The sequence below is a fragment of the Pseudomonas sp. GM18 genome (assembly GCF_000282195.1).
In the GTDB taxonomy this organism is placed as follows: Bacteria; Pseudomonadota; Gammaproteobacteria; order Pseudomonadales; family Pseudomonadaceae; genus Aquipseudomonas.
In genome coordinates, this window is sequence record NZ_AKJT01000095.1 from 1 (window position 1) to 57671 (window position 57671).

42 protein-coding genes and 1 pseudogene (1 of these 43 running past the window's edge) are annotated in these 57671 nt (G+C 61.7%); 37 read left to right on the forward strand and 6 right to left on the reverse strand.

Annotation, left to right across the window (positions count from 1 at the left end):
- Positions 1 to 3025 (reverse strand): retention module-containing protein (locus PMI21_RS04860; RefSeq protein WP_007940966.1); only part of this gene is annotated, 3025 nt, incomplete at its 3' end.
- 357 nt (positions 3026 to 3382) lie between these two features.
- Between PMI21_RS04860 and PMI21_RS04855 the strand changes: the two genes are divergently transcribed.
- The 15 genes and pseudogenes from PMI21_RS04855 to PMI21_RS04785 all read left to right on the forward strand — a co-directional run bounded on the left by PMI21_RS04855 (position 3383) and on the right by PMI21_RS04785 (position 22607).
- Entirely contained in the window at positions 3383 to 4735 is a 1353-nt protein-coding gene (locus tag PMI21_RS04855) for a TolC family outer membrane protein (RefSeq protein ID WP_007940967.1), read from the forward strand.
- A gap of 39 nt (positions 4736 to 4774) precedes the next feature.
- A complete protein-coding gene (locus PMI21_RS04850; RefSeq protein WP_007940968.1) occupies positions 4775 to 6931 on the forward strand; it encodes a type I secretion system permease/ATPase in 2157 nt (718 codons plus the stop codon).
- Positions 6921 to 8288 (forward strand): HlyD family type I secretion periplasmic adaptor subunit, encoded by a 1368-nt coding sequence (locus PMI21_RS04845; protein ID WP_007940970.1) that lies wholly within the window; start codon positions 6921 to 6923, stop codon positions 8286 to 8288. The genes PMI21_RS04850 and PMI21_RS04845 overlap by 11 nt, the downstream gene beginning before the upstream one ends.
- Positions 8289 to 8631: 343 nt before the next feature.
- Positions 8632 to 9515: pseudogene (locus tag PMI21_RS04840) on the forward strand (TauD/TfdA dioxygenase family protein).
- A gap of 15 nt (positions 9516 to 9530) precedes the next feature.
- On the forward strand, positions 9531 to 10556 hold the full coding sequence (locus PMI21_RS04835; protein WP_007940973.1) for an ABC transporter substrate-binding protein: 1026 nt from the start codon (positions 9531 to 9533) through the stop codon (positions 10554 to 10556).
- Between the two features lie 5 nt (positions 10557 to 10561).
- Entirely contained in the window at positions 10562 to 11422 is an 861-nt protein-coding gene (locus PMI21_RS04830; RefSeq protein WP_007940975.1) for an ABC transporter ATP-binding protein, read from the forward strand.
- Between the two features lie 20 nt (positions 11423 to 11442).
- Positions 11443 to 12309: an ABC transporter permease gene (locus PMI21_RS04825; RefSeq protein ID WP_007940977.1), complete on the forward strand. Its 867-nt coding sequence runs from the start codon at positions 11443 to 11445 to the stop codon at positions 12307 to 12309.
- Positions 12310 to 12362: 53 nt separating this feature from the next.
- Positions 12363 to 13283 (forward strand): LysR family transcriptional regulator, encoded by a 921-nt coding sequence (locus PMI21_RS04820; protein ID WP_007940978.1) that lies wholly within the window; start codon positions 12363 to 12365, stop codon positions 13281 to 13283.
- A 107-nt stretch (positions 13284 to 13390) separates the two neighbouring features.
- The gene (locus PMI21_RS04815; RefSeq protein WP_007940979.1) at positions 13391 to 14929 is read left to right on the forward strand and encodes an MFS transporter; all 1539 of its coding nucleotides are present in this window, start codon (positions 13391 to 13393) and stop codon (positions 14927 to 14929) included.
- A gap of 26 nt (positions 14930 to 14955) precedes the next feature.
- Positions 14956 to 16026 (forward strand): HlyD family secretion protein, encoded by a 1071-nt coding sequence (locus PMI21_RS04810; protein WP_007940980.1) that lies wholly within the window; start codon positions 14956 to 14958, stop codon positions 16024 to 16026.
- Positions 16023 to 17621 carry an efflux transporter outer membrane subunit gene (locus PMI21_RS04805; protein WP_007940981.1) on the forward strand — a complete coding sequence of 533 codons (1599 nt, stop codon included), beginning with the start codon at positions 16023 to 16025 and terminating at the stop codon, positions 17619 to 17621. The genes PMI21_RS04810 and PMI21_RS04805 overlap by 4 nt, the downstream gene beginning before the upstream one ends.
- 280 nt (positions 17622 to 17901) lie before the next feature.
- Positions 17902 to 18684: an efflux RND transporter periplasmic adaptor subunit gene (locus PMI21_RS04800; RefSeq protein WP_007940982.1), complete on the forward strand. Its 783-nt coding sequence runs from the start codon at positions 17902 to 17904 to the stop codon at positions 18682 to 18684.
- The gene (locus PMI21_RS04795) at positions 18681 to 20000 is read left to right on the forward strand and encodes an efflux RND transporter periplasmic adaptor subunit (RefSeq protein WP_007940983.1); all 1320 of its coding nucleotides are present in this window, start codon (positions 18681 to 18683) and stop codon (positions 19998 to 20000) included. The genes PMI21_RS04800 and PMI21_RS04795 overlap by 4 nt, the downstream gene beginning before the upstream one ends.
- A complete protein-coding gene (locus PMI21_RS04790; RefSeq protein WP_007940984.1) occupies positions 20001 to 22097 on the forward strand; it encodes a biotin/lipoyl-binding protein in 2097 nt (698 codons plus the stop codon).
- Positions 22098 to 22109: 12 nt separating this feature from the next.
- On the forward strand, positions 22110 to 22607 hold the full coding sequence (locus PMI21_RS04785; RefSeq protein ID WP_007940986.1) for a GNAT family N-acetyltransferase: 498 nt from the start codon (positions 22110 to 22112) through the stop codon (positions 22605 to 22607).
- Between the two features lie 23 nt (positions 22608 to 22630).
- On the opposite strand, the gene PMI21_RS04780 is transcribed toward PMI21_RS04785, so the two are convergent.
- A complete protein-coding gene (locus PMI21_RS04780) occupies positions 22631 to 22942 on the reverse strand; it encodes a DUF6916 family protein (RefSeq protein ID WP_007940987.1) in 312 nt (103 codons plus the stop codon).
- A 56-nt stretch (positions 22943 to 22998) separates the two neighbouring features.
- On the reverse strand, positions 22999 to 23586 hold the full coding sequence (locus PMI21_RS04775) for a phage tail protein (RefSeq protein WP_007940988.1): 588 nt from the start codon (positions 23584 to 23586) through the stop codon (positions 22999 to 23001).
- Positions 23587 to 23862: 276 nt separating this feature from the next.
- On the opposite strand from PMI21_RS04775, the gene PMI21_RS04770 reads away from it, so the two are divergent.
- The 7 genes from PMI21_RS04770 to PMI21_RS04740 all read left to right on the forward strand — a co-directional run bounded on the left by PMI21_RS04770 (position 23863) and on the right by PMI21_RS04740 (position 37315).
- On the forward strand, positions 23863 to 25434 hold the full coding sequence (locus PMI21_RS04770; protein WP_007940989.1) for a glycosyltransferase family 39 protein: 1572 nt from the start codon (positions 23863 to 23865) through the stop codon (positions 25432 to 25434).
- A gap of 151 nt (positions 25435 to 25585) precedes the next feature.
- The gene (locus PMI21_RS04765) at positions 25586 to 26431 is read left to right on the forward strand and encodes a sulfotransferase family protein (protein ID WP_007940990.1); all 846 of its coding nucleotides are present in this window, start codon (positions 25586 to 25588) and stop codon (positions 26429 to 26431) included.
- 50 nt (positions 26432 to 26481) lie between these two features.
- Positions 26482 to 33429, forward strand: coding sequence for an Ig-like domain-containing protein (locus PMI21_RS04760; RefSeq protein ID WP_033064193.1), 6948 nt, complete (start codon positions 26482 to 26484; stop codon positions 33427 to 33429).
- A 41-nt stretch (positions 33430 to 33470) separates the two neighbouring features.
- Positions 33471 to 34985 (forward strand): TolC family protein, encoded by a 1515-nt coding sequence (locus tag PMI21_RS04755; RefSeq protein ID WP_007940992.1) that lies wholly within the window; start codon positions 33471 to 33473, stop codon positions 34983 to 34985.
- Positions 34969 to 35574 (forward strand): adenylyl-sulfate kinase, encoded by a 606-nt coding sequence (cysC, locus tag PMI21_RS04750; RefSeq protein ID WP_007940993.1) that lies wholly within the window; start codon positions 34969 to 34971, stop codon positions 35572 to 35574. The genes PMI21_RS04755 and cysC overlap by 17 nt, the downstream gene beginning before the upstream one ends.
- Positions 35571 to 36356, forward strand: coding sequence for an aspartyl/asparaginyl beta-hydroxylase domain-containing protein (locus tag PMI21_RS04745; protein WP_007940994.1), 786 nt, complete (start codon positions 35571 to 35573; stop codon positions 36354 to 36356). Before cysC ends, PMI21_RS04745 begins: the two co-directional genes overlap by 4 nt.
- Positions 36344 to 37315, forward strand: a complete 972-nt coding sequence (locus PMI21_RS04740) for a sulfotransferase family protein (RefSeq protein WP_007940995.1) — start codon at positions 36344 to 36346, stop codon at positions 37313 to 37315. Before PMI21_RS04745 ends, PMI21_RS04740 begins: the two co-directional genes overlap by 13 nt.
- On the opposite strand, the gene PMI21_RS04735 is transcribed toward PMI21_RS04740, so the two are convergent.
- The gene (locus PMI21_RS04735; protein ID WP_007940996.1) at positions 37281 to 38039 is read right to left on the reverse strand and encodes a slipin family protein; all 759 of its coding nucleotides are present in this window, start codon (positions 38037 to 38039) and stop codon (positions 37281 to 37283) included. The genes PMI21_RS04740 and PMI21_RS04735 overlap by 35 nt on opposite strands.
- A gap of 22 nt (positions 38040 to 38061) precedes the next feature.
- The gene (locus PMI21_RS04730) at positions 38062 to 38589 is read right to left on the reverse strand and encodes an NfeD family protein (RefSeq protein WP_007940997.1); all 528 of its coding nucleotides are present in this window, start codon (positions 38587 to 38589) and stop codon (positions 38062 to 38064) included.
- A gap of 214 nt (positions 38590 to 38803) precedes the next feature.
- Between PMI21_RS04730 and PMI21_RS04725 the strand changes: the two genes are divergently transcribed.
- The 13 genes from PMI21_RS04725 (at position 38804) to pgaD (ending at position 54026) form a co-directional block, all read left to right on the forward strand.
- Positions 38804 to 39271, forward strand: a complete 468-nt coding sequence (locus PMI21_RS04725) for an aminoacyl-tRNA deacylase (protein ID WP_007940998.1) — start codon at positions 38804 to 38806, stop codon at positions 39269 to 39271.
- Between the two features lie 120 nt (positions 39272 to 39391).
- Positions 39392 to 39637 (forward strand): DUF2789 domain-containing protein, encoded by a 246-nt coding sequence (locus PMI21_RS04720; protein WP_007940999.1) that lies wholly within the window; start codon positions 39392 to 39394, stop codon positions 39635 to 39637.
- Positions 39638 to 39850: 213 nt separating this feature from the next.
- Positions 39851 to 40279: a MarR family winged helix-turn-helix transcriptional regulator gene (locus PMI21_RS04715; protein ID WP_007941000.1), complete on the forward strand. Its 429-nt coding sequence runs from the start codon at positions 39851 to 39853 to the stop codon at positions 40277 to 40279.
- Complete coding sequence (locus PMI21_RS04710) at positions 40276 to 42348, forward strand: FUSC family protein (protein ID WP_007941001.1); 2073 nt, start codon at positions 40276 to 40278, stop codon at positions 42346 to 42348. Before PMI21_RS04715 ends, PMI21_RS04710 begins: the two co-directional genes overlap by 4 nt.
- Positions 42345 to 42554 carry a DUF1656 domain-containing protein gene (locus tag PMI21_RS04705; protein ID WP_007941002.1) on the forward strand — a complete coding sequence of 70 codons (210 nt, stop codon included), beginning with the start codon at positions 42345 to 42347 and terminating at the stop codon, positions 42552 to 42554. Before PMI21_RS04710 ends, PMI21_RS04705 begins: the two co-directional genes overlap by 4 nt.
- Positions 42551 to 43438 carry an efflux RND transporter periplasmic adaptor subunit gene (locus tag PMI21_RS04700; RefSeq protein WP_007941003.1) on the forward strand — a complete coding sequence of 296 codons (888 nt, stop codon included), beginning with the start codon at positions 42551 to 42553 and terminating at the stop codon, positions 43436 to 43438. The genes PMI21_RS04705 and PMI21_RS04700 overlap by 4 nt, the downstream gene beginning before the upstream one ends.
- Positions 43435 to 44883: an efflux transporter outer membrane subunit gene (locus PMI21_RS04695; RefSeq protein WP_007941004.1), complete on the forward strand. Its 1449-nt coding sequence runs from the start codon at positions 43435 to 43437 to the stop codon at positions 44881 to 44883. Before PMI21_RS04700 ends, PMI21_RS04695 begins: the two co-directional genes overlap by 4 nt.
- A gap of 81 nt (positions 44884 to 44964) precedes the next feature.
- Positions 44965 to 45600 carry a hypothetical protein gene (locus PMI21_RS04690; RefSeq protein ID WP_007941005.1) on the forward strand — a complete coding sequence of 212 codons (636 nt, stop codon included), beginning with the start codon at positions 44965 to 44967 and terminating at the stop codon, positions 45598 to 45600.
- Positions 45601 to 45855: 255 nt separating this feature from the next.
- Positions 45856 to 47367, forward strand: coding sequence for a YdgA family protein (locus tag PMI21_RS04685; protein ID WP_033064194.1), 1512 nt, complete (start codon positions 45856 to 45858; stop codon positions 47365 to 47367).
- Between the two features lie 287 nt (positions 47368 to 47654).
- Positions 47655 to 50135 carry a poly-beta-1,6 N-acetyl-D-glucosamine export porin PgaA gene (pgaA, locus tag PMI21_RS04680; RefSeq protein WP_007941008.1) on the forward strand — a complete coding sequence of 827 codons (2481 nt, stop codon included), beginning with the start codon at positions 47655 to 47657 and terminating at the stop codon, positions 50133 to 50135.
- A gap of 12 nt (positions 50136 to 50147) precedes the next feature.
- Positions 50148 to 52145, forward strand: a complete 1998-nt coding sequence (pgaB, locus tag PMI21_RS04675) for a poly-beta-1,6-N-acetyl-D-glucosamine N-deacetylase PgaB (RefSeq protein ID WP_007941009.1) — start codon at positions 50148 to 50150, stop codon at positions 52143 to 52145.
- 1 nt (position 52146) lies between these two features.
- Entirely contained in the window at positions 52147 to 53502 is a 1356-nt protein-coding gene (pgaC, locus tag PMI21_RS04670; RefSeq protein ID WP_007941010.1) for a poly-beta-1,6-N-acetyl-D-glucosamine synthase, read from the forward strand.
- Positions 53499 to 54026, forward strand: coding sequence for a poly-beta-1,6-N-acetyl-D-glucosamine biosynthesis protein PgaD (gene pgaD, locus PMI21_RS04665; protein WP_007941013.1), 528 nt, complete (start codon positions 53499 to 53501; stop codon positions 54024 to 54026). The genes pgaC and pgaD overlap by 4 nt, the downstream gene beginning before the upstream one ends.
- A gap of 23 nt (positions 54027 to 54049) precedes the next feature.
- Here pgaD and PMI21_RS04660 read toward each other — a convergent pair whose 3' ends face one another.
- The gene (locus tag PMI21_RS04660; protein WP_007941014.1) at positions 54050 to 55579 is read right to left on the reverse strand and encodes an FAD-dependent oxidoreductase; all 1530 of its coding nucleotides are present in this window, start codon (positions 55577 to 55579) and stop codon (positions 54050 to 54052) included.
- Between the two features lie 140 nt (positions 55580 to 55719).
- On the opposite strand from PMI21_RS04660, the gene PMI21_RS04655 reads away from it, so the two are divergent.
- Positions 55720 to 56280, forward strand: a complete 561-nt coding sequence (locus tag PMI21_RS04655) for a YbhB/YbcL family Raf kinase inhibitor-like protein (RefSeq protein WP_007941015.1) — start codon at positions 55720 to 55722, stop codon at positions 56278 to 56280.
- Between the two features lie 87 nt (positions 56281 to 56367).
- Positions 56368 to 57671: the 5' portion of a VWA domain-containing protein gene (locus tag PMI21_RS04650; protein WP_007941016.1), read on the forward strand. It continues 433 nt past the right edge of the window; only the first 1304 of its 1737 coding nucleotides appear in the window; its start codon is at positions 56368 to 56370; the stop codon falls past the right edge of the window.

A 57671-nucleotide genomic window follows, 5' to 3' on the forward strand; every position in this document is an offset into this window, starting at 1 on the left:
TCACAACCACCGGCGAACCGGTGACCGGCGCCGACACGGAAGCCGTGTAAACCACGGTCCCGCCTTCAGCCACACTCGAAGTTGCGGTCAGATTGACGGTCGAAGCATCGATGGTGTCGGTGACGCTGGTGACTGCCGGGGTGGCACTAGGAACCAGGTTCTCGAAATTGCCACCAGTGGCGGTGGAAATGGTCGCCTGGACTGTGCCGGCGTCTTTGTATACGTCATCGGATGGGGCCGGGACAGTGACGGTGCCGGTGGTTTTACCGGCGTCGATGGTGATCACGGCGCCATTCGACAGGGTCACAGTGACCGGCGTGCCGGCCGCATTGGTCAGGGTCGCGGTGTAAACGATGGAGCCACCTTCAGCCACCGAGTCGGTCGCGCTCAGGCTGAGGGTGGTGGTGTCTGGAGTATCGGTTACCGAGGTGTCGGCCGACTTGCCGTCGACTTCCAGCTTCTCGTAGTTGCCGCCCTTGGCATCGTCGATCTTCACGCTCAGGGAGCTGCCGCCCGCCAAGGCATCGTTTGGCGCAACAAAGTTGACAGAACCGCTGCTCGAGCCGACCGGAATGGTAATGGTCTGGCCGTTGGACAGGGTCACAACCACCGGCGAACCGGTCACCGGAGCAGTGACGGAAGCCGTGTAAACCACGGTGCCTCCCTCAACGACGCCCGCAGTAGCAGTCAGCGAAACAGTGCTGGTATCAATGGTATCAGTCACGCTGGTGACCGCGGCCGTCGAGTCGGTCACCAGGATTTCAAAGTTGCCGCCCGCGGCATCCTTGATCGTAACTTCGACTTGCCCGGCATCTTTATAGACGTCATCGGCAGGGGCGGCGACGGTCACACTGCCGCTGGTCGCGCCAGCGGCGATGGTGATCACCGCACCGTTGCTCAATGTCACGGTGACTGGCGTGCCCGCCGGATTGGTCAGGGTCGCGGTGTACAGAATCTGACCACCTTCGGCCACTTCGGTGGACGCCGACAGGCTCAGGCCGGTGTCGTCTTTCGAATCGGTGATGGTGGTGAGCGCCGGTTCGGTGCTCGGGGTCAGTTGCTCGAAATTGCCGCCGGTGGTGCCGGTGATTGTAGTGCTGACGGTGCTGCCGTTGTTGTAGACGTCGTTGGCCGGGGTATCGACCGTCACGCTGCCGGTGGTCTTGCCCGCTTCGATGGTAATGACCGAGCCATTGCTCAAAGTCACGGTCATCGGCGTGCCGGCCGGGTTGGTCAGGGTGGCGGTGTAGGTGATCTGGCCGCCTTCGACAACGCTGCCGGTGGCGCTGAGGCTCAGGCCGGTGTTGTCGACCGAATCGGTAATGGTGGTAACGGCTGGCGTGGTGCTTGGTACGAGGTTCTCGAAGTTGCCGCCGGTAGCGCCAGTGATCGTGGTGCTGACGGTGCTGCCATTGTTGTAGACGTCATTGGCCGGGGTGTCGACGTTCACGGAACCGGTGGTTTTACCGGCTTCGATGGTGATGGTCGAACCGTTGGACAGGTTGACGGTGACCGGCGTTTGCGCCGGATTGGTCAGAGTGGCGGTGTAGGTGATCTGGCCACCTTCAGTGACGCTGCCGGTGGCGGTCAGGGTCAGGCCGGTATTGTCAACCGAGTCGGTAATGGTGGTGACGGCCGGGGTCGGGTTCGGCACCAGGTTTTCGAAGTTGCCGCCGGTAGTCCCGGTGATCGTGGTGCTGACAGTGCTGCCGTTGTTGTAGACGTCATTGGCCGGGGTGTCGACGTTCACGGAACCGGTGGTTTTACCGGCTTCGATGGTGATGGTCGAACCGTTGGACAGGGTGACGGTAACCGGCGTCTGCGCCGGGTTGGTCAATGTTGCGGTGTAGGTGATCTGACCGCCTTCGGTGACAGTCGAGCCCGCTGTCAGCGTGATGGTGGTGGTGTCGACCGAGTCGGTAATCGTGGTGACGGCCGGCGTCGGGTTCGGCACCAGGTTTTCGAAGTTGCCGCCAGTAGCCCCGGTGATCGTGGTGGTGACGGTGCTGCCGTTGTTGTAGACGTCGTTGGCCGGTGTCGGAACGTTCACGCTGCCGGTGGTGTTGCCTGCGGCGATGGTAATAGTCGAACCGTTGGACAGGGTCACGGTAACCGGCGTTTGCGCCGGGTTGGTCAATGTCGCGGTGTAGGTGATCTGGCCACCTTCGGTGACAGTCGAGCCCGCTGTCAGCGTGACGGTGGTGGTGTCGACAGTGTCGGTGACCTGGGTCACGGCCGGAGCAGTCGGCAAGGTGACCACGATACCGCTGCCGCCCGTGGTGCCGGTGACGGTCACGTCGATCTGGGTCGGATCGTTATAAACAGTGTCGTTCGGCGCCAGCGGAACGCTGACGGTACCGGTGGTCTGGCCGGCTGTGATCACGATCACCGAGCCGTTGGACAGGGTGATGGTCAGGTCGGTCAGCGGTGCCTGGGTCAGGGTCGCGGTGTAAACCAGCACGCCACCGGCCTCGGTGATGGTCGGCGTGGCGCTCAGGCTCAGGGTCGATCCGAGCAGAGCGTTGGCGCTGGTGTTGGCCGTCTGGCCACCGGTGGTGTTTTGTGTTGCCGAAGCGGCAGTGGCGAGGCCTGCTGTCTCGAAACCAATGGTCGGGTTGACCCGGGCCGCGGTTGCCGCCAGGTCCACGAAGCTGTGGCCGCCACCGGCAGAGCCGCCCGCGCTCGCGGCAGTAGGGCCGGCTGCGGTGGCTTCAAGAGCGGTGGTCGGGTCGACACCGGCAGCGATGGCTTGCTGCAATTCGTCAACTGATGGCGCGGCTTGTGCAGTGGCTTGCGCAAGGTCAGCGCTGGAATCCGGATCGCTGCCGCTCCACTGAGTGTCGCGGCCCAGGTCCAGGGTCCGGCCGTCAGCCAGTTCAAGGGTGATGGCGCCGGCGGCACCCGTGTCCACCTGGTCGCCTACCAACAACCGGTCGCCTTCAACGAGTACGCGGCGGATGCCCTCTGGGGACACCGCGAAAACCTGACCAACAATGCTTTTGACGATGGCAACAACACTGCTCATTGAAGACTCTCCGGGTGTCACGTTCAGTTGACTTCCATGAACCGCTCGGGCGTGTTCGCCGGTCGGGGCTGGACGTTCTTACAAAATTCGATACATAACTTTGACGCGCGAAGCGTCAATATTTTGGCTATATTTTTTAGAAATTAACTTTATGCCAAACTATTGACCTTATGGGAGCCATCCTAAACAATCGCCCAAGTAATGTCACATTGATATTTAAGCGGCGACCTGTCCTGTAGCGTGTGATCCAGTTCCGATTTTGAACTTTCCGACATACGGTAATTCCGGTTGCCATCATGCGATGCAGCGCCACGTTCTGCAGTGATTCAAGACAAGAAGTCCCGGGAAATTCCAACTATGCGTTTGCACCTGTTCAAGGTTCTACCCTTCGCCCTTGCCGCCAGCTTTGTTCAGGCTCAGACCCTTCCGCAGGCCATGCAACAGGCACTGGATGTCCATCCGGAAATCCAGGCAGGGGTCAACAATCGGTTGGCCGCGGATTATCAGTTAAAGGCTGCAAAAGGTGGATACCTGCCACGGGTCGATCTGCTGGGCGGTTATGGTCGCGAAGGCACCGACAACGTCTCCACCCGTGCCGCTAGCGGCAGCAACCACTGGGAAACGCTGAACCGGAGCGAGTCAAGTTTACGTCTGTCGCAGATGGTTTTTGACGGTTTTGCGACGTCCAGCGAAGTGGGGCGTCAACAAGCCACCGTTAATTCCCGTGCTTATTCCTTGCTGGGCACCTCGGAACGCACAGCGCTGACCGTCGCTCAGGTCTATCTCGATGTGCTGACCCGCCGCGAATTCGTGCGTCTGGCCGAAGACAACCTGAAAAACCACGAACGGATTTTTGACCAGATCAAATTGCGCACCCAGCGCGGCGTGGGCAGCGGCGCCGACCTCGATCAGGCCGAAGCGCGTATGGCCCAGGCCCGCAACAACCTGATCACCGAGCAGACCAACCTGGCAGACGCCGAGACCAACTTCCTCAGTGCCGTCGGCCAAATGCCCGATCAACTGGAGCGGCCTGCCGATTTTATGGCGCTGTTGCCGGCCAACCTGAATGAAGCACGGGCGCAGATGCTGGAAAACAGCCCGATCCTGCGTTCCGCCGAATCCGATATCGCCGCCGCCGAGAAACAGTACGAAGCCGCCAAGTCGAGCTTCTACCCGCGCTTCGATGCCGAACTGGGCCGCACCGCCGACAACGACCTCGATGGTCAGAACGGTCACAACAACGAATGGCAGGCCATGCTGCGCATGCGCTTCAATTTGTTTGCCGGTGGCAGCAACAAGGCCGATCTGGAATCCAAGTCCTACCTGTCGAACCAGGCGCTGGATATTCGCAACAACGCTCTGCGCGTGTTGAATGAAGAACTGGGCCTGGCCTGGAATGCCTTGAACAACGCCAACGCCCAGGTGCCGATCGCCCAGCAATATGTCGATCGTAGTGCCAGCGTGCGTGGCGCGTATCAGAAGCAGTTCAGCCTCGGCGAGCGGACATTGCTCGACCTGCTCGACAGTGAAAACGAGCTGTTCACCGCTTCCCGTCGGCTCGCCGAGATCAAAAACATTCAGTTATTTACTCAGTACCGAATCAAGGCGACCATGGGCGAATTGCTCAAAAGTCAGGGCGTGGTCGCACCGTTGGCCTCCGTTGTGCAAAATGACGTGAAGCCCAAGGTCCAGCTGCCTGGGATGAATTGAGTCCTGCCCCATTTCAACTGTTAGCCAAGAGTGTCGAGCGTGGAATCAGAAGTCAGTCGAGTTCAACTCATTCATGATCCACGCGCGCTGCATGACGATCCATTACTGGACGGTCTGCTAGCCCTTTGCACGTTGCACCAGAAGCCGGCCAGCGCGGCAATGCTGACCACCGGCCTGCCGTTGCCCAAGCAGCGTCTGAGCGTCGAACTGCTGCCCCGCGCGGCCGCTCGCGCCGGGCTGCAAGGGCGGGTGCTGCAACGCAAGCTGGAGCAGATTCCGGCGATCGCCATGCCGGCGCTGTTGTTGCTCAAGGATGGGCGCAGTGCGGTGCTGCTCGGTTGGCACGGTGAAGACCAGGCCCGCTTGCTGCTCAGCGAGAGCGATGGTGGCGAAGTTTGCGTCAGCCGTGAACTGCTCGCTGACGACTACAGCGGCAAAGTGTTCTTCGCTCAACCCCAGCACAAATTCGACGTCAACCACGGCACGCTGATCCCGCGCGCGCGTTCGTGGTTTCGCGACACCCTCAAGCGTTCTCGCTGGCTGTACGTCGACGCCATCGCCGCCAGTTTACTGATCAACATCATCGCCATGGCCGCGCCGCTGTTCGTGATGAATGTCTACGACCGCGTGGTGCCGAACCAGGCCGAATCAACCCTTTGGGTGCTGGCCATCGGCATCACCGGCGCTTATGTGTTCGACCTGATCCTCAAGAGCCTGCGCAGCCTGTGCCTGGACCTGGCCGGCAAGAAAACCGACCTGATCATTTCAGCGACGCTGTTCGAGCGCATCGTCGGCATGGCCATGAAGTACCGTCCGGCCAGGGTCGGCAGCTTCGCCCAGAACATCCATGAGTTTCAGAGCCTGCGCGACTTCCTCGCGTCGCTGACCCTCACCAGCCTGATCGACTTGCCGTTTACGCTGTTGATCTTCCTGGTTATCGCGATCCTCGGCGGGCATCTGGTGTGGATTCCGGTATTGGCGTTCCCGATTGCCTTGCTGATCGGTTATGCCTTGCAGAAACCGCTGGTGGCGACCATGGAACGAACCATGGCTCTGGGCGCCGAGCGCCAGTCGAGCCTGATCGAAACCCTCGCCGGTCTTGATGCGGTCAAGGTCAACAATGCCGAAAGCGAACGCCAGTATCAGTGGGAGCAGACCATCGGCACCCTCAGCCGCCTTGAGCTGCGGGTGAAAATGCTGTCCGGCCTGGCGATGAACATCACCTTGCTGATTCAGCAACTGGCCGGGGTGATCATGATCGTCTTCGGCGTGTACCAGATCATCGCCGGCAACCTGAGCATGGGCGGTTTGATCGCCTGTTACATGCTCAGCGGTCGTGCCCTCAGCCCGCTGGCCTCGCTGTCCGGCCTGTTGACCCGCTACCAGCAGGCCCGCGTGACCATGACCTCGGTCGATCAGATGATGGAGCTGCCCCAGGAGCGCAATTTCGACGAGCGCCCGCTGAGCCGCAAGATCCTGCAAGGCGCCATTGAATGCCGTCAGCTGACCTTCACCTATCCGAATCAGCAGAATCCCGCGCTGAAGGGCATCAACCTGATCATCAAGCCGGGCGAGAAGATCGGCATCATCGGCCGCAGCGGCTCGGGCAAAAGCTCCCTGGCCAAACTGCTGGTGGGCCTCTATCAGCCGGACGACGGTGCGCTGCTGGTGGATGGTGTGGATATCCGGCAGATCGACGTCAGCGAACTGCGCCACAACATCGGCTACGTGCCCCAGGACATCCAGTTGCTCGCCGGTACGTTGCGCGACAACCTGGTGTCGGGCGCGCGCTACGTCGAAGACGAACTGGTGCTGCAAGCCGCGGAACTGGCCGGTGTCCACGAATTCGCCCGCCTGCACCCACAAGGTTATGAACTGCAAGTCGGTGAGCGTGGGCAGAACCTGTCCGGCGGTCAGCGCCAGAATGTCGCCCTGGCCCGAGCGCTACTGCTCAACCCGCCGATCCTGTTGCTGGACGAACCCACCAGCGCCATGGACAACACCGGCGAAGAGCGCCTGAAACAACGCCTCGCTGCCGTGGTGGAAAACAAGACCGTGGTGCTGGTGACGCACCGGGCTTCGCTGTTGTCGCTGGTGGATCGCCTGCTGGTGATCGACCGCGGGCAGATTCTCGCCGATGGCCCGAAAGCCGCCGTGATGGAAGCGTTGAAAAAGGGGCAAATCAGTGTTGCTTAAGTCCGGGGTCAAAGAATCCATCCGCCGCTACTTCAAAGGCTCCGCGTCGCTGCAAGGCCAGCCCCTTCCCGAGGTCAACAAAGCGCTGATCGAAGACGCCCCGCGCGTGGTGCGGTTGACGATCTGGGCGATCATCGGTTTCTTCGTGTTCCTGATGCTTTGGGCCAATTTCGCGGTGATCGATGAAGTCACCAAGGGCGATGGCAAGGCGATTCCGTCGTCGAAGATCCAGAAAATCCAGAACCTTGAGGGCGGTATCGTTTCCGAGCTGTTCGTCAAGGAAGGGCAAATCGTCGAGGCTGGCGCGCCGCTGATACGTCTGGACGACACACGGTTCGCCTCCAACGTTGGCGAAACCGAGGCCGATCGGCTGTCGATGTTGTTGCGCGTGGAGCGCTTGAGCGCCGAGGTCGAAGACCGTCCACTGAATTTCCCCGCCGATGTGCTCAAAGCCGTTCCCGGCCAGGCCGCCAGCGAAGAATCGTTGTACGTCAGCCGTCGTCAGCAACTGCACGATGAGATCGGTGGTTTGCAGGAGCAGTTGATCCAGAAGCAGCAGGAGCTGCGCGAGTTCACCTCCAAACAGGCCCAGTACCGCAGCGGTCTGTCCTTGCAGCGTCAGGAAATCGCCATGTCCGAGCCGTTGGTGGCTCAGGGCGCGGTGTCCCCGGTTGAGGTTTTGCGCCTCAAGCGTGCCGAGGTCGAAACCCGCGGCCAACTGGACGCCACCACCCTGGCGATCCCTCGCGCCGAATCGGCGATCAAGGAAGTGCAGCGCAAGATCGACGAGACTCGCGGCAAATTCCGCAGCGAAGCCCTGACTCAACTCAACGAAGCGCGTACCGATCTGAACAAGGCCCAGGCGACCGGCAAAGCGCTGGAAGACCGGGTCAGCCGGACGCTGGTGACATCGCCGGTACGCGGCATCGTCAACAAGTTGCTGGTGAACACCATCGGTGGCGTGATTCAGCCGGGCAGCGACCTGGTGGAGATCGTACCGCTGGACGACACCTTGCTGGTGGAAGCCAAGATTCGCCCGCAAGACATCGCCTTCCTGCATCCGGGACAAGACGCCACGGTGAAGTTCACGGCTTACGACTACACCATTTATGGTGGGCTGAAAGCCAAGCTGGAGCAGATCGGTGCCGACACCATCACCGATGAAGACAAGAAGACCACTTACTACATCATCAAACTGCGCACCGAGCGCAGCCACCTCGGGACAGATGAAAAACCGTTGCTGATCATTCCGGGGATGGTGGCGTCGGTGGATATCATTACCGGCAAGAAGACTATACTCAGTTATCTGCTCAAGCCGATTATCCGGGCTCGCGCCGAGGCGTTGCACGAGCGGTAGTTTTCGGGTGAGGCTGATTTTGATCGTTCCCACGCTCTGCGTGGGAATGCCGCCATGGACGCTCCGCGTCCACTGTGACGCAGAGCGTCACGGGATGTATTCCCACGCAAGAGCGTGGGAACAATCGGTGGTAGATAAAAGCCATATAGTTATTCGCTAACGGTATTTAAATTTCAATTCTTATACCTATAAAGTCACTTCCCTGCGTACCTGCCGACCAATCGGCGCGCCGCACGACACGAACCAACACGGGACCTCCGTGAGTTTCTGATCGACGCGCGCCCTTTGAGCGTGCTGTGCGTGGGAGTGATTTTTATGTCAGCCGTCTCTTTTTCTCCAAAGCCTGAGTCAACCAGCGCCGCCACCCTCGCGTCGCAAGCCTTCGACATCCGCCCGTTCAGCGGCGCCGTCGGTGCCGAAATCATCGGCCTGGACCTGTCCTGCCCGATCAATGATCAGGACTTCACCCGCATTCACCGTGTGCACCTGGATCATCACGTCGTGGTGTTCCGCGACCAGCGCATCACCCCCGAACAGCAGATCGCCTTCAGCCGCCGTTTCGGCGTGTTGCAGATCCATGTACTCAAGCAATTCCTGCTGGCCGGGCATCCGGAAATTCTCATCGTTTCCAACATCATCGAAAACGGCCAATCCATCGGCCTCGGTGATGCCGGCAAGTTTTGGCACTCCGATCTTTCTTATAAAGAACTGCCGAGCCTGGGCTCGATGCTGCATGCCCAGGAGCTGCCCTCTGAAGGCGGCGACACGCTGTTCGCCGACATGCACAAAGCCTGGGACAACTTGCCCGAGGCGCTGGGTAAAGCCGTCGAAGGTCGTTCGGCCGCGCATTCCTACACGGCGCGCTACAGCGAAACCAAATTCGAGGGCAACTGGCGCCCGACCCTGACGCCGGAGCAACTGGCTCAGGTCGCTGAAGTCGTTCATCCGATCGTCCGCACCCACCCGGAAAACGGCCGCAAGGCGTTGTTCGTCAGCGAGGGCTTCACCACCCGCATCGTCGGTTTGCCGGAAGACGAGAGCAAACAGCTGCTCGACGAGCTCTACGCCCACAGCGTGCTGCCGCAAAACATTTACCGCCATCAATGGCAGGCCCACGACCTGGTGTTCTGGGACAACCGCTCGCTGATTCACCTCGCCGCCGGATGCCCCAGCCATCTGCGCCGCAAGTTGTATCGCACCACCATCCAGGGCGACGCGCCTTTCTGATTTCGGAGAACCCTCATGTCCAAACGTCTTCCATTTGCACCGTTGGCCGCTGCTATCGGCCTGGGTTTCAGCCTGCTCGCCGGCAGCCTGGTGGCGCCGACCGTGGCCCACGCCGAGGGTGAAATTCGTATCGCCGAACAATTCGGCATCGTTTATCTGCTGCTCAATGTGGTGCGCGATCAGAACCTGATCGAGAAGTACGGCAAGCAGGAAGGCATCGACATCAAGGTCGACTGGACCCAGCTCTCCGGCGGCTCGGCGGTCAACGATGCGTTGCTCTCCGGTTCCATCGACATTGCCGGTGCCGGCGTCGGTCCGCTGCTGACCATCTGGGACCGCACTCACGGCAAACAGAACGTCAAGGCCGTGGCTTCCCTGGGCAACTTCCCTTACTACCTGGTGAGCAATAATCCAAAGGTCAAAACCATCGCCGACTTCACCGAAAAGGACCGCATTGCGGTGCCGGCGGTCGGGGTTTCGGTGCAGTCGCGCTTCCTGCAATACGCGGCGGCCAAGCAGTGGGGCGACAAGGAATTCAATCGCCTCGACAAGTACACCATCGCTGTTCCGCACCCGGATGCCACTGCGGCACTGATCGCTGGCGGTACCGAGTTGACCGGGCACTTCTCCAACCCGCCATTCCAGGATCAGGCGCTGGAAAACCCCAACGTGCACGTGGTGCTGAACACCTATGACCTGCTCGGCCCGAACTCGCCGACCGTGCTGTTCGCCACCGAGAAATTCCGCAACGAGAACCCGAAAACCTATAAAGCCTTTATCGCGGCGCTGACCGAAGCGGCCGAGTTTGCGCAGAACGACAAAGGTGCGGCGGCCGACACTTACATCCGTGTCACCAAGGCAAAAATCGATCGCGCGGCGTTGCTGAAAATCATCGACAACCCGCAGTTCGAATTTACCGTCACGCCGAAAAACACTTACCCACTGGCCGAGTTTCTCTACCGCGTCGGCGCGATCAAAAACAAACCGGATTCGTGGAAGGACTACTTCTTCCAGGACACTAAACCGCTGCAAGGGAGCTGATCGACATGAACGCCCCTTTGCAAGGCCACACGGCCAGCAATCCGATCGCGGCCGCTCAAGCGCTGCTGTCGGTCGACAAGGTCAGCCTGGAATACCGCACGCCTGCGCGTGTGGTTCGAGCGACCCATCAGGTCAGTTTCGAGATCGATCCGGCGGATCGCTTTGTGTTGCTCGGTCCGTCCGGCTGCGGCAAATCGACGTTGCTCAAGGCGGTCGCCGGGTTCATCCCGCCCTGTGAGGGCGAGATTCGCCTGCAAGGCCGGCGCGTCGATACGCCGGGGCCGGACCGGATCGTGGTGTTCCAGGAGTTCGATCAGCTGCCGCCGTGGAAAACCGTCAAACAGAACGTGATGTTTCCGCTGCTCGCTTCCAAAACCCTCAAGCGTAAAGAGGCTGAAGAGCGGGCGCTGCACTATCTGGACAAGGTCGGTCTGGCGGCGTTTGCCGATGCCTATCCGCATACCTTGTCTGGCGGCATGAAAGCTCGGGTGGCGATTGCCCGGGCGTTGGCGATGCAACCGAAAATCCTGTTGATGGATGAACCTTTCGCCGCCCTCGATGCGCTGACCCGACGCAAGATGCAGGAGGAGTTGCTGCTGCTCTGGGAAGAGGTGCGTTTCACGTTGCTGTTCGTCACTCACTCCATCGAAGAGGCGTTAGTGGTGGGCAACCGGATTCTGCTGCTGTCGCCTCATCCGGGTCGGGTACGGGCCGAAGTCCACAGCCATCAATACGATTTGCACAGCCTCGGCGGTGTGGCGTTCCAGGAATCGGCGCGGCGGATTCATCGGCTGTTGTTCGATGAGGGCCAGTCCCCGGAAACCGAACGTGCGCTGGATTTTGCCGACATTCGCATCGCTTATTGAGCCATTGAGAGGAGTGCCCGATGAGCCCGTTATCATCTGCGCGTAAAGAGTACGAAACCGTTTTGCAGCCCCTGACGAGCGTCCCGCTGGAGCTTGAATTAGCCCTCGGTCAGCGTCTCTGGCAACAGGGCTGGTTGCGTAAAAGCCTGATCCTGATTGTGCTCGCGGTGCTCTGGGAAGCCGTTGCCCGTTACCAGAATAACGACCTGCTGCTGCCGGGTTTTTTGCAAACCGCCAGCGCGTTGTACGACGGCCTGCTCAGCGGTGAACTGCTGGGTAAGGTGTGGATTTCGCTGGTGGTGTTGTTGAAGGGGTACCTGATCGGGATTGTGCTGGCGTTTGCCCTGACCACGCTGGCGGTGTCGACGCAATTGGGTCGCGATCTGCTGAGTACGCTGACCTCGATGTTCAACCCGCTGCCGGCGATTGCGCTGTTGCCGTTGGCGCTGCTGTGGTTCGGGCTGGGGCAGAACAGTCTGATTTTTGTACTGGTGCATTCGGTGCTTTGGGCGTTGGCCTTGAACACTTATGCGGGCTTCCTTGGCGTTTCGGAAACCTTGCGCATGGCCGGGCGCAATTACGGCCTCAAGGGCCTGCGTTTGGTGTTGTTCATCCTGATCCCGGCCGCGCTGCCATCGATCCTCGCCGGTTTGAAGATTGGCTGGGCATTCGCCTGGCGCACGTTGATTGCCGCTGAACTGGTGTTTGGCGCCACCAGCGGTAAGGGTGGATTGGGCTGGTACATCTTCCAGAACCGTAATGAGCTGTACACCGACAAGGTGTTTGCCGGGTTGGCGGTGGTGATCCTGATTGGGTTGCTGGTGGAGAATCTGGTGTTTGACACATTGGAGCGGGTGACGGTGAAGCGTTGGGGGATGCAGCGCTGATCTTTTGCTAGCATTGCGTCTGAATCAATCCAGATCAGACACGAGTGCTCAGCATGCAACTCCCGGACATGAACCTGTTGGTCGCCCTCGACGCCTTGCTCGATGAGGGCAGTGTGGTGGGTGCTGCGCGGCGGATGAACCTCAGCCCGGCGGCGATGAGCCGGACGCTGACGCGGATTCGCGAGGCCATCGGCGATCCGATTCTGGTACGCGCCGGCCGTGGCCTGGTACCCACACCCAAGGCACTGGAGTTGCGCGAGCAGGTGCGGGATCTGGTGGAGCAGGCCGCTTTGTTGTTCCGCTCCGCCGATGACGTGGACTTGGGCAGTTTGCGCCGGCGGTTCAGCATTCGCGCCAACGATTTCTTTGTGGGCGTCTATGGCGGCAAGCTGTTTGACACAATGGAACGCCAGGCCCCGCATTGTGAGTTGCGCTTTGTTCCCGAGGGCGACGGGGATGACGAAGCCTTGCGCGAAGGACGCATCGATTTAAACGTCAGCAACAATCGTCCGCTGATGCCGGAAGTGAAGGTGCAGAACCTGTTTTCCACCCACTTTGTCGGGCTGGTGCGCGAGGACCATCCGCTGTTCGATGACGAGATCACCGCCGAGCGTTACGCCGGGTTTTCCCATATCAGCATGTCCCGTCGCGGGATCGCCCGCGGGCCGATCGACACGGCGCTCAACGCCTTGGGGCTGGAGCGGCGGGTGGCGGTGATTGCGCCGAGTTTCCATGCGGCGATGTTCGCCTTGCCGGATTCCGACCTGATTCTGCCGGTGCCCAAAGAAGCGTTGCTGAGCGTGCGGCGCCTGGGCTTGAAACTGCGCTCGTTCAACCTGCCGATTCCGCTACCGACCATCATGCTGACCCAAGCCTGGCACCCGCGCTTCGACAAAGACCCGGCGCACCGCTGGATGCGTGAGACGCTCAAGGCTTGTTGCGATGAGACCTGGTTGGCTGCGCAGCCGGTTTGAATTAACCATTGCGTATAGCGCACTTATAAGCTGCCAATAAGTCAATTTTCGTAAGGCATCGTACTTCCTAAAATGCTTCGGTATCCCCCTTCCGGAGCGTGCAGTACATGACTTCCCTCGCGGCCACGGCGCCTCTCGCCGCGGCTAAACCAGCGGCCGCCGTCGCACCACCGGTGTTCGGCCCGCGAATCATTATCGGCCTGCTGGGTGTGTTGCTGGCGGTGCTGGTGTCGGGCCTGAACGAGATGGTGACCAAGGTCGCCCTGGCCGACATTCGCGGCGCGTTGGCCATCGGCTACGACGAAGGCACCTGGCTGGTCGCCAGCTACACCGCCACCTCGGTGGCCGCGATGGCATTTGCCCCTTGGTGTTCGGTGACGTTCTCGTTGCGGCGCTTCACCCTGTGCGCCATCAGCGTCTTCACCCTGTTGGGCGTGCTGTGCCCGTTTGCCCCGAATTATGAAAGCCTGCTGGTCATGCGCACCCTGCAAGGCCTGGCCGGTGGCGCGTTGCCGCCGATGCTGATGACCGTTGCGCTGCGGTTCCTGCCGGCCAACGTGAAACTTTACGGTCTGGCCGGTTATGCCCTGACGGCGACCTTCGGCCCCGGTCTTGGCACACCGCTGGCCGGGTTGTGGACCGAGTACGTCGGCTGGCAATGGACCTTCTGGCAAATCATCGTGCCGTGCCTGATTGCCATGGTGGCGGTGGCTTACGGTTTGCCTCAGGATCCGCTGCGTCTGGAACGCTTCAAGTCATTCAACTGGTGTGGCTTGCTGCTGGGGTTTCCTGCGATCTGCATGTTGGTGATCGGCATCCTGCAAGGCAATCGGCTGGACTGGTTCGAGTCGAGTCTGATCTGCGGGCTGCTCGGCGGCGGGTTGCTGTTGCTGGTGCTGTTTTTGATCAATGAGTGGTCGCAACCGATTCCGTTCTTCAAATTGCAGATGCTCGGCATCCGCAACCTGTCGTTCGCACTGTTGACCCTGGCCGGCGTGTTGGTGGTGTTGCTCGCGGTGGTCATCATTCCCTCCAGTTACCTTGCTCAGGTCCAGGGTTATCGCCCGCTGCAGACGGCGCCAATCATGCTGTTGGCGGCGTTGCCACAGTTGATCGCGCTGCCGTTGGTGGCGGCGCTGTGCAACCTGCGTTGGGTCGATTGCCGCTGGGTGCTGGGGATCGGCCTGAGCATGTTGGCGTTGTCTTGCACCGGCGGCTCGCAGCTGACGTCGGCGTGGATTCGTGACGATTTCTACGTCCTGCAATGGCTGCAGATTTTCGGTCAACCCATGGCCGTGCTGCCGTTGTTGATGCTCTCCACCGGCAGCATCACCCCGATGGAAGGGCCGTTCGCCTCGGCCTGGTTCAACACGGTGAAAGGCCTGGCGGCGGTGATCGCCACCGGTGTGATCGACGCGCTGACCACCACAAGGCTGCATTTTCACTCGACCATGCTGGTGGACAACCTCGGTAACTCGCCTCTGGCTGATGGCGCCAGCGCGGGCCTCGCTCACCGACTGCATCAGCAGGCCGTGGTGCTGACTTCTTCCGATCTTTATCTGTGCATGGCCGGCGTCGCCGTGGGGCTGATCCTGCTGATTTTCTGGCTGCCGACGCGGATCTATCCACCGCGTGCGCCGACTTGAACGCTTCACTGAAACAGAAGGTTTTTATGACGACTCAATCAAAGCAAAAAATCGCTGTCGGTGTTGCCGCAGTGATGGCGGTCGGCGTGTTGATTTACCTGCTGGCGCCGGGTGTGTTCGGCAAGCGTACACAGCAGAGCACCAACGATGCCTTCGTCTCGGCGGACTTCACCCTGGTGGCGCCGCGCGTGGCGGGTTTCATCAAGGAAGTGCTGGTGGAGGACAACCAACAGGTCAAGGCCGGGCAACTGCTGGCGTTGATCGACGACCGTGACCTGCGCGCTGCCGCTGAGGCTGCCGACGCTGAAACTCTGGTGGCCAGGGCGCAGCTGCAAAACGCCCGGGCAACCCTGGAGCGCCAGACGTCGGTGATCGCTCAGGCCCAGGCTACGGTGGTTTCGGCGAAGGCGGAAATGGCCTTCGCCGAACATGAACTGAACCGCTACAACCACCTCGCCGGGGTGGGCGCCGGCACCGTGCAGAATGCCCAGCAGGCGCGCACGCGCATCGATCAGGCCACCGCCCGGTTGGCCAATGCCACAGCGGTGCTGGCGGCGGAACGCAAGCAAGTGGAGATCCTGACCGCCCAGCGCGATGCCACCGAAGGTGGGCTGAAACGAGCGCAAGCGGCGCTGGAAATGGCCAGTTATGAACTGTCCTATACGCGCATCGTTGCCCCCCTGGATGGCATGGTCGGCGAGCGTGCGGTGCGGGTCGGCGCCTATGTCACGCCGGGCAGCAAGATTCTGGCCGTGGTGCCGTTGGAACGGGCGTATGTGGTCGCCAATTTTCAGGAAACCCAACTGACCGACGTGCAGCCGGGGCAGGACGTGCAAGTGCATGTCGACAGCCTTGGTGGCGAAGCCCTGCAGGGTCGCGTCGAGAGCATCGCACCGGCCACCGGTGTGACGTTCGCCTCGGTCAAACCGGACAACGCCACCGGCAACTTCACCAAGGTTGTGCAACGAATTCCGGTGAAAATCATCCTCGACCCGGGCCAGCCATTGGTCGAGCGGTTGCGGGTGGGGATGTCGGTGGAGGCGAGTATTGATACTGCCAGCGCTACCGCCGATGAGCATGAGGTCGCACAACGATGAATTTCGCCAGTCGCACATCCCTGTGGCGAGGGGGCTTGTCGGACCGCCGCACCGCCCCGTTCGAGTGCGCAGCGCTCGCAAATTTCGGGTCCGCTGCGCGGCCCAACGGGGCGGTGCGGCGGTCCGACAAGCCCCCTCGCCACAGAGTCAGCATTCATTCAGTAGTTTTTGTGTTGAGCCTGCTTTCATTGAGCGCCTGCACCGTCGGCCCGGACTTCCAGCGCCCTCAGCCGCAGCAAGTTGCCCAATGGTCGAAACCGGCCAAAGCCGCCGCCAGTAAGGTCGTTCCCAACGAGATGGACGAACGCTGGTGGGAAGTGTTCCACGATCCGAAACTCTCGGCCCTGACCCAACGCGCCCTGACCGACAACCTCGACCTGAAACTCGCCAGCAGCCGCTTGCAACAAAGCCGCGCCGCGCGCCAGGTGATCACCGCCGAGCGCTATCCCAACACCGCCGCCACCGGCAGCTACGGGCGCAAACGCAACAGCGGTGAAGGCCTGAACGATCCGTCGGGCAACAATGGCGACTCGGCGTACAACCTATGGGATGCAGGCTTTTCCGCCTCCTGGGAACTGGATTTCTGGGGTCGGGTGCGCCGTGAAACCGAAGCCGCCGATGCCACCCTGGAGATGGCGGAAAACGATCGCCGTGGGGTGCTGCTGTCGGTGCTCGCCGAAACGGCTCAGGACTACATTCAGCTGCGCGGTGTGCAAAGCACCCGGGCCGTCACCGAGCAGAACCTCGACGTCGCCCGGCATAGTTTGAAACTCTCGCAACTGCGCCTGGCCGACGGTGTTGCGACGGATCTGGACGTCGCCGAAGCCGCCGCGCAAGTCGCGGCCATCGAATCACGTTTACCGGCGCTGGAGCAGCGTCAGTCGCAACTGATCAACGCGCTGAGCCTGTTGATGGGCGAACCGCCGCAAGCGCTGTCCGCCGAGTTATCCACAGATGCTCCGGTGCCGCAAACTCCGCGTCAGGTCGCCATTGGTTTGCCGTCGCAATTGGCCGAGCGCCGCCCGGATATCCGTCAGGCCGAAGCCCGACTGCATGCCGCTACCGCCAGCATCGGCGTGGCCAAGGGGGACTTTTATCCGCGGATCACCCTGTCGGGCAACATCGGTTCGCAAGCCCTGCAACTGAGTGATTTCGGCTCCTGGGGCTCGCGCTCGTTCGGCATCGGTCCGCAATTCAGCCTGCCGCTGTTCGACGGCGGCCGCTTGCGCGGCATGTTGCACCTGCGCGAAGCCCAACAACAGGAAGCGGCGCTGGCCTACCAGCAAACCGTGCTGCGGGCCTGGCATGAAATCGACAATCAACTCACCGCCTACAACGCCAGTCAGTTGCGCCGTGACCACCTCGCCGAAGCCGTGCGCCAAAACCAGATCGCCCTGCGCACCGCGCAACAGCAATACGTCGAAGGGGTGGTGGATTTCGTCAACGTCCTGACCGTGCAAGGCGAATTGCTGGCGACACAACAGCAGTGGGTCGAGAGCTCGACCGGGGTGTCGTTGGCGATGGTGGGGTTGTACAAGGCGTTGGGTGGGGGATGGGAGTCGGTGTATCCGGTGGCGGAGATGGCGCAGCGTTAATCTGCTCGTAGAAAAACGAAAAAACCGGCCGGAGCCGGTTTCTTCACCCTGACTGCCAGCGAACTTAATCGCTGCGTGTAGGGTTCTGTTCGGCGAGATTAAGGTGATATGTCTGCGCCTGCAATGTGTGGTTGTCCGACTATGGTGTGGGAACTTTCCGGATGGTTTGTAAGGAAATTAATACCTATCCGCCAACGCGCGCTCCAACCAATGATGGCCATCCGCTTGACGAGCCTCCCCGCTGTCGTAGACTCCGTTCATCCGTCAGGGAGTTACGGTTATGCGGCGTTTTCGTATTTGGGTTGCGGGATTAACCTTTGTAACGTGCGTAGTACAGGCGCAAACGCCTGCGCCAGACGATCCGTTGCTGGAAAGCAACGCGGTCGGCGGTAACGCGTCAGCCAGCAGTGAGGCCCGTGGCGTGCTGCGAGCCCGGGATCAGGCGGTGCTCGCCAGCGAGTTGTCCGGGCGGATTGTCGAGTTGCCGTTCAGTGAGGGCGAGTCGTTCAAAAAGGGCGACACCCTGGCGCGGTTTGACTGTTCGGCTTATCAGGCTCAGCTCAACGCGGCTCAGGCCGCCAACCGTGGCGCCGGTGAGGAGCTGACTCATAACCGGCAACTGGCGGCGTTGAATTCGGTGGGGCGCTTTGAAGTGGCGCGGGCCGAGGCCAAGGTCAGCGAGACCCAGGCGCAATCTCAGGTTTATCAGGTTCAGGTCAAGCGCTGCAGCGTAGTCGCGCCGTTCGATGGCCAGGTCGTCGAGCGCAAGGTCAAGCGTTACGAAAGCGTCGCCGCTGGCACGCCGTTGCTGGACGTGGTCGATAACCGCACCCTGGAAATTCACCTGTTGGTGCCGTCACGCTGGATGGGCAAGCTCAAGCCCGGCCAGACGTTCAGTTTTGTCCCCGATGAAACCGGTCAGCCGCTGGATGCCACGGTAAAGCGCCTTGGCGCGCGGATCGACGAAGGCAGCCAGACCTTGCTGCTGGTGGCGACGCTGCCCAACGCCAGCGGTCTGTTGGCCGGCATGAGCGGAACGGCACGTTTCGCGGAGCTCAAGTGAACGCCCCGGTAACGGGCGGCGCGGAGCAGGTGTTCGCCAGGTTTCTTGATCTCGAACGCCAGACCCGCGTCGCTCGCAATCCTTCGCAACTGGCTTACAGCCTGGTCAATGACGGCCAGGCGCTGTTCGGTTTCCGTCATGCCGCGTTGTTGATCACCGGCAAGGTGCAAGCGGTGACCGGTGTCAGTGCGGTGGAACCGAATGCGCCGTTCGTGGCGTTTGTCGAGCAAGCGGTCGCGCAGCTGTTCAAGCTCGAGGTGCTGAAACAGGCACGGGTGATCGCGCCCGATCTGCTCAGCGAATCGATTCAGGCCGACTGGCAAAGTCTGTCGGCCGCTCAGGTGTTCTGGCTGCCGCTGATCGATCATCAGGGCGAGATCTTCGGCGGGCTGTGGCTGGCGCGGGATGTGCCATGGAACCCTTCCGAGCAAGTGCTGCTGTCGCAACTGGGCGACACTTACAGCCATGCCTGGCTGGCACTGCAACCGCGCAAACCCTGGCGACTGCGCTGGACGCGTAAGCGTCAGGTGGCACTGGTCGCGGTGTTGTTGCTCGGGTTGCTGATTCCGGTGCGCCAATCAGTGCTGGCACCGGCCGAGGTCGTCCCGTTGGGCGGCCGGGTGGTCGCGGCGCCGTTGGACGGGGTGATCGCCGAGTTCCTGGTCAAACCCAATCAGACGGTGAAAACCGGCGACCTGTTGCTGCGCTTCGAAAGCACCACGCTCAAGGCTCAGGCTGATGTGGCCGAGCGCGCTCTGGGCGTTGCCGAGGCGGAACTCAAGGCCAATTCCCAACGCTCCTTCGCCGATGCCGAATCCAGTTCGAAAATCGATCTGCTGGCGGCCCGCGTCGAGCAGAAACGCGCCGAACGGGATTACGCCCGTGAACTGCTCAAGCGCAGCGAAGTGCGCGCCGAGCGGGACGGCATCGCGGTGTTCGCCGACGCCGAGCGCTGGACCGGCAAACCGGTGCAGACCGGCGAGCGCTTGATGGAACTCGCCGACCCGAACCAGGCCGAGTTGCGCATCGAATTGGCCGTGGGCGATGCGATTTCCCTGGAACCTGGGGCGCAGGTCGCACTGTTTCTCGACAGCGATCCGCTGCAGCGGCACCAGGCCAGACTCGAACGTTCGGCCTACGAGGCGCAGCCAACGGCTGCCGGGCAATTGGCTTATCGACTGGATGCGACGTTCGACGGCGCACCGCCTCGCATTGGCCTGCGTGGCACCGCGAAAGTCTTCGGCGACCGTGCGCCGCTGGCGCTGTACCTGTTGCGTCGACCGCTGGCCGGGTTGCGTCAGAGCGTGGGCCTTTAGATGAGCCTGCCGAGCCTGCGGGCAGACCTGCAATTGTCGACGGCGGCCCCGGCCCTCGACGGGTCACCGTGCTGGACCCTGGCTGACCCGGTGCGTGGGCGTTATTTCAAACTCGGCGCAGCGGCGATGCGCCTGCTGCGTCATTGGTCCCTGGGCGATCCACAGCAAGTGCTGCGTGCCGCCAACCGTGAGCCGGGGCTGCCGCTGGATGGCGCGGCGCTTGAGCAATTGCTGGAATTTTTGCGTGGCCACGACTTGATCAGCGCCCTCGACCCACCGCAGCGTGCCAGTTACAGCCTGAAGGCTGCGGCTCAGCACCAAAGCCTGTGGAAAATCCTGCTGCATCAATACCTGTTTTTCCGGATTCCGCTGTGGCGCCCGGACGCCTTTCTCAATCGCGTCTGGCCGTGGCTGGAGCGTTTCGGCCCGCGCGCATTGCGCTACGGATTGCCCGCGACGCTGGGGCTCGGGGTGTTTCTGGTGTCGCGGGACTGGCAGCGATTCATTGCCACCTTCCCGCATCTGTTCAGCCTTGGCGGTGCGCTGGCGTTCGCGGTGGCGCTGTTTTTCGCCAAGCTGTGCCACGAATTCGGCCACGCCTTCATGGCCAAGCGTGCCGGTTGTCGGGTGCAGAGCATGGGCGTGGCGTTCATGGTGCTGCTGCCGATGTTTTACACGGACGTCAGCGACGCCTGGCGGGTCAACGATAGACGTGCACGGTTGCTGATCGGCGCCGGCGGGGTGCTGGCGGAACTGGTGTTGGCGTGTATCGCGCTGCTCGCCTGGTCCCTGCTCCCCGATGGCCCCGGGCGCACGGCGGCATTCATGCTCGCCAGTGCGACCTGGATCACCACGCTGGTGATCAACCTCAACCCGTTTATGCGTTTCGACGGCTACTTCTTGCTCAGCGACTTCTGGGAAGTGGACAACCTACAGGGGCGCGCCTTTGCCCTGTGTCGCTGGCGATTGCGCGAGTTCCTGTTCGGCTACGCTGCCCCGGCACCGGAGCCGTGGTCGCCGAAGATGCAGCGGCGTTTGTTGATCTGGGGGTACGGCTCGTGGCTGTGGCGCGCGGCGTTGTTTTTCGGGATTGCGCTGGCGGTTTATCACCTGTTCTTCAAGGTATTGGGGATCTTCCTGATGCTGGTGGAACTGGTGTGGTTCATCTTCCTGCCGATCCTGAGCGAGTGGCGACAATGGTGGAGCCGTCGCGAACAGGCGCATACGCCTCGGGTACTGCTCAGCGGCCTGACATTGCTCGGATTGTTGTTGCTGCTGGCGCTGCCGTGGCGCAGCGCGGTGGAGTTGCCGACGATGCTGGAAGCAGGCCGCGCCAGTGCCCTGTACGCGCCGGTGGCGGCGCGGGTCAAAACGGTGAATGTCCACGACGGCCAGGTCGTCGCCCAGGGCGAGGTGCTGATCGAGCTGGAATCACCGGACCTGGACTCACGCCAGGCCATCGTCCGTCGCGAGCTCCAGATTCAGCAGTTGCAGATGCGTCGTCAGGCCAGCCGCAGCGAAACCGCGGCCGACGCCGGAATCGTCGAACAGCGCTTGGCGGAAGCGGTGGCCGAGTACCGAGGCCTGGTCGCCCAGCGTGAGCGTCTGTTGTTGCGTGCTCCCCACACCGGCAATGTGCGCGATCTGTTGCCACAGTTAACGGTCGGTCGCTGGCTTTCGACCAAGGATCCTTTGGCGCGGGTGGTCGAGGACGGCGCACGGTTGCGCGGTTATCTGGCTGAAGCTGAGCTTTGGCGTGTCGCCCCGGGTGCCAGCGGACGGTTCATTGCCGATGACCCGATGCACCCGGCGATCGCCGTGCAATTGAGCGAAATCGATACCAACGGCGTGGCCTATGTCGATCAGGAAGCACTGACCTCCGATCACCACGGGCCGATTGCCGTGCGCCGGGATCAGCATCAGCGCGCCGAGCCGGTGCAGGCGCAGTATGGCGCGCGCTTGAGCATCCTCGAAAATACGCCGACGCCGGTGCAACCTTTGCGCGGCATTGTGGTGTTGCAAGGCAGAGGCGAATCGTTGCTGGGCGTTGCCTGGCGGCGCATGGCGGCCCTGGGGGTCAGGGAAAGCGGTTTCTAAGGGAGAACAGCGATGGCGAGCAGCGATTCAGTGGCAGCGGACGGCCTGGTGGTCAGGCCTTCGCGGGCCAGCGATGGACCTTTTCTGCACAGCCTTTACCAGGCGGCGCGGCCGGATCTGCAATGGATCGACGGCGAGCAGGAAGTGGTCCAACAGGTGGTTGCCCAGCAATTCAACGTGCAGGAACAAGGGCTGGGGGAGAACTTTCCCAACGCCATGCATTACGTGATCGAGAAACTCGACACGGCCATCGGCGCGCTGACCACCGACTTTGGTCCCAATGAAATTCGCGTGCTGTACCTGGCGTTTATCCCCCAGGCCAGAGGCCGGGGTTATGGGCGGACGGTGCTGCAAGGCGTGCAAAAAGCCGCACAACAAATCCGCTGCCCGGTGGCGACGGTGGTCTGGGCCAACAATCCCCATGCGCGCCAGCATTACCTGGCGCTGGGGTTTCAGGTTGAGGAGCGAAATCCCGCGGCGGAGCGGCTGGTATGGTATCCGCAGGGTTGAATCCACCGCCGCTCCCACACTGTTCAATTGAACGCGATGTAGAAATAACCCACATCGGGATCCCGCCCCATGGTCGGCACTCGCGAGACGAAAATATTTTCCACCTGACCCAGTTCCGGCAACTCCAGCGCACACAAACCATCGACAAAGTCAGTGGGTTGCAGGCTGTTGAGCTCGACGCTGAACGGCATGCGCTCGCTTTTGGGCATCTGTGAATGGGGTGTTTCTTTCAGGGTGTCGATATGGATCGGCAACTCACTGCCATCGGGCAGCCGCAGCGTCCCGGTCTTGCCCAGCAGTGCCTGAAAGTGTTGGCTTTGAACCTGTTGCAGCATGGCATCCCTCCATCAAGCAAAAGTGGCCGGGGGATGTGCATCCCCCGACCAGACCCTCAGTTACGCGAAGGGAACAGCCCGTTCAGGGCGATGCTGAAGTTGAGCACCAGGAACGGGTTCAAAACCGACATGGGCAAACCGTTGCCGGCGGACGAGATTTCCCCCGTCACTGTGCTGGTTACACCCTTGAGCGGCACCGCCGCGGCACCTTGCTGATCGGAATAGATGCTCGCCGAGCCTGGCCCGCCGCCCGAGGCACCGATGTACGAGTTGGTCGCGGTCGGGTTGGTGACCGGGTTGCTCGCCGGGCTGGCCAGTTGCAGGGTGGTGGTGGCCGTGAGCCCGGACAAGGCGTGGGTGTGGTTGGGCAGGTTATTGATGGTCGCGGTGACGCTCTCGGTCCCGGAGACTTCGCCGATGACGCGCGGGGTCAGGCCCAGGCCGTTGCCCTGGGCCATTGGCAGACGACCCTGCAGGTTGGGCAGCATGAAATTGGTGGTGCCATTGCCTCCATAGTAGGTTCCCAGCAGTGAGAAAAGCGCCTGGTATTGTGAAATCGCCAACGTTTGGCCGTAGCACAGGGCCCAGCCGTTGGGGGCGAAGTTAAAGGCGAAAGGTTGGATAGTGCCCATGAATACTTCCATAGTTCCTCATCCCTCAGGTTAGTGTCTGATGCGTCACGTTGCAGGCCCGGTTATCCGGGTAGTTCGCAGTGATCAGCCGACTCCATTCATCTCCGTGGCTGGGTCACGCCACGCCAAAGCGTAGACGCAGATCGCAATGATTGCCGGACGTCGTCCGTCGCAAAGTCGGCATCGACGACGGGCCTGCGGCTGTCCTACAGTGCTCGGGAAACTTCCGTATTCACTGGGTAGTAGCTCACCAAGTCAAAGCTCACAGGGTTGTAGCAAGGGGAGGCAATGGAGGCGCGTAGAGAAACACCGCTGGGCGATACCCAGGATCCGCACGCGATGCCGGGCTCGTGGGCGGCTGCCCGGCGCTTGCTGCGATGGGCGCGGGAGCACTGGCTGCTGCCGATCCTGGCATTGGCCGCGCTGGTGCGGTTTTACGACCTGACAGCGGCGGCGATCTGGGGTGATGAAGGTTCCAGCCTGTTGCTGAGCCAGTATTCCCTGGCCGGGATCTGGGAGCACGCGGCCCATGATGTGCATCCGCCGCTGTATTTCATGCTGCTGCACGGCTGGATCGAACTGTTCGGCGACGGCATTTTTTCGATTCGCATCCTCAGCGCGCTGCCAGGGATTGTCACGGTCGGGCTCGGCGTCTGGCTGGTGGACCTGCTCGCGACCCGCCGTGCCGCGTTGCTGGCCGGGGTTCTGCTGGCGCTGTTGCCCACGGCGGTGCGTTACAGTCAGGAAGTGCGGATGTATTCGCTGCTGGGGTTGTGGCTGATCGCTGCCACGATCGCCTTGATGTGCTGGATAAAACGGCCGCAACGCACGCGCTACCTGGTGATTTACACCCTGCTGATGACTGCGGCGTTCTACACCCATTACTTCACCGCGCTGTGTGTGCTGTGTCACTGGTTGTATCTGGGCCTGATCCGTGTGCAGCCAGGGTATCGACTGCGGCACATTCAGCGCTCGGGCTGGTGGTTGGCCAATGTGGCCATTGTGCTGTTGTACCTGCCGTGGGTGCCCAGCCTGATCGATCTGATCCAGCACATGGATCTGCTCAAGGCCAATGGCGATGTGGGGTGGGAGCCCCCCGTCACGCTCGGCTCATTGCCGTCGATGATCTGGTCGCTCTTGATCCAGGACGATGGCGAGAACCTGCCCACGCTGATTTTTATCGCGCTGCCACTGGCATTGGCGGCGCTGGTGGGCGTGGCGCTGGCCCGCGACCGCAGTGTGTTCCGTGGTAGTGCGCTGGCGGTGATCTACATCGCGCTCCCGTTATTGCTGGTGTTTGCGGTGTCATTCATCTCGCCGGTGTTCATCGAGCGTTACCTGACTGCTTATGCCTTGGGCCTGCCGATGGTTGTCGCGCTGGCCGTCGATCGCTTATACGCAGACTTCAAGGTATTGGCGTTGGCCGTGCTGCTGCTGTTTGCCGGCGTCGAGCTGGTGGGGCTGAAGAACAATGCCACGGTGGATACCGACGATCAGATCAGCGTCATGGTCAACTACGTGAACCAGCACTTCATGCCCGGCGACCGGATCGTCACCAGCGACATGCTCTGGTACCTGAGTTACGTCTATTACAACCAGACCAACGCCAAACCGATGCTGTACACGCCGCCGTTGGCCGATGGTCGGTCGGGCAGGCCGAACGCCTACGGTTTTGGCACGTTGGTGACCAATGACATCTATCTGGATAGCCTAGGCGCCTTGCCCAAAGGCACTGGACGAGTATGGCTGGTCGGTACCATTGAGGGGCCGGACGAGTTCGCGCCGTTGCCCGCAGGCTGGCAACGCGTCAGCGATGCCCGGGCGGGCGGCGCCGAGGCACGCTTGTATGTACTGAAGTAATCCGGTGGGGCAGGACTGAAACGATTCATCTTTCAGTCCGTTATATAAATCGCGTTTTCCAGTCGATTTAGCTCCGATTTGATATCAAAACACCACTAGCTGTAGGGCCATTCATGGTCTACGCTCCGTCGTACAAAGGACTGAATGACGGGTGAATGGATTGCAACAATTCCACTTTATCTCCGGTTTGCCGCGCTCGGGCTCGACCCTGCTTTCTGCCATTCTTTTGCAGAACCCGCGTTTTCATGCCGGCATGACCAGCCCTGTGGGCGCACTTTTTTCCGGTGTCCTGGAGCAATGCAGCGCCGGCAGCGAATTCGGCGCGGTGATCGACACTGATATGCGTCGCCGCCTGTTGCGCGGCCTGTTCGATTCTTACTACGCCGACAAGGCCGACAAACCAGTGGTGTTCGACACCAACCGCTTGTGGAGTTCGCGCCTGCCGGCGATCAGCGATCTGTTCCCTCAAGCCAAGATCATTGCCTGTGTGCGTAATGTCGCCTGGGTCATGGACAGCATCGAGCGCCTGTACCGCGCCAATCCCTTCGAAAACACCAAGCTGTTCGGCGATGCGGTCGAGCGCAACACGGTCTACAGCCGCTGCGAAACCCTGGCCCAGCGCAATCGACTGGTGGGGTTTTCCTGGGCCGCCCTCAAGGAAGCCTATTACGGCGAACACGCCGACTCACTGCTGATCATCGATTACGACCTGCTGAGTCAAGCGCCGGAGCGGGTGATGCGGCTGGTCTACGACTTCATCGGCGAACCCTGGTTCGAACATGATTTCGATCATTTGGCCTACGACGCGCCGGAATTCGACCAGGCCCTTGGCCTCTCGGGGTTGCACAAGGTGAAGGCCAAGGTTCAATTGCAGTCCAGGCGCACGATCCTGCCGCCGGACTTGTTCAAGCAGTACGCCGAGTTGTCCTTTTGGCTCGATGGCTCAGCCAGCGCTGCCAATGTCATTCGTATGAAAGCCGACGCCGCGATCAGTTGATCGAGGCGTTTTCATTGATCTGTCAAAAAGTTCGAGTCCGGGTGAGCAGCATGTGGTGGAGCAAAGGCAAGTCGCGGGTTACTCAAGGCGCACGAGCGCTGGCCTCGCCAATGATTATGTCCCTGGAGCCGCGCATGCTGTTCGACGGCGCGGTGGCCGCCACGGTTGCCGATACCGCCCAGGCTGACAGCCATACCACCGCCGACGCGGTCAAGGCACCGACTGCCGATCAGTCGGTCGCCAGCAAGGACACCCACGGCCAGGCCGATGCCACGCCAACCCCGACGCCTGTCGCGGTGCCGGGGCAAAGCGTGGTGTTCATCGATTCGCGGGTCAAGGACGCCGACAGCCTGCTTAAAGGCGTCGCGCCCGGCACTCAGGTGGTTCAGCTGGACGCGAGCAAGGACGGCTTGCAGCAGATTGCCGACTACCTCGATACCCATCAGGGCATCAGTTCGGTACAGATCATCGCCCACGGCAACGCAGGCGATCTGTGGCTGGGTAATAGTTATCTGTCGGCCGATAACGTCGCGGCCCGCAGCGCCGTGCTGGCGGAAATCGGCAAGGACATGAACGTTGGCGGCGACATTTTGATCTACGGCTGCTACACCGCCGAAGGCGAGCGCGGCTTGAGTTTCGTCGACTCGCTGGCGCAACTGACCGGCCGTGATATCGCCGCTTCCAGCAACCGCACTGGGGTGGGTGGCGACTGGAATCTGGAAATTGCCACCGGCAACATTGAAAGCGCCAACGTCCTCTCGACCACGGCCATGAGCGACTATCAGTGGGGCCTGGCCACCTGGACCGCCACCAACAACGCCAACACGGGCGTCGGCTCGTTGCGTGCCGCCCTCGCCTCGGCGCAGAACGGCGATATTGTCACATTCGGCAGCGGCATGACGGTGCAGTTGACCTCCGAGTTGCTGATCAACAAGAACGTCTACGTTGATGGCGACTTGAACAACGACGGTGTGGCAGATGTGACTCTCGATGGTCAGTACAAGACCCGAGTGGTTGAAGTGAGCTCAGGCAGTATCGTCACGCTCGATGGCCTGGTGATCACCCGTGGCCTGGTGTCGGGCAATGGTGGCAACGGTGGCTACGGTGCCACGGGCGCGATGGCCGGGGGTATTTTCAACGCCGGGGTTCTGACCCTCAACAACGTTACCGTGACCTCCAACGCCGCATCCGGTGGCGGTGGCGGCGGCGGTGTCACCGGCGCTTTTTACGGCGGTGGCGGTGGTGGCGGCGGCGGCTTGGGCGGCCAGGGCGGCGGGCATGGCGGTTCGGCAGGGCCGGGCACCGGCACGTTGGGCGGCCAGGCGGGCAGCGGCGGTGTCGGTGGTTATGGCGGCGGTTATGACGCCACCCACATGGGCGGTCGCGGCGGTACCACCACTGGCGGTGCTGGCGGGGTGGGCGTTTCCTATTACAGCAACGGCGGTAACGGTGCGACAGCCACCAATGGCACGATTTCCATTGGCGGTGGCGGCGGCGGGGCCGGTTGGGACAAGGTAGGTGGTGCTGGCGGCAATGCGGTGGGCGGGATCTACAACGCCAGCAGCGGCACCATCACCGTCATCGGCACGTCGACCATCAGCAACAACATCGGCGCCGGTGGCGGCGGTGGCGGTGGCGGTGGCCAAGGCAGCAATGCCAGTAATGGCGGCATTGGCGGCCGGGGCGTCGGTGCGATCTGGAACAAAGGCACGCTGCTGATGACGGCCGCCAACTTCGCGGCCCTGGCCGGTAATGCCGCGGCCAGTGGTGCAGGCGGTACCGCGCAGGGCGGAGGTTCAACCGGCACCTCGCCGACCTCCTTCGCGACCATCTACAACGACGGTGGTGTACTCAACACCGCGTATGCGCCACCGCCGACCGCGACCATTGTGGTTGCTGACACCACATTGAGCATCGGCGAAACGTCCTTGGTGACGATCACCTTTTCCGAGGCCGTGACCGGTTTCACCAATGCGGACCTGACCATCGCCAACGGCACCTTGAGTGCGGTAAGCAGCAGCGATGGCGGCATCACCTGGACAGCAACGTTCACCCCGTCCGCCAGTATTTCCGATACGACCAACGTCATTATCCTGGACAACACCGGGGTGATAAACGGTCTGGGCACCGCCGGCGTCGGCACCACCAACTCCAATAACTACACGGTCGACACCGTACGCCCCACCGCGACCATCGTGGTGGCGGACACTGCGCTGAAAGTCGGCGAAACCTCGCTGGTGACCATCACCTTCAACGAAGCGGTCACCGGCCTCACCAACGCCGACCTGACGATTGCCAACGGTACGCTCACGGCGGTGAGCAGCAGCGATGGTGGCATCACCTGGACGGGAACCTTCACCCCAACCGCCAGCATCACCGATACGACCAACCTCATCACCCTGGACAACACCGGAGTCAGCGACCTGGCGGGCAACGCCGGCAGCGGCACCACCGACTCCAACAACTACGCCGTCGATACGGTGCGCCCGACCGCCACGATTGTGGTGGCCGATACAACGCTGACCGCGAGTGAAACCTCGCTGGTGACCATTACGTTCAGCGAAGCGGTGAGTGGTTTCACCAACGCCGACCTGACCATCGCCAACGGCACGCTGAGCGCGGTGAGCAGCAGCGATGGCGGCATCACCTGGACCGCGACCTTCACGCCGTCGGCCAGCGTCAATGACACCACCAACCTGATCACCCTGAACAATACCGGGGTCAGTGATCTGGCGGGCAACACCGGCAGCGGCACCACCAATTCGAACAACTACGTGATCGACACCGTCCCGCCGACCGCGACCATCGTGGTCGCCGACAACGCACTGAAAATCGGCGAAACCTCACTGGTGACCATCACCTTCGATCAGGCGGTGAGCGGTTTCACCAACGCGGACCTGACCATCGCCAACGGTACACTCACGGCGGTGAGCAGCAGCGACGGCGGCATTACCTGGACGGCGACCTTCACCCCGACCGCCAGCATCACCGACGCGACCAACCTGATCACCCTGGACAACTCTGGCGTGCAGGCGGCCGCCAGCGGTAACGTGGGCATTGGCACGACCGACTCCAACAACTATGCCATCGACACCGTGCGACCGACGGCCACGATCGTGGTCGCGGACACGGCGTTGAAAATCGGCGAAACCTCGCTGGTGACCATCACCTTCTCCGAGGCGGTGAGCGGTTTCACCAATGCGGACCTGACCATCGCCAACGGTACACTCACGGCGGTGAGCAGCAGCGACGGCGGCATCACCTGGACCGCAACCTTCACGCCTTCGGCGAGCATCAACGACACCACCAACCTGATCACCCTGGACAACACCGGCATCAGCGATCTGTCGGGTAACGCCGGTAGCGGCACCACCGACTCCAACAACTACGCCATCGACACCGTACGCCCGACCGCCACGATTGTGCTGGCCGATACGACGCTGACCGCGGGCGAAACCTCGCTGGTGACCATTACCTTCAGCGAAGCGGTGAGCGGTTTCACCAACGCCGACCTGACGATTGCCAACGGTACGCTCACGGCGGTGAGCAGCAGCGACGGCGGCATCACCTGGACCGCGACATTCACCCCGACGGCCAGCATCAATGACCCGACCAACCTGATCACCCTGAACAACACCGGGGTCAGCGATCTGGCGGGCAACTCTGGGAGCGGCACCACCAACTCGAACAACTACGCGATCGACACCGCCCCGCCGACCGCGACCATCGTGATAGCCGACAACGCACTGAAAATCGGCGAAACGTCACTGGTGACCATCACCTTCGATCAGGCCGTAACCGGTTTCAGCAATGCCGACCTGACCATCGCCAACGGCACCTTGACCTCTGTCAGCAGCAGCGACGGCGGCATTACCTGGACGGCGACGTTCACCCCGACCGCCAGCATCACCGACGCGACCAACCTGATCACCCTGGACAACACCGGCGTGCAGGCCGCCGCCAGCGGTAACGTGGGCACCGGCACGACCGACTCCAACAACTATGCGATCGACACCGTGCGCCCGACGGCCACCATCGTGGTCGCGGACACGGCGCTGAGAATCGGCGAAACCTCGCTGGTCACTATCACGTTCAGCGAAGCGGTCAGCGGTCTTACCAACGCCGACCTGACCATCGCCAACGGTACACTCACGGCGGTGAGCAGCAGCGATGGTGGCATCACCTGGACCGCAACCTTCACCCCGAGCGCGAGCATCAACGACACCACCAACCTGATCACCCTGGACAACACCGGCATCAGCGACCTGGCGGGCAACGCCGGCAGCGGCACCACCGATTCCAATAACTTCGCCATCGACACTGTTCGCCCGACTGCCACGATTGTGCTGGCCGATACGACGCTGACTGCGGGCGAAACCTCGCTGGTGACCATTACCTTCAGCGAAGCGGTGAGCGGTTTCACCAATGCCGACCTGAGCATCGCCAACGGTACGCTCACGGCGGTGAGTAGCAGCGACGGCGGCATCACCTGGACGGCGACCTTCACCCCGACCGTCGGCGTGAATGACTCGAGCAACGTCATCACCCTGAACAATACCGGTGTCACCGATGTGGCCGGCAACACCGGCAGCGGCACCACCAACTCCGGCAACTACACCATCGATACGGTGCTGCCGACGGCGACCATCGTGGTGGCCGACAATGCGTTGAAAATCGGTGAAACGTCGCTGGTGACCATTACCTTCAGCGAAGCGGTGAGCGGTTTCACCAATGCCGACCTGACCATCGCCAATGGCACCTTGACCGCCGTCAGCAGCAGCGACGGCGGCATCACCTGGATCGCGACCTTCACCCCGACCAGCGCCATCACCGACACCAGCAACGTCATCACTCTGGATAACAGCGGTGTGACCAACGCCTCGGGCAACGCCGGTAGCGGCACCACTGACTCCAACAACTACGCCATCGATACCGTACGCCCGACAGCCACCATCGTGGTCGCGGACTCGGCGCTGGCGGTGGGTCAGACTTCGGTGGTGACCATCACCTTCTCCGAGGCGGTGACCGGCTTTAGCATCGCCGACCTGACGGTGAGCAACGGTATTCTGAGCAGTCTGAGCACCAGCGATAACATCACCTGGACCGCTATCCTGACGCCGGCGGCGAGCATCACCGATACGACCAACGTGATCACCCTGGACAACACCGGGGTGGCCGATGTGGCCGGCAACACCGGCAGCGGCACCACCGACTCCAACAACTACGCTGTCGACAGCCAGCGTCCGACGGCCACCATTGTGCTGAGTGATTCGACCCTGAAACCGGGGGAAACCGCCCTGGTGACCATCACCTTCAGCGAAGCGGTGACGGGGTTCGACAACAGTGACTTGAGCGTCGCCAACGGTACCTTGAGCGCGGTGAGCAGCAGCGACGGCGGCATCACCTGGACCGCAACCTTCACCCCGACTGCCGGGGTTACTGATGCCAGCAACCTCATCACCCTGAATAACAGCGGCATCTCGGACCTGGCCGGCAATACCGGGTTGGGCACCACCAACTCGGCCAACTATGTGGTGGAAACCCAGATACCGACCGCCACCATCGTAGTCGCCGACAATGCCCTCAAGGCCGGTGAAACATCGCTGGTAACTATTACCTTCAGCGAAGCGGTGAGCGGTTTCACCAACGCTGACCTGACCGTCGCCAACGGCACTCTCAGCAGCGTTTCGTCCAGCGATGGCGGCGTGACCTGGACCGCGACTTTCACGCCTACGGCCAGTGTGACGGACACCACTAACCTGATCAGTCTGGATAACAGCGGAGTGACCAACGGGTCGGGCAACAGCGGCGTCGGCGTGACCGATTCCAACAACTACGCGATCGACACCGCTCGCCCGACCGCGACCATTGTGGTCGCGGACAATAAACTGGGGATCGGCGAGACCACCACGGTGACCTTTACCTTCAGTGAAGCGGTGTCCGGTTTCGACCTGTCGGACATCAGCGTGGCCAATGGTGTGCTGTCCAACCTGGCCAGCAGCGACGGCGGTGTAACCTGGACCGCCACGCTCACGCCGACCGCGAGCATCAACGATGCGACCAACCTGATCCTGCTCGACACCGGCAATGTGCTCGACGCTGCGGGCAATGCCGGCGCCAGCATCGCCATCTCCAACAACTACGCACTCGATGCGACCCGTCCGACCGTCAGCATCGTGGTTGCCAACCCGGTCCTGGGGATTGGCCAGACGACGCTGGTGACCTTCACGTTCAGCGAGGCGGTCAGCAATTTCGATTTGTCGGACTTGAGCGTGACCAACGGTGAACTGACCAATCTGGTCAGCAGCGACGGCGGCAAGACCTGGACCGGCACCTTCACGCCCGCCGCGAACATTACCGACCCGAGTAACTTCATTGCGCTGGACACCAGCAATGTGACGGACCTGGCAGGCAACTTGGGCGCCAGCGTCGCGGTATCCAATAACTACAGGATCGACACCGTACCGACGCCCCCCCCCTTGGTCTTGACACCGGTGGTCGTCGCCGATCCACCGAACGTGCCATTGCAACCGATCATCTTCACCCCACCCACTGGCGATCTCGGCTCGCCGCTGACCTTTGCCCCGCTGTTTGAACAACGGGTGATCGGCAACGGCATTCGCCCTCTGGGCGACATATTCATCAACCACGGGGCGCTGACGCCGAGCTTCATCGCGCAGGTCTTCAGCAGCAGCGAAAGCGGTGGCGATGGCTCAGGCCACGGCTTCCTCGGTTTTGGCGGGGGCGATGGCGGGGTCTTCGGCAGCAGCACGCTGTCGAGCCTGTTCAATCAGAACACCAGTAGCGAGGGGGATTCGCTGAACACCTTTGGTAATCAGTCAATCAAGGCGGGTGATGCTTCCCAAGGGCTGCGCGGTGTGTTTGGCGCACCGACTCTTGGCCAGCAATTGCAACAGCTCAAAGACACCGAGCAGCGGCAGGTCGACAGCCTCGCCGCGGCTTTGCAACAGGTCGGCATCAGTGAAATGCAGGCCTGAAAATACCATTAAAGCAGTGCGGCACTGGGGGCAATACAAGGATGAAAAAAAGTCAGAAGTTGTTCGGCGCCAGCCTGCTGGCGCTGGCGATCAGTGGATGTGCAGTCACCAGTAAACCGATTGAACGCAGTGTCAGCCAGCAGCGCGCCCAAAGCGATCTGCAAAGCATGTACAAGGGGCAGGAGCCCCTCAGCGGTCCGTTGACCCTGCACCAGGCCATGGCCCGTGCGGTGAAATACAACCTCGAAGGCCGGCTCAAGATCATGGAAGAGGCCCTGGCCAAGCGCCAGCTCGACCTTGCCAGTTTCGACATGCTGCCACGCATGGCGCTGGATGCCGGTTACGTGGGGCGTAACAACGTCAATGCCTCCAGCAGTCAGAGCGTGGAAACCGGCACCCAGTCCCTGGAACCGTCGACCTCCCAGGACCGCGACCGTGACGTGGCGGACCTGACCATGGTCTGGAACGTGCTCGACTTCGGTGTCAGCTACATCAGCGCCAAGCAGCAGGGCGATCAGCGGCTGATTGTGCAAGAGCGTCGGCGCAAGGTGATCAATACCATCGTTCAGGACGTACGCTCGGCCTATTGGCGAGCCATGGCCGCCGAACGGTTGCTCAAGCAAATCGACAGCCTGATGGCCCGGGTCGAAACCGCCCGCAACAATAGCCAAAGCATGAGCGAGCAGCGTATCGGCGATCCGATTCAGGCATTGGGTTATCAGCGCTCGCTGATTGAAGCCACCCGGCAACTGGAAGAGCAACGCCGCGCGCTGTCGCTGGCGAAAACCGAATTGGCGACCCTGATCAACCTGCCTCCGAGCACCGAGCTGACGCTGGCGACCCAGGACGATTACGTCATTCCGGAACTCAAGGTCGACCTTGCCAGCCTGGAACAGGAAGCCCTGACCAGTCGGCCGGAGTTACGCGAGCAGGATTACCAGACCCGCATCAGCGCCGCCGAAACCCGTAAAGCCATGTTGCGCCTGCTGCCGGGGCTGGAGTTCTCCGCCGGCGGGCATTACGACAGCAACTCGTTTTTGGTGGAGCAGGGCTGGGCGGATTACGGGGTGAAAGTCACCTGGAACCTGTTCAACGTGATTTCCGCACCCGCCGCGATCGACGTCGCCAAGGCCGGCGAAGAAGTCGCCACGGCACGCCGTCAGGCGATGTCCATCGCAGTGCTGGCCCAGCTCTACGTGGCCAACGCTAACTATCGCGAAGCATTGCGGCAGTTCCAGACCAACCAGCAACTGTCGAACATCGACGGGCAAATCGTCGGCCAGTTGCGCAACCGCTATCAGGCGGCCGGGCTGGGTGAACTGGATTTGATCCAGGGTGAGCTGAACACGTTGCAGGCCGATCTGCGTCGCGACCTGTCCTACGCTGACCTGCGCAACGCTTACGGGCAAATCTTCGCCAGCGCCGGTCTCGATCCGCTGCCGGACGAGGTGCAATCAACCGAAGTCCAGTCCATCGCCACGGCACTGGCCAATCGCGAAGAGGCGTGGGCGGCGGGCGATATCACGGTGCCGGTGGCCCATGCCCCGGTCCACTAACCTGCTGGCGCCGACGGCGAGCATCAGCCGTGCCCAACGGGAGGCCCGCAACGGCCATCGCGGCACGGCGATTCTGCTGACCGGTTTACCGGCGGCGGGCAAGTCGACATTGGCCCAGGCACTGCACGCCGAGCTGTTCGAACATGGCGTGCAGAGTGTGGTGCTCGATGGCGATGGACTGCGGGTCGGGCTCAATCGCGATCTGGGGTTCACCGACGGTGATCGCCTGGAAAACATTCGCCGCGCCAGCGAACTGGCGGCGCTGTTGGTGGAGAACGGGCAGATTGTCATCCTCGCGATGATCGCGCCCTTGGTGGAGTTGCGCGAACTGTTTGCCCGACGGCTGGGCGAGGATTACCGCGAAGTCTGGTGCAGCGCCTCTTTGACGGTGTGTGAACAGCGTGATCCCAAAGGTCACTACGCCCGGGCTCGACGGGGTGAGTTGGCGGGGTTTACCGGTGTCTCCGCGCCTTACGAGCCACCGCCGTGTGCGTCGCTGGTGCTCGACACGGGCGCGCAATCGATCGAGGCCTGTCTTGACCGTTTGCTGACCTGGCTCGGCGAATGCGCGGTGCTGCCGAAACGATGAGCCGGCCGGCATTCTCCCGACTGCCGGTGACGGTGGATTTGCCGTTGCTGTTGCAGGCACTGGCGGCGATTGGCGAGGACGACTGGCACGGTCATTTCAACAGCGCTTACTACACTGGCGACTGGAGCGGCGTGGCGCTGATTTCCGCGGCCGATGCCTTGACCGAGCTGGCACCCGGCCGCGGTGAACCTCAATGGCGCGAACCCTGGCGACGGGATGCCCGATGGCAGCAAGGCCTGCGGGATCTGCCGCTGGAGATCGTCTGCGCGCGCCTGTTGCGACTCGGTCCGGGCGGGCGTATCCACGAGCATCGCGACTATGACCTGGGCGAACCGGAGGCGGACTTGCGTCTGCACATCCCGCTGCTCAGCCCACCTCAAGTGGACTTCATGCTGGACGGCCAACGCATGCCGATGGCCGCTGGCGAATGCTGGTATCTCGATCTGGCGCGGCCTCATCGCGTGGACAATCGCGATACCCAGGCACGGATTCATCTGGTGCTCGATTGTCGGCCCGGTGCCTGGCTGGAGCAGGCGATTATCGATGGGGTGGCAACCACGCCGTCGCCGCTAATCGGTCATCAAGCTTTAGAGCAATTCAAGGCACTGCTGGCCGGCGATCCGCAGCTGTGCAAGACCTTGCAGGGATTGCGGGACAACGAAGCCTTTGTCGCACGCACTCTGGAGCTGGCCGCCGAGCATGGCCTTGTGTTCACCCGCGAAGAGCTGCGCGCGGCGATGCGCGACGGTCGTCGCCAGTGGACTGAACAATGGAGCGCCTGAACCTCGAAGGCTGGTTGCCGATTCGCGTGTGGCAAGAGGCCGGGCAATGGCAAGTCGACTGGTGCTGGTTCGGTGATACGCGGCTGCATCAGCCGTTTTTTCGTGACGCCGTGGAGGATGCGCTGCGACTGCCGTTCAATCAGGCGTTTCGCCGAAAAACGGCATTGTCGACCCTCGCTGACTGGCAGGTTTGCAGCCCCGGTCTGACGCCGAGCGCCTTTATCTTTCACGCCTCCCGCTGTGGCTCGACCCTGATCAGCCAGATGCTGGCGCAACTCGACAATCACATTGTCATCAGCGAACCCCCTTCGCTGGATGCCTTGCTGCGCAGTGATCTACCCGCCGTCGAACGGCGTGCCGCCATCAAAGGATTGCTGTCTGGCTATGGACAATGCCGGCGGGGTGCGGAGCAACGGCTGGTGATCAAGCTCGACGCCTGGAACATCGGTGAACTGGCGTTGCTGCACGAGTGTTTCCCCGAAACGCCGTGGCTGTTTCTTTATCGCGATCCGCTGGAAATTGCGGTCTCGCATCTGCGTCGCCCGGGCGTGCACATGGTGCCGGGGATGATCGGCGCCAGTGTGCTGGATGACGAGCTTGCGTTCAGCGGCCGTGAAGATTACATCGCTCGGCGGTTGGGGCGGTTGCTGGCGTCGGGTTTGGCGCAATGCCAGGCGTTTGGCGGCTGGGCGGTGAATTACAGCGAACTGCCGCAAGCCATGGCGGGGCGGTTGGCAACGTTCTTTGCTTTGGACATCGAGCAGCGCAGGCAGGTGTTTGCGGCGGTGGGGCAACATGCCAAGCAGCCGTCGCAGGTGTTTGTCGGCGACGGCGATGACAAGCGTCGCGAAGCCTCAGCGCTGCTTCGTGAGCGGGTGGAGTTTTGGGCTCGAAGGCCTTATGAGGCGTTGGAAAAAGAACGACTCACGATTTCGTCGACAAATCCGCCATCCCCTTGAGCAATTCGATCGGCAGCGGGAAGACGATGGTCGAACTCTTGTCCCCGGCAATCGAACTCAGCGTCTGCATGTAGCGCAACTGCATGGCCCCCGGCTGACGCCCGAGCATTTCGGCAGCCTGCATGAGTTTTTCCGAAGCCTGCAATTCGCCTTCGGCGTGGATCACCTTGGCCCGGCGTTCCCGTTCGGCTTCGGCCTGTTTGGCGATGGCGCGAATCATCGATTCGTTGAGGTCCACGTGCTTGATCTCGACGGTGGCCACCTTGATGCCCCAGGCGTCGGTCTGGGCATCGAGTACTTGCTGGATGTCGACGTTCAGCCGTTCCCGTTCGGCCAGCAATTCATCGAGTTCATGTTTACCGAGCACTGCCCGCAACGTGGTCTGGGCCAGTTGGCTGGTGGCCATGAGAAAGTCTTCGACCTGAATGATCGCCCGTTGCGGGTCGAGCACGCGGAAATACAGCACCGCGTTGACCTTGACCGAGACGTTGTCGCGGGTGATCACGTCTTGCGGCGGTATGTCGAGCACCACGGTTCGCAGGTCGACGCGGACCATTTGTTGAACCGCCGGAATCAGCAGGATCAGGCCGGGGCCCTTGACCTGCCAGAAGCGTCCGAGCTGGAACACCACGCCGCGTTCGTATTCACGCAGGATGCGGAAGGTCGACCCCGCCAGTGCAATCAGCAATAACAGGAGCGCGGCAAAACCCAGTTGCAGACCCATGACTATTCTCCGCCATCATTGTTCATGCGGGCGCCGCGTCAGCCGCGACCACTTCCAGCAATAGACCCTTGCGTGCCACCACCCGGACCTGTTGGCCCGGTTGCAGCGGTGTTTGGCTCTTTACTTGCCATTGTTCGCCTTGCAGGTGCACCCAGCCGACATAAGCATTGCCCGCCTGCAACGACGTTATCGGCGTCACGCTGCCGAGCAATTCGGCGTCGCCGCTGACATTGCGGCGCGGTCGGGTTTTCAAGGCGCGGATCAGCAGGAAAATCAGCAACAGTGCGCTGATCAGCCCCAGGCCGATCATCAAGGGAACAGGGACTTCGGCATTGCTCAGAATCACCGCGCCGATCACGAACATCACAATGCCGCCCAGACCGACCACACCGTAATTGGGCAAGGCCGCCTCGGCGATCAGAAACGCGATGCCGAACGTTATCAGCCAGATCCCGATGGGGTCGGGAACCAGCACTACGACGGTATCCTCCGCCAATACCGGCCCGCTCAAGGCCAGCAGCAGCGCAATTACACAGCAACGAATGTTCACTTGACCCTCCGGGAGAGTCATCCGTCCGCGAGCCGTTCGTGGCTCTGTGTACAAGTCTAGTTGAGCCTGCGGCTGTATGAATTTTGACCAGTTGTCGACCGCGTCCGACGGGCGGATTTCCCGCCGGATCCCACCAGCGGGCCTAGACTTTTAATGGAGAGAAAAAATTCTAACCATCGTCCGCCATTCGTTGTTGCGGACACCGAGGTGCATCATGCGTATGGCAAAAACCGTGCAGACCAGCCTGGACAAGGCGCACTGCGAATATGACATCGTTTCCCATCCGCACTCGGCCAGCAGCCTTGAAACGGCGCGGCTTGCAGGCATTCCTGCCGAACGGGTGGCCAAATCGGTGATCCTCGACGATCGCCACGGGCATTACTTGATGGCCGTACTGCCCGCCAGCCGTCACCTGGACCTGAGCAAAGTCCGTGGCAGCAGCGAATGGCAAGTCACCCGGGAAAGCAACCTGCCGCACCTGTTCGACGATTGCGAACGCGGCGCCGTGCCTGCATTGGGCGAATCCTATGGAATGGACATGGTCATTGACCCGATGCTGACCCGGCAGAAAGACATCTACCTCGAAGCCGGCAACCACAACAACCTGGTACACATGAGCGTACCGGAATATCTGAAAATGGTGCCGCATGCCGAGGTCTGCGAGTTGAGTCTGTCGGCGTAACCGCCGTCATCGCGGGCAAGCCCACCTACACAGGAATTGCGAAAACCCTGTGGGAGCGGGCTTGCCCGCGATTGACCGCGCCGCGGTCACCCCATTCCAGCCATCAAGAAGGAGCCCGACATGGAATCCCCCACCCACAGCCTCCCAGCCCTGTTCAAACAACTCGGCCTGCCAGACGACGCCGAAAGCATCGATAAATTCATCGCCACCCATTCACCACTCAAACCCGAACTGCACCTGGCGGACGCATTCTTCTGGAGCGAGAGCCAGGCGGAGCTGCTGCGTGAGGAAATTCTGGATGACGCGGATTGGGCAGAGGTGGTGGATCAGTTGGATGTAATGCTGAGGAAGGGGCGGGGGGTGTAAAAAAATCTGGAGAAAAATGGCGAAATGTAAAAAAACTGGTGAGTGGTAAAAAAACTGGGCAGAAACTGAATTTGTTAGCTTTTTCCGCGTCTGGCCGTTGCTCGCCAATTTGTTTCAAAACTTGACCAACTTTCCCCTCCAATGCCATATTGATAGTTAGCAAACTAACAGTGTGTGCATTCCCTCGTGCCAAAGAACCTCGCCGCTCTCCAGATGAACATCAGCAGCTCCATGGTGGTGGCCGCCAGGCATTGGCGGAAGATCTGCCAGACCACGCTGGTCAACTATGGGATCTCCGAAGCCTGCGCCGTCCCGCTGTTGATGATCGGGCGCCTGGGCGAGGGTGTGCGGCAGGTGACGGTTGCGCAGGCGGCCGGGATGGAGAGCCCGTCTCTGGTGCGGTTGCTGGATCAGTTGTGTCATGCCGGTTACGTCTGCCGTACTGAAGACACTCATGACCGGCGCGCCAAATGCCTGAGCCTGACCGCGACCGGTCGTGAGTTGGTGCAGTCGGTCGAAGCCGAGTTGGTGCGTTTGCGCCAGGACGTGCTCGAAGGTATCGACCAGAGTGATCTGGAAGCGGCACTACGGGTACTCAAAGCCTTTGAAGCGGCCAATCATCTACCGGTGGTTCACCCTTGAGCGGTTTTTTCACCGGCGTACCCCCGGCGCGGGACTGGTTCTACGGTGTGCGCACGTTCGCGGCCTCGATGATTGCGCTGTACATCGCCATGCTCATGCAAATGCCTCGTCCGTATTGGGCGATGGCCACGGTGTATATCGTTTCCAGCCCGTTCCTCGGCCCTACCAGCTCCAAGGCGTTGTACCGCGCGGCCGGCACTTTGCTCGGTGCAGCGGCGGCGGTGTTGTTCGTGCCGATGTTCGTTCAGAGCCCTTATGTGCTGGTAGTGGTCATCGCGCTGTGGACCGGGATTTTGCTGTTCCTGTCCCTGCATCTGCGCACCGCCAACAGCTATGCCTTGATGCTCGCCGGTTACACGTTGCCGCTGATCGCCCTGCCAGTGGTGGATAACCCGTTGGCGGTGTGGGACGTGGCCGAGGCGCGGACCGAAGAAATCTTCCTCGGCATCGCCGTTGCTGCGGTGGTTGGCGCCATGTTCTGGCCACGGCGGCTGGCGCCGGTGTTCAACGATTCGGTGAACAAATGGTTTGCCGATGCTTCGACCTACAGCCTGCGTTTCCTCAGCCGCAACGTGCAGCCGGACGAAGTCAGCGCCTTGCGTTCATCGATGGTGGCGACTTTCAACAGCCTGGAATTGATGATCGGTCAGTTGCCCCACGAGGGGGCGCGAGCGCAAACGGTGCGCAATACCAAGGAACTGCGCGGGCGAATGATCCACCTTCTGCCGGTGATCGATGCCCTCGACGATGCGCTCTATGCCCTCGAGCGGCGCACCCCGGAGCTTGTGGATAAGTTCGCGCCACTGCTGACCGCGACCACCGAATGGCTCAATCACAAAGACGCTGATCTCGACCGCTGGCAGGCCCTGAAATACCAGCTCCAAGTGCTGCAACCGAGTGCCGAGGCGCTGGACGATCGCAGGCAGTTGTTGTTCTCCAACGCCCTGTATCGCCTCGGCGAATGGATTGATGTGTGGCAAGACTGCCGCAGCCTGCAATACGCCATTCAGTGCGAGAGCCAGGACAGTTGGCGCGCGGTGTATCGGCACTGGCGCCTGGGTCGGCTGTCACCGTTTCTCGACCGTGGGTTGATGCTCTATTCGGCGGCTTCTACGGTCACCGCGATCATCGTCGCCTCGGTGCTGTGGATTCTGCTCGGCTGGACCGACGGTGGCAGCGCGGTGATCCTGGCGGCGGTGGCGTGCAGTTTCTTTGCGTCGATGGACGACCCGGCGCCACAGATCTACCGATTCTTTTTCTGGACCGCGATGTCGGTGCTGTTCGCCGGCCTTTATCTGTTTCTGATCCTGCCGAACCTGCATGACTTCCCGATGCTGGTGCTGGCGTTCGCCATCCCGTTCATCTGCGTCGGCACCTTGACGGTACAGCCGCGTTTTTACCTTGGGATGTTGCTGACCATCGTCAACACCTCGTCCTTCATTAGCATTCAGGGTGCCTACGACGCGGATTTCCTCAGCTTCGCCAACTCCAACCTGGCCGGGCCCATGGGCTTGCTGTTCGCGTTCATCTGGACCCTGATCGCCCGGCCATTCGGGGCGGAACTGGCGGCCAAGCGCCTGACCCGTTTCAGCTGGCGCGACATTGTCGGCCTGACTGAACCGGCCACGCTGGCCGAACATCGGCACATGGGCGTACAGATGCTCGATCGTCTGATGCAGCATTTGCCGCGGCTGGCCATGACCGGCCAGGACACCGGCATCGCCCTGCGCGAAGTGCGCGTGGCCCTGAATCTGCTGGACTTGCTCGCCTATTCACCGCGAGTGCCCGGTGCGCCGCAAGCGCTGCTGCGCCAGGTGGTGGCTGAAGTCGGTGAGTACTTCAAGGCCTGTCTCAAGGCTGGCGAACGTTTGTCGGCGCCGAGTCCGTTGCTGATGACCCTCGATCGCACCCGACGCGCCCTCGGCGGCCAAGGTGACGACGAAACCCGTCTGCATTTGCTGCACGCCTTGAGCGGTTTGCGTCTGGCGCTGTTGCCGGGCGTCGAATTTGTCGGCACGGGCGAACTCGAAGAACCGCTTCCCCATGGCATCGATGGAGCGCCTTTATGATCGGTGATCTGGATATCAGCGGGGTGTTCCTGCCCACGCTGCTGGTGCTGATGGGCATTACCTACGTGTTGTTCCTGTTGGTGCACGGGGTGCTGATGCGCCTGCACTTTTACCGTCTGGTCTGGCACCGGGCATTGTTCAATGTGGCTCTCTACGCTGTGCTGCTCGGCGCCGTGGACTCACTCAGTCGATACCTGATGACATGAAAAAACCTTTTTTGACCCTCGGCCGTGTGGTCCTGACATTGTTGATCGTGAGCTTCGCCATTGTCGTGGTCTGGCGCATGGTCATGTATTACATGTTCGCGCCCTGGACCCGGGACGGGCACATCCGTGCCGACATCGTGCAGATCGCCCCGGACGTCTCCGGGCTGATCCAGCAAGTAGAGGTGCGCGACAACCAGTGGGTGAAACGCGGCCAGGTGCTGTTCAGCATCGATCAGGATCGGTTCAAACTGGCCCTGCGCCAAGCCAAAGCGACCGTCGCCGACCGTCAGGAAACCCTGGCCCAGGCCCAGCGCGAGGCCAAGCGTAACCGAGGTTTGGGCAATCTGGTCCCGGCCGAGCAACTGGAAGAAAGCCAGTCCCGGGTGGCCCGCGCCGAAGTGGCATTAATGGAGGCGCAAGTGGCGGTGGACAGCGCCCAGCTCAACCTCGACCGCTCGGTGATCCGCAGCCCGGTGGATGGCTACGTCAACGACCGGGCGCCGCGCTCCCAAGAGTTCGTCAGCGCCGGGCGGCCGGTGTTGTCGGTGGTGGACAGCAATTCGTTCCACATCGACGGTTATTTCGAAGAAACCAAACTGGACGGTATTCATGTCGGCCAAAGCGTCGATATTCGGGTGATCGGCGACCGTGCGCGCCTGCGCGGGCATGTCGAAAGCATCGTCGCCGGCATCGAAGACCGCGACCGCAGCAGTGGCAGCAACCTGTTGCCCAACGTCAACCCGGCGTTCAGTTGGGTGCGGTTGGCCCAGCGGATTCCGGTGCGAATCGCTTTCGATGAGGTGCCGGAAGACTTCCGCATGATTGCCGGGCGTACGGCCACCGTGTCGATCATCGACGATCAAACCGGGGGGCCGGCGAAATGAGCAGGGCCTCGGGTTTGGCGATTGCCGGATTGGGCTTGTTGCTGTCGGCCTGTCAGGTGGTGGGGCCGGATTATCACTTGCCGGACGAGGCCGCCGTGCACCGTGAAGACTTACAGGGCGACCTGGCGGTGAACGGCAAGCGTGTCGTCTCGGCACCGGTGCCCGCCGATTGGTGGCGGTTGTATCAGGATCCGCGTCTGGACCAATTGGTGCAGCAGGCCATGGCTTCCAACACCGATTTGCGGGTGGCGGCGGCAAACCTTTCGCGGGCTCGCGCTCAGGTCGACGAAGCGCAGGCGGCGGGCGGTTGGAGCGGTGGCGTGAAGGCCGGCGCCCAGCGTTTGCAGGAGTCCGGCGAAGCGTTCTTGCTACCGGAGAAAGTGCCAGTGGCCAACGTTGGCGATATCGGCATCACGACCTCGTATCAGTTCGACCTGTTCGGCACCTTGCAGCGCGGCATCGAAGCGGCCAAAGCCAATGCCGATGCGACCCAGGCAGCAGCGGATACCGCGCGCATCACCCTGGTGGCCGATGTGGTGCGGGCTTACACCCAGGTTTGCGCGGCCAACGAAGAGCGGGAGATCGCACAGCATTCCCTAGACCTGCAAGCCCAGAGCACCACGCTGACCCAGCGCTTGCGTGATGCCGGACGCGGCGATGAAACCCAGGTCACCCGTTCGCAAACCCAATTCAAATCCTTGCGCGCCGAATTGCCGCGTTATGAAGCCGCACGTCAGGCCGGGTTGTTCCGCTTGTCGATGCTGCTGGCCAAACCGGTCGAGCAATTGCCGGCGGGCACCGGCGACTGCGCCGAGCTGCCGAAAATTGCCCAATTGTTGCCGGTGGGTGACGGCGCCGCGCTGCTCAAACGCCGGCCCGATGTGCGCCAGGCAGAGCGCAGATTGGCGGCGGCAACCGCTGGCATCGGCGTTGCCACCGGCGAGTTGTACCCGGACATCAGCATCGGCGCGACCGTGGGCACGGTCGGCATCCTGGAAAACCTCGGCAAACCATCGACCAATCGCTGGGGCTTCGGCCCGTTGTTGACCTGGACCGTACCGTCCAATGGCTCCCGTGCGCGAATCCGTGAGGCCGAGTTCGCAACCCAAGGCGCGCTGGCGCATTTCGATGGCGTGGTGCTCAACGCCATCCGCGAGACTCAGACCGGCCTGGCGCAATATTCCGCGCAACTTCAGCGTCGCGATGCTTTGGCGGACGCCGAACAGTCGGCACAACTGGCGGCAGACCAGACCCACCGCTTCTTCCAGGCCGGTCGCGCGTCGTTCCTGGCGGACTTGCAAGCCACCCGCACTTACACCGATGTACGGGCGCAACTGGCCTCGGCCAACACCCAGGTTGCCATGAGCCAGATCGATTTGTTCCTCGCCTTGGGCGGTGGCTGGGAAAGCGGACGAACGCAAGGCTCACAACCCGGCAAACCCTGAGGCCGTTGCTATGCTTTGATTTGATGGGGTCGCGCGGCGAACCCGTCGATCAAGGCTTGCGTTGGTCATGGGGATCTAATAATGAAAAACCCTTACGCTCCCGGCTTCTGGTGCGCCATTGCGGCATTGGTTTTGCTGTCGGCCACCTATTTCTACGGCGTCATGCTGGCCCACCAGATCGACAAGGCGCTGATCTTCCTCGACAGCGCGGCGGCACTGATCGCCGTGATGGCCATCGTGGTGGTCGCCTGGGCCTCGCTCCAGAACCAGCGCATCAAAAAACGACAACTCGAACAAGGCAAAACCCTAGTACTGATCTGGGACACCAAGGTGGCTTTGCGCCGGGTAGAAACGGTGTTCGACCGGTATTTCTGGGGCAGTTACTGGCAACCGGGGCGCACGTTCCAGGAAGTCATGGGCGAACTTACCGGCACGCCGCTGGAAAAAAGCCTCGAAACCTTGAAGAAGCAATGCCAGGCGCTGGACAAGCAAGTGGCCGACGAGGGCTGGCACTGGCTCAACAATGCCCGAGAACTGTCCGATGTCGCCAACGCCATGGCCCGCGAACGCTATCAACTGGACTTCTGTGACCCGCGCGCGGAAGTGAGCGGCGGGGCGGTGATCAATCGGGATTTTGAAGTGCTGGTGTATACGTGGACCGCACGGCTCAAGAGTTTTGATCATCAATTGGATGAGATTGAAGTGCAGTATTCGTGAACCGAAAAGATCGCAGCCTTCGGCAGCTCCTACAGGGAAACGCATATTCCGTGTAGGAGCTGCCGAAGGCTGCGATCTTTTCCACGCTCCACCTCTCTGCCTGCTTATAGACACTCTTTCACCTTTAATCATTGGGCCGTCCAGCAGCGCAAATGCTAATCTCCATCCCACTTTTAGCGCAGTCGTGACCGCGACCCGTCATGGGTTCAGGGAAGACGACCACACTTTCAACAATGGACATTGATCGGGTACTTCATGAATAAATCAGCAGGCGTGCTTCTAGGAATTGTCGTGGCCATCGGTGCAATCAGCGTTGGCGGAGCGTGGTACACCGGCAGCAAACTCGATGGGGTGCTGAACAGCTCGATCGCCGACGCCAACAAAGAACTGCAAGCCGCGCTGGCAGGCTCCAACGGCACGGCGTCGCTGGAGCTGGTGTCGCTGGACCGTCATGTGTTCAGCAGCACCGCGCACTACCGCCTCAAGGGTGAGGGCGAGATGTTTGGTGACGCGCCGATGGAGATGCTGTTCGTCGACCGCATCGAACACGGCCCGCTGCCGTTCTCGCGCCTGGTGTCGTTCAAGTGGTTGCCAGTCCTGGCCACCAGTCACTACGAGCTGGAAAAAACGCCACTGACCGAGAAGTGGTTCGCCGCCGCCAAGGACAAATCCCCGGTCAAAGGCGTGGTCAACATTGGCTACGACAACTCCACCAAGGGCTCGCTCGAATTCCTGCCGCTGGAAGCCGCACTGGATGACAAGTCCAAACTGACGTTCTCCGGTTTGAAACTCGACGTGGCCGCCAGCGCCCAGGCGCAAAAGGTCAAAGCCGACGGTTACATGGATAGCCTGAAGCTGACCACCGTGGCTGAAGACCAGACCCCGGTGCAGGTCGAGCTCAACGGCTTGACCCTGGCCAGTAATCTGAACAAAAGCACCTACGGCTATTACGTCGGTGACAACACCCTCGAGCTGACAAACAGCAAAACCACCTTTGGCCCCAAGCAATCGGTACTCGGTTTCAAGAACTTTGAAATGAAGAACCAGACCGGGGAATCAGGCACTAACGCTTCGGGGCGTGCTGATTACAAGGTCGGTGAAGTGTCCTTGAACGGCAAGGTTATTGGCTCCGCGCAGATGGCCATGAGCCTGAAAAACCTCGACATCCCGTCGACGATGTCGCTGATGCAGATCTACCAGACCAAACTGCAACCGTACGAGCGGGCCGCCGCCGAAGCCACTGCCGCCGGTCTGCCGGCGCCGCCGCTGAACCTGACGCCGGCCGAAGAAGCACAGGTCAAGACCGGTCTGGAGAAACTGTTGGCCGCAGGTCCCCAGGTGGCCCTGGAAAACCTGTCGTTCAACACCAGCAACGGCGAAAGCCGCGCCAACCTGGTGCTGGACCTGACCAAGCCGCAATCCATGGACCTGCCGCCGGACCAGTTGGTCAAGCAGTTGATCGCATTGCTGGAATTCAACGTACTGGTGTCCAAGCCAATGCTCATTGACTTGCTCACTGTGCAGTCGCAAATCGACGGCCAGACCGACGCCAAGCTCATCGCCGATCAGGCGAGCGCAACCGCCGACATGTTCAGCAGCATGGCGGTCGGTACGCAACTGGCGAAACTGGACGGTAACAACGTCGTCACCAAGCTGCACTACGCCAACAATCAGGTGGACTTCAACGGCCAGAAAATGACCCTCGAAGAGTTTGTCGGTTTTGTGATGAGCAAACTCGGCGGCACTGGCAACGTCACCATCCAGTAAAACCGCAGGCTCCAGCACAACGCCCGGCCTCTGCAACACGCAGACGCCGGGCGTTTTGCTGTCTGGGGTTTCGCTCGTCAGTCAAGCACAACTCTTGTGGGAGCGCGTTGGCTGGTATTACGGGAGCCAAGCGCCACGAATCTGAAGAAATATTGTGTCTTGAATTATTGACTACGCTTGCATGCAAGACTGCTTCGATAAAGCTTGGCCGGGTTTCTCGATCCGGCTTTCCGTTACGAGTGGGCAAGGGCATTGCGACCCGGCTGGCCATGTAAGGATGCTGACGAATGCCGCGTATTGCTTGTCCCTTTATTCATCGTGGGTTGCGCCCCTTATTTCGCGTTGCGCTGTGCGGCCAATTGCTGTGGCCGGTGCTGGCGCTTGCCGATACCCCTTACGATCAAATGGTTCGCGATGCGCGGGCCGGCAACTACACGCCTGCGCTGACGGTGTTGCGCCAGGTGCCAATAAACCAGGCCACCACCGGCCAGATCAGCGATCACTTGCAGATCGCCAGCTGGGCCGGTCTGGACGCCGAAGTGGTGCAGGTCTATGAAACCCAGGGACGTGATCGGACGTTGCCGGTTCAGGCCCTGACCGCCACCGCACGGGCCTATCGCAACCTCAAGCGCTGGGATTCGGCGACCCAGGTGTACAACAAGGCCCTGGCCCTCGCGCCAGAAAATCCCGACCTGCAATTGGGGCTGGCGATGACCCAGGCCGACGCCGGCAAACCTGACGAGGCCGTCGCTCGCACCAGAGCGCTGGTGGCGGCGAAACCGGATGATCCTTCCCGCCGCCTGGCCCTGGCCTACGCCTTGACCCGCGCCGGTGCCACCTACGACGCGTTGTTTGAGTACGACCAGGCCTTCATTCGTGCCGGCAGTAAACCCGAAGTCGCTCGGGAATACGTGATTGCCCTGCAACGCGCCCGTTTGCCGGAACCGGCCTTGCGCCTGGCGCGTCAGCGGCTGGGGTTGATTGATCCAGTCACGCAGCGCCGTCTCGAAGGTGACTTGGCCGCAGAACGCGTGCGCCTGGCCGAACTGGCCACCCGCAGCGAAAAAGAACGTTATGTGATCGCCGATCGGGCCCTGGCTGATTACGACCAGCTACTGGCGACCTGGACGCCGGATCCTCAGGCCCACGATGACGTCACCCGCTGGCGAATCGACCGTATGGGCGCCCTCAAGGCCCGTGCGCGCACCGCTGATGTGATCGCCGAATACCAAAAGCTGCTCGCCGAGGGCGTGAAGATTCCGACCTATGCCCTGCGTTGGGTGGCGTCGTCTTATCTGGACCAGCGTCAGCCGGAACTCGCCATCGATTTGTATCGCCAGGTGCTGGTGGCGCCGGATGCCGATGTCGGCGACCGCCTGGAGGACAGCACCGCGCTTTATTACGCCTTGCTCGAAAGCGATAAGGCCAATGAAGCGCGTCAGGTCGCCGAAGACGTGGCCAAGACCCAGAAACCGCGAATCGAGCTCAAGGGCTTGCCGGTGGGCAATCCCAACGATGAATGGATGGACGCGCAGCAACTTGCCGCCCAGGCCGGCACCTACGGCGCCGATCTGCCGTCGGGCGAGCAGCGTTTACAGGCGTTGGTGGATCAGGCGCCGGGCAACATCGGCCTGCGTCTGGCCCAGGCCGATCTGTACCTGGCCCGGGACTGGCCACGACGTGCCGAGAATCAGCTCAAGGAAACCGAGAGCATGGCCCCGCGGGATATCGGGCTGGAAGTCGCTCAGGGCCACACCGCCATGGATCTGCAGGAATGGCGGCAGATGGATGCGCTGACCGACGATGTGGTCGCGCGTTTCCCGGATAACCGTCAGGTGCAGCGTTTGCAGCGTCAGCGTGCGGTCCATGACATGGCCGAGCTGCGAGTGCAGGCCTACGGCGGCAAGAGTTATGGCGGCGGCAACGGCGACGTCGGGGCGGTCAACGGCAGTCGCGATTTCGGCATCGAAACCACGCTGTACAGCCCGCCCATCGATGAAGACTGGCGCCTGTTCGCCGGTGCCGGCTACGCCACCGGCGACTTCCAGGAAGGCACCGGCCACCATCGCTTCCAGCGCGTCGGGCTCGAACGTCGGACTCGCGACATGTCACTGGAAGCGGAAGTCTCCAACCATTCCTACGGCTTCGGCGATAAACAGGGCGCGCGCCTGGCGATTGCCCGAGACATCGACGATCACTGGCAGTACGGCGGCAGTCTCGAATACCTGTCTGCACAAACGCCGTTGCGAGCGTTGAACAGCGACATCACGGCCAACGGCGGCAGCGGTTTTATCCGCTGGCGCGCCAATGAAAGCCGTGAGTGGAGACTGGCGGTCAGCCCCTCGCACTTCAGCGACGGCAACAACCGTGTCGAAGCTGTGCTCACCGGTCGCGAGGGCGTTTACCGCGCGCCGGGGTTGCAAGTCGACCTCGGCCTGGAAGTCGGCAGCAGCCATAACTCCAAGTCCGACGACGTGCCGTACTTCAACCCCAAAGCCGACTTCAGCGTGCTGCCGACTGTGAACGTCAATCACGTGCTCTACCACCGCTACGAAACCTCCTGGAGCCAACAGTTCCAGGCCGGTGCGGGCACCTACAGCCAACGCGATCACGGCACTGGCGGCATCGCCCTGTTGGGCTACGGCCAGCGCTACAGCTGGAACGACGTGTTCGAGGTGGGCGGCCTGCTGAGCGTGATCAACCGGCCTTTTGACGGCGACCGCGAAACCGATCTGCGCCTGCTCGTCGACCTTACTTACCGCTTCTAGAAGAGTTTGAAGATGCCTTTTATTTCGCGTTTCATCCTCCTGCTGGGAGTGCTGTTGATCAGCGCCTGTGCCCAGCAAGCCCCAGCCTTCGCGCCGCCGTCCGAACGCCCGATGCCGGCCAATGAAAAGCCTTGGCCGAAAAACCATGTGCTGGGGATCGCGTACCACGACGTCGAAGACCGCGACCCCGATCAGGCAGTGGTGGCCGTGCGCACCGAGCGCCTGATCGAGCAACTGGCGTGGCTGCGGGAGAACAACTACACACCCGTTACCATCGACCAGATCATGGCCGCTCGCAACGGCGGCCCCGAGCTGCCGCCACGGGCGATCGTGCTGAGTTTCGACGACGGCTATTCGAGCTTCTACACCCGCGTGTTACCAGTGCTGCGCGCCTATAACTGGCACGCCTTGCTGGCGCCGGTCGGGGTGTGGATCGACACGCCGCTGAACCAGCCAGTGGATTTCGCCGGTACACCGCGCAAGCGTTCGGAGTTTCTGACCTGGGAGCAGATCCGCGAGATTTCCCGGTCCGGCCTGGTGGAAATCGCCGCCCACACCGACGCCAGCCACAAAGGCGTGTTGGCCAACCCGCAAGGCAACCTGCAGCCGGCGGCCGCGACCCGGCGCTATGACGCCGCCACCGGTCGCTATGAAACCGAAGCCCAATTCCAGGCCCGGATGCGCGCCGACGTAGCGGCCATCTCGGAGAAGATCCGCAAGGTCACCGGCTACAAACCGCGTGTTTGGGTGTGGCCGTACGGCGTGGCGGATGGCACCTCGTTGCAAGTGATCAACGACCAGGGTTATCAGATGGCCCTGACCCTGGACGACGGCCTCGATGCCCTCGACAACCTGATGAGCAGCCCACGCTTTTTGGTGGCTTCGGACCCGGATGGCGAACACTACGCCAACAGCATCGTCTCGGTGCAGGCCGAATCGCCAATGCGCGTGGTGCATGTGGACCTGGATAACGTCTACGACCCGGACCCGGCCCAACAGGAAATCAACCTCGGCAAACTGATCCAGCGCATGGCCGATATGGGCGCCAACACGGTGTTCCTGCAAGCCTTCGCCGACCCTGCGGGCGATGGCCTGGTGCACTCGCTGTACTTCCCCAACCGCCACCTGCCGATGCGCGCCGATATCTTCGATCGCGTGGCCTGGCAGTTGCGTACCCGGGCCCATGTGAAAGTCTTCGCGTGGATGCCGGTGCTGAGTTTTGCCCTGGATTCGAAGCTGCCGCGAGTCACTCGCTGGGACCCGAAAACCGGCACCACGTCGATCGATCCGGACCAGTACAAGCGCTTGTCGCCGTTTGATCCGAACGTGCGGCGCATCATTGGTGAAATCTACGAAGACGTGGCACGCCTGACCTCGGTCGACGGCATCCTCTATCACGATGACGCGGTGCTGTCGGACTTCGAAGACGCCGGTCCCGAAGCCCTGAAAGTCTATGCCGCCAACGGTCTGCCCGGTTCGATTGCCGCCCTGCGCGACGATCCGGCCACCCTGCAACGCTGGACGCGGTTCAAGAGCCGCTACCTGATCGATTTCACTCACGAATTGACCGCCAAGGTCCGCGCCATTCGCGGCCCGCAGGTGCGTACGGCGCGCAATATTTTCGCCGAGCCGATGCTCAACCCCGAGAGCGAAGCCTGGTTTGCGCAGAACCTCGACGACTTCCTGGGCGCCTACGACTGGACGGCACCGATGGCCATGCCACTGATGGAAAAACAGAGTCGCCAGCAATCCGGCCCCTGGCTCGAAGCACTGGTGGCGACGGTCAAATCGCGCCCCGGCGCACTCGACCGCACGGTGTTCGAATTGCAGGCCCGCGACTGGACGAAAAACACCGGTGCCGACATCGACGGCGCGCAGTTGGCCGACTGGATGGGCCGCCTCAAGCGTCAGGGCGCCACCAGTTTTGGCTACTACCCGGACAACTTCCTCGAGAACCAGCCGGACCTGAAAAACGTGCGGCCGGCGCTCTCCAACAAGTGGAATCCATAACATGCTGGACAGACTTCTGGCCCTGCTGGTTCTGGCGATCGTCCTGGGGGTTCCCCTCGGGCTGATCTTTCTGGTCACCGGGCAATTCCTGATGGACTTCGTGTTCTTCTACCCACTGTTCATGTCGGGGCTGTGGATCGCCGGCGGCCTGTATTTCTGGCTGCACTGGGAGCGGCACTGGCCGTGGCAGGACGACACCTTGCCGCCACCACTGGCCGGCGAACCGCTGATTTCGATCCTGATCCCTTGCTACAACGAAGGTGATAACGCCGCCGATACCATTCATGCAGCGCTGGCCCAGCATTACCCGAACATCGAAGTGATCGCGATCAACGACGGCTCCAAGGACAACACCGCCGCGGTGCTTGACGCACTGGCGGCGCAGGATCCGCGTTTGCGGGTGCTGCACCTGGCGGAAAACCAGGGCAAAGCCGTTGCCCTGCGCATGGGCGCCATCGCGGCACGCAGCGAGTATCTGGTGTGCATCGACGGCGATGCGCTGCTGGCGCCGAACACCGCGGCCTATCTGGTGGCGCCGATGCTCGACAACGCGCGACTGGGCGCCGTGACCGGCAACCCGCGAATCCGCACCCGTTCGACCCTGATCGGCCGGGTACAGGTCGGCGAGTTCTCCTCGATCATCGGCCTGATCAAGCGCACCCAGCGGGTGTTCGGGCGGATCTTCACCGTCTCCGGGGTGATCGTCGCCTTCCGTCGTACAGCCCTGAACCGGGTCGGCTACTGGAGCCCGGACATGATCACCGAAGACATCGACATCAGTTGGAAGCTGCAACTGGATCACTGGAGCATTTTCTACGAGCCCCGCGCGCTGTGCTGGATCCTCATGCCGGAAACCCTCGGCGGCCTGTGGAAACAGCGCTTGCGCTGGGCCCAGGGCGGTGCCGAGGTGTTGTTCAAGAACATCCGTGGCATCTGGCAATACCGCCATCGTTACCTCTGGCCGCTGCTGTTTGAATACTGCCTGTCCACCGGTTGGGCCTTCACCTTCCTGTTGTCGGTGATCTTCTGGGGTATCGGCAACTTCGTCGAAATGCCGCCAGCCATTGCCGTCCATCACCTGATGCCACCGGCCTTTACCGGGCTGCTGTTGGCGATGGTCTGCCTGGTGCAATTCGCGGTCAGCATCATGATCGATCGCCGTTACGAAAAAGGGCTCGGCAGGACCATGTTCTGGGTGGTCTGGTACCCGCTGGTGTTCTGGTTCATCAGCCTGCTCACCACCCTGGTCAGCTTCCCCAAAGTGCTCTTTGGGCAACATCAGAAGCGCGCGCGCTGGGTCAGTCCAGACCGGGGCATCAAGCCGCTGGATGACGATGAAGAGGAGGTCATCAAATGAAAATCATCAGAACCCGGCAGCGGCCCTTTCTGGTCGTTCTCGATGTTTTCTTCACCGTGCTGGCCTGGATCGGGCTGCTGTATTTACTGGCACGGGGTTTGTGGCCGTTAATCGATACCCATAACGGCCCGCGCATCGATGCGTCGCTTTTCGACGCCCTCGGCACGTTGCAGATTTACCTGTGGGTGGCGCTGTTCAACGCGGTGATCCTGATTGGCTGGGCGCGTTATCAACAGCGCAAAAGCAAAAGCTTCGCCCAGCGCCGTTTGCCGGCGCCGGTGGTGGACGATCAGGGGCTGAGCAAAAGCTTCAAGCTGACCGGCGACCGGCTGGCGAAACTGCGCACCCCGGGCTCGATGACCATTCACAACGATCAGGAAGGCGATGTCAGTCATGTTGTTACGCACTTCACCCCGGTCGACCCGTCCCAACTGCCGCCGCCTTTGGCGCCATTGGAGCATCCGCTGGTGATCCGCCTGCCGGCCGAAGATGACGACAACCGCGAGCCGATGAGCCACATCTGAGCCTGACGCGTTGCAGACGTGCGTCAGGCAAAATCCCGAACCAGGCGCCACGCTTCGTCCACCGACAGCGGTTGTTTCATCCGTTCGGCGAGCATCGCCATGGCCCGCTCCTGATCGCAGGCAACGGCCGCTGCCACCACGCCGTTTTTGGCAAACAGGCCAATGAACGGTGGATGCTCTGGGTCGCCTTTGAATTCAACCTCGTCCCAGGCCTCGGCGTGTCCGAGGTAGTCGTAGTTTTTACCGAAGTGCCAGGTCCAGAAATACGGCACGTCGAGGTAGCGTTCGTCGCCGCCGAGCATATTCGCCGCTGCAATCCGCGCCTGTTGCTGGGCCAGGCGCCAGTGCTCGATCCGTTGGGGCTGGCCGTTGAGCGGGAAGGTCGCGATATCGCCGACGGCCCAGAGCCCGTCGGTCACGCGCATTCCGCCGTCGACCTTCAATGACAGATCTTTTTCCTTCGGCAGATCGGTAAACGGGGTGGTTGCCGGGGTGACGCCAATGCCGACCAGCACCAGATCCGCCGGCAAGCGCTGACCGTTGTCCAGCAGCACCGCTTCGACTTTGCCTGTGCCTTCGATCTTCGCCGCTTCGCCATCGGTATGAAACACCACGCCATTGGCCTCGTGCAGGGCACGAATCGCCTTGCCGACGGCCTCGCCGAATTGCGCCTCGAAAGGGATGGCATGGCGGGCCAGGACGGTGACGTCCAGACCGTACTGACGCAGGGATGAAGCGGATTCCAGACCAATGAAGCTGCCGCCGACAATCACTGCCCGTTGACCGGGTTTTGCAATCTGCAGAATCTGCTGCGCCTGCGCCTTCGAGCGCAGCACGAATACCTGCGGCAGATCGGCACCGGGCAGCGACAGAGACTTGGGTATGCCGCCGGTGGCGATCACGGCGGCGTCATAGCTCAGCGATTGGCCATCGGCCAGGTGCAGGGTCCGGTTCGCTGTATCCAGGCCCAACACATCGCTGTTTATCCGTTCAATGCGCTGTTCACGATAAAAATCTTCATCCCGTAGCGGCGGAACTTCGTCCGGTGGCATTTCCCCGGCAATCACGAATTTGCTCAATACCGTACGGTCGTATCCGGCCTCGGGTTCACGGTCGATCAGCAGCACCCGGCCGCCGAAGCCTTTCTCCCGCAGCGCCGCCGCACAGGCTGTACCCGCTGCACCGGCACCGATGATTACAAAGGTTCGCTTATCGTCCGCTGGCGGAGTGCTGGGGCCGGGCATCGGCTGGTCGTCGACCCAGACCTCATCGTCGCGCAACTCCAACGGGTAGCGCCGCAGACTGTCCAGGGACGGTGGCTCGCACAGCGCGCCGTCTTCGAGCCGGTAAGCCGCCTTGTGCCACGGGCAGATCAGCCGTCCCTCACACAGCGCCCCTTTGGCCAAGGGGGCCCCGGCGTGGGGACATCTGCCCTGATAGGCGCGCAATTGATCGCCGACCCGCAGCAAGACGATTTTCATCTTGTCGATCCGGACCTCAAGGCCACGGTCGAGGGGCACATCGGCGAAACGGGCGACTCGGTGCAGTGCCATGATCGATCTCCAGGCAGGTGTTTCACTTAGGAGTTTGGCGCTTATTCCCAGGTTCAGCCAATTCCCACTGCCACCGCACGAACGGTCCGGCTATAGTTTGCGTGCCGACGACGGCCCCACCCCGCACAAGGTGCTCCGGTATGACCCGATTGACCTCTTTGAACCCTTGGCTGGCGGCCGTTGCAGTCGCCCTTTGCGTGCAGTTGCCGGCGCAGGCCCAGGAGCGTTTCACCCTCAGCATTCCCGGCGTTTCGGACAATCGGCTGTTCACGTCGGCGGAGGCCAGCGATGCCAGCGGTTGCGGCGGCAAGAACCAGTCCCCGGCCCTGAGCTGGAATGCCGGCCCCCAGGGCACCCTCAGCTACGCCATCGTCATGCACGACCCGGACGGTCAGAAAGGCCTGGGAGTCGATCACTGGATTCGTTACGGCATCAAGGCCACGACGCGGCAGATCCCGGCCGGTGTCGGCACTAAATCCACCCTCGAAGGCGTGGGTGGCACCAACATCAAAGGCACCACTACCTACATCGGCCCGTGCCCGCCCATCGGTGACAGCTCCCATCACTACATCATCCAGATCTACGCCCTCGACCTGGCGCCAGAAGCCTTGCCTGCCGGCCTGACCCGCGCGCAGTTGCTGGAACAGATGAAAGGCCATGTGCTGAAAAACAGCAGCGTGGTGCGGCGTTATCACCGCTGAAGATTTTTCACTTCGGCTTAACCCGAACCCGGCGGGCTGTCCGTCTCAGAGGATGAATGAGTCATTTTCCTCCTGAGGTCAGCCCCCATGTCCCTCCCTCTGCATTTCCTCCGCCCGGCCGCCCAGGGTTTCGCCGCAGGGTTACTGCTGGCCATTGCCGGTTGCGGCGGATCATCCACGCCACCCTCTGAGACGGACAGCCCGGCAGTAGTTGCGCCTCCGGCTCAAAATGCGCCGAAAACCGAAGCATTGGTGCGTAGTGAGACGGTCATGGCGGGCACCGCGATGGCCAAGCGCAGCGCACGACCAGGCCCGTTAGTCGCTTTCGCGCCAGTGCCCGCCGGTGAGGCTTATCCACAGGGCTATCAGGATGAACAGCGCGAGCAATATCAGGCGCTGGCCGATAACCCGATTCACAGCGTGGCCGAGGCGCCGCTCTCGACTTTCAGCGCCGACGTCGATACCGGCGCGTACGCCAATGTCCGCCGCTTGCTCAATCAGGGCCGTTTGCCTCCCGAAGGGGCGGTGCAGCTGGAAGAAATGGTCAATTACTTCCCCTACGATTACGCGTTGCCCACCGATGGCTCGCCGTTCGGCGTGACCACCGAACTGGCGCCGTCGCCCTGGAACCCGCATACCCGATTGCTGCGTATCGGCATCAAGGCGTCTGATCGCGCAGTGACGGAACTGGCCCCGGCGAACCTGGTGTTTCTGGTGGACGTGTCCGGCTCCATGGACCGTCGCGAAGGCCTGCCCCTGGTTAAAAGCACCCTGAAATTGCTGGTCGATCAACTGCGCGAGCAAGACCGGGTTTCGCTGGTGGTGTACGCCGGAGAATCCCTCGTGGTGCTGGAGCCGACTTCCGGACGGGAAAAAGCGAAAATTCGTACCGCCATCGATCAATTGACTGCGGGCGGCTCGACCGCTGGCGCGTCGGGTATCGAACTGGCTTACCAGATGGCGCAACAGGCGTTTATCCCCAAAGGCATCAACCGCATCCTGCTGGCCACCGACGGTGACTTCAACGTCGGCATCAGCGACTTCGACAGCCTCAAGCAAATGGCTGTGGATAAACGCAAGACTGGCGTGTCCCTGACCACCCTGGGTTTTGGTGTGGATAACTACAATGAACACCTGATGGAACAACTGGCCGACGCCGGCGATGGCAACTACGCCTACATCGACAACCTGCGCGAGGCGCGCAAAGTGCTGGTGGATCAACTCGGCTCGACCTTGGCGGTAGTGGCGAAGAACGTGAAGCTGCAGGTGGAGTTCAACCCGGCTCAGGTCAGCGAATATCGGCTGTTGGGTTATGAGAACCGCGCCTTGAAGCGTGAGGACTTCAGCAACGACAAAGTCGACGCCGGAGAAGTCGGCGCAGGGCATACGGT

Coding starts and splice junctions, on each gene's coding strand:
- pgaC (WP_007941010.1), top strand. CDS start 52,147: ATGCTGGACAGACTTCTGGCCCTGCTGGTTCTGGCGATCGTCCTGGGG.
- PMI21_RS04800 (WP_007940982.1), top strand. CDS start 17,902: ATGCGGCGTTTTCGTATTTGGGTTGCGGGATTAACCTTTGTAACGTGC.
- PMI21_RS04755 (WP_007940992.1), top strand. CDS start 33,471: ATGAAAAAAAGTCAGAAGTTGTTCGGCGCCAGCCTGCTGGCGCTGGCG.
- PMI21_RS04790 (WP_007940984.1), top strand. CDS start 20,001: ATGAGCCTGCCGAGCCTGCGGGCAGACCTGCAATTGTCGACGGCGGCC.
- pgaD (WP_007941013.1), top strand. CDS start 53,499: ATGAAAATCATCAGAACCCGGCAGCGGCCCTTTCTGGTCGTTCTCGAT.
- PMI21_RS04685 (WP_033064194.1), top strand. CDS start 45,856: ATGAATAAATCAGCAGGCGTGCTTCTAGGAATTGTCGTGGCCATCGGT.
- PMI21_RS04825 (WP_007940977.1), top strand. CDS start 11,443: ATGAGCCCGTTATCATCTGCGCGTAAAGAGTACGAAACCGTTTTGCAG.
- PMI21_RS04780 (WP_007940987.1), bottom strand. CDS start 22,942: ATGCTGCAACAGGTTCAAAGCCAACACTTTCAGGCACTGCTGGGCAAG.
- PMI21_RS04660 (WP_007941014.1), bottom strand. CDS start 55,579: ATGGCACTGCACCGAGTCGCCCGTTTCGCCGATGTGCCCCTCGACCGT.
- PMI21_RS04720 (WP_007940999.1), top strand. CDS start 39,392: ATGGAATCCCCCACCCACAGCCTCCCAGCCCTGTTCAAACAACTCGGC.
- PMI21_RS04805 (WP_007940981.1), top strand. CDS start 16,023: ATGAATTTCGCCAGTCGCACATCCCTGTGGCGAGGGGGCTTGTCGGAC.
- PMI21_RS04700 (WP_007941003.1), top strand. CDS start 42,551: ATGAAAAAACCTTTTTTGACCCTCGGCCGTGTGGTCCTGACATTGTTG.
- pgaB (WP_007941009.1), top strand. CDS start 50,148: ATGCCTTTTATTTCGCGTTTCATCCTCCTGCTGGGAGTGCTGTTGATC.
- cysC (WP_007940993.1), top strand. CDS start 34,969: ATGCCCCGGTCCACTAACCTGCTGGCGCCGACGGCGAGCATCAGCCGT.
- pgaA (WP_007941008.1), top strand. CDS start 47,655: ATGCCGCGTATTGCTTGTCCCTTTATTCATCGTGGGTTGCGCCCCTTA.
- PMI21_RS04760 (WP_033064193.1), top strand. CDS start 26,482: ATGTGGTGGAGCAAAGGCAAGTCGCGGGTTACTCAAGGCGCACGAGCG.
- PMI21_RS04785 (WP_007940986.1), top strand. CDS start 22,110: ATGGCGAGCAGCGATTCAGTGGCAGCGGACGGCCTGGTGGTCAGGCCT.
- PMI21_RS04715 (WP_007941000.1), top strand. CDS start 39,851: ATGAACATCAGCAGCTCCATGGTGGTGGCCGCCAGGCATTGGCGGAAG.
- PMI21_RS04745 (WP_007940994.1), top strand. CDS start 35,571: ATGAGCCGGCCGGCATTCTCCCGACTGCCGGTGACGGTGGATTTGCCG.
- PMI21_RS04810 (WP_007940980.1), top strand. CDS start 14,956: ATGACGACTCAATCAAAGCAAAAAATCGCTGTCGGTGTTGCCGCAGTG.
- PMI21_RS04830 (WP_007940975.1), top strand. CDS start 10,562: ATGAACGCCCCTTTGCAAGGCCACACGGCCAGCAATCCGATCGCGGCC.
- PMI21_RS04820 (WP_007940978.1), top strand. CDS start 12,363: ATGCAACTCCCGGACATGAACCTGTTGGTCGCCCTCGACGCCTTGCTC.
- PMI21_RS04835 (WP_007940973.1), top strand. CDS start 9,531: ATGTCCAAACGTCTTCCATTTGCACCGTTGGCCGCTGCTATCGGCCTG.
- PMI21_RS04775 (WP_007940988.1), bottom strand. CDS start 23,586: ATGGAAGTATTCATGGGCACTATCCAACCTTTCGCCTTTAACTTCGCC.
- PMI21_RS04705 (WP_007941002.1), top strand. CDS start 42,345: ATGATCGGTGATCTGGATATCAGCGGGGTGTTCCTGCCCACGCTGCTG.
- PMI21_RS04695 (WP_007941004.1), top strand. CDS start 43,435: ATGAGCAGGGCCTCGGGTTTGGCGATTGCCGGATTGGGCTTGTTGCTG.
- PMI21_RS04740 (WP_007940995.1), top strand. CDS start 36,344: ATGGAGCGCCTGAACCTCGAAGGCTGGTTGCCGATTCGCGTGTGGCAA.
- PMI21_RS04690 (WP_007941005.1), top strand. CDS start 44,965: ATGAAAAACCCTTACGCTCCCGGCTTCTGGTGCGCCATTGCGGCATTG.
- PMI21_RS04735 (WP_007940996.1), bottom strand. CDS start 38,039: ATGGGTCTGCAACTGGGTTTTGCCGCGCTCCTGTTATTGCTGATTGCA.
- PMI21_RS04725 (WP_007940998.1), top strand. CDS start 38,804: ATGCGTATGGCAAAAACCGTGCAGACCAGCCTGGACAAGGCGCACTGC.
- PMI21_RS04770 (WP_007940989.1), top strand. CDS start 23,863: ATGGAGGCGCGTAGAGAAACACCGCTGGGCGATACCCAGGATCCGCAC.
- PMI21_RS04815 (WP_007940979.1), top strand. CDS start 13,391: ATGACTTCCCTCGCGGCCACGGCGCCTCTCGCCGCGGCTAAACCAGCG.
- PMI21_RS04655 (WP_007941015.1), top strand. CDS start 55,720: ATGACCCGATTGACCTCTTTGAACCCTTGGCTGGCGGCCGTTGCAGTC.
- PMI21_RS04855 (WP_007940967.1), top strand. CDS start 3,383: ATGCGTTTGCACCTGTTCAAGGTTCTACCCTTCGCCCTTGCCGCCAGC.